This window comes from Rheinheimera mesophila (genome assembly GCF_000986865.1).
Taxonomy (GTDB): domain Bacteria; phylum Pseudomonadota; class Gammaproteobacteria; order Enterobacterales; family Alteromonadaceae; genus Pararheinheimera; species Pararheinheimera mesophila.
Map to the genome: position 1 here is coordinate 1 of NZ_LAVS01000019.1, position 55,699 is coordinate 55,699.

The 55,699-nt window shown below is 48.1% G+C and carries 58 protein-coding genes, 1 pseudogene and 1 riboswitch; of the genes and pseudogenes, 29 read left to right on the plus strand and 30 right to left on the minus strand.

The features are described 5' to 3' along the window. The 5 genes from SD53_RS18810 to SD53_RS08725 all read right to left on the minus strand — a co-directional run. Nucleotides 1-244 (minus strand): hypothetical protein (locus tag SD53_RS18810; RefSeq protein ID WP_046519849.1); only part of this gene is annotated, 244 nt, incomplete at its 3' end. Between the two features lie 142 nt (nt 245-386). Further along, nucleotides 387-1,256: an REP-associated tyrosine transposase gene (locus tag SD53_RS08710; RefSeq protein WP_046519850.1), complete on the minus strand. Its 870-nt coding sequence runs from the start codon at nt 1,254-1,256 to the stop codon at nt 387-389. Nucleotides 1,257-1,513: 257 nt separating this feature from the next. Next, on the minus strand, nt 1,514-1,738 hold the full coding sequence (locus SD53_RS08715) for a hypothetical protein (RefSeq protein WP_046519851.1): 225 nt from the start codon (nt 1,736-1,738) through the stop codon (nt 1,514-1,516). Further along, nucleotides 1,725-2,366, minus strand: a complete 642-nt coding sequence (locus SD53_RS18815) for an RHS repeat-associated core domain-containing protein (protein WP_046519852.1) — start codon at nt 2,364-2,366, stop codon at nt 1,725-1,727. Before SD53_RS18815 ends, SD53_RS08715 begins: the two co-directional genes overlap by 14 nt. Before the next feature lie 96 nt (nt 2,367-2,462). Next, nucleotides 2,463-2,918 (minus strand): Spy/CpxP family protein refolding chaperone, encoded by a 456-nt coding sequence (locus SD53_RS08725; RefSeq protein WP_052749315.1) that lies wholly within the window; start codon nt 2,916-2,918, stop codon nt 2,463-2,465. Nucleotides 2,919-3,076: 158 nt separating this feature from the next. On the opposite strand from SD53_RS08725, the gene SD53_RS08730 reads away from it, so the two are divergent. From SD53_RS08730 to SD53_RS08740, 3 genes are read left to right on the plus strand one after another with little or no spacing between them, the layout of a single operon-like run. Further along, on the plus strand, nt 3,077-3,772 hold the full coding sequence (locus tag SD53_RS08730) for a response regulator transcription factor (protein ID WP_046519853.1): 696 nt from the start codon (nt 3,077-3,079) through the stop codon (nt 3,770-3,772). Continuing rightward, nucleotides 3,772-5,133, plus strand: coding sequence for an ATP-binding protein (locus tag SD53_RS08735; protein ID WP_046519854.1), 1,362 nt, complete (start codon nt 3,772-3,774; stop codon nt 5,131-5,133). The genes SD53_RS08730 and SD53_RS08735 overlap by 1 nt, the downstream gene beginning before the upstream one ends. 10 nt (nt 5,134-5,143) lie before the next feature. Next, nucleotides 5,144-6,148 (plus strand): alpha/beta fold hydrolase, encoded by a 1,005-nt coding sequence (locus SD53_RS08740; protein ID WP_046519855.1) that lies wholly within the window; start codon nt 5,144-5,146, stop codon nt 6,146-6,148. Here the strand turns inward: SD53_RS08740 and SD53_RS08745 are convergent. Then, entirely contained in the window at nt 6,104-7,036 is a 933-nt protein-coding gene (locus SD53_RS08745; RefSeq protein ID WP_046519895.1) for a cation diffusion facilitator family transporter, read from the minus strand. The two genes, SD53_RS08740 and SD53_RS08745, sit on opposite strands and share 45 nt — an antisense overlap. A gap of 84 nt (nt 7,037-7,120) precedes the next feature. Here SD53_RS08745 and trmL point away from each other — a divergent pair, with 84 nt between their 5' ends. Both trmL and SD53_RS18010 read left to right on the plus strand, forming a co-directional pair. Further along, nucleotides 7,121-7,588, plus strand: a complete 468-nt coding sequence (trmL, locus tag SD53_RS08750) for a tRNA (uridine(34)/cytosine(34)/5-carboxymethylaminomethyluridine(34)-2'-O)-methyltransferase TrmL (protein ID WP_046519896.1) — start codon at nt 7,121-7,123, stop codon at nt 7,586-7,588. A 155-nt stretch (nt 7,589-7,743) separates the two neighbouring features. Next, on the plus strand, nt 7,744-11,628 hold the full coding sequence (locus SD53_RS18010; RefSeq protein ID WP_052749317.1) for an EAL domain-containing protein: 3,885 nt from the start codon (nt 7,744-7,746) through the stop codon (nt 11,626-11,628). A 249-nt stretch (nt 11,629-11,877) separates the two neighbouring features. On the opposite strand, the gene gpsA is transcribed toward SD53_RS18010, so the two are convergent. From gpsA to SD53_RS08775, 4 genes are read right to left on the minus strand one after another with little or no spacing between them, the layout of a single operon-like run. Next, a complete protein-coding gene (gpsA, locus tag SD53_RS08760; RefSeq protein ID WP_046519856.1) occupies nt 11,878-12,876 on the minus strand; it encodes an NAD(P)H-dependent glycerol-3-phosphate dehydrogenase in 999 nt (332 codons plus the stop codon). A gap of 1 nt (nt 12,877) precedes the next feature. After that, nucleotides 12,878-13,351 carry a protein-export chaperone SecB gene (secB, locus tag SD53_RS08765; protein WP_046519857.1) on the minus strand — a complete coding sequence of 158 codons (474 nt, stop codon included), beginning with the start codon at nt 13,349-13,351 and terminating at the stop codon, nt 12,878-12,880. Nucleotides 13,352-13,399: 48 nt separating this feature from the next. Next, a complete protein-coding gene (gene grxC / locus SD53_RS08770) occupies nt 13,400-13,660 on the minus strand; it encodes a glutaredoxin 3 (protein ID WP_046519858.1) in 261 nt (86 codons plus the stop codon). Nucleotides 13,661-13,672: 12 nt separating this feature from the next. Beyond that, nucleotides 13,673-14,101 carry a rhodanese-like domain-containing protein gene (locus SD53_RS08775; protein WP_046519898.1) on the minus strand — a complete coding sequence of 143 codons (429 nt, stop codon included), beginning with the start codon at nt 14,099-14,101 and terminating at the stop codon, nt 13,673-13,675. 177 nt (nt 14,102-14,278) lie between these two features. Here SD53_RS08775 and gpmM point away from each other — a divergent pair, with 177 nt between their 5' ends. The 3 genes from gpmM to SD53_RS08790 are packed head-to-tail and all read left to right on the plus strand — an operon-like array spanning nt 14,279 to nt 18,024. After that, nucleotides 14,279-15,820 (plus strand): 2,3-bisphosphoglycerate-independent phosphoglycerate mutase, encoded by a 1,542-nt coding sequence (gpmM, locus tag SD53_RS08780; RefSeq protein WP_046519859.1) that lies wholly within the window; start codon nt 14,279-14,281, stop codon nt 15,818-15,820. Beyond that, on the plus strand, nt 15,820-16,983 hold the full coding sequence (locus SD53_RS08785) for a murein hydrolase activator EnvC family protein (protein ID WP_241481778.1): 1,164 nt from the start codon (nt 15,820-15,822) through the stop codon (nt 16,981-16,983). Before gpmM ends, SD53_RS08785 begins: the two co-directional genes overlap by 1 nt. Before the next feature lie 3 nt (nt 16,984-16,986). Beyond that, complete coding sequence (locus SD53_RS08790; protein ID WP_068226359.1) at nt 16,987-18,024, plus strand: divergent polysaccharide deacetylase family protein; 1,038 nt, start codon at nt 16,987-16,989, stop codon at nt 18,022-18,024. 70 nt (nt 18,025-18,094) lie between these two features. Here the strand turns inward: SD53_RS08790 and rpoH are convergent, their stop codons facing one another. Beyond that, a complete protein-coding gene (gene rpoH, locus SD53_RS08795; RefSeq protein ID WP_046519860.1) occupies nt 18,095-18,949 on the minus strand; it encodes an RNA polymerase sigma factor RpoH in 855 nt (284 codons plus the stop codon). Between the two features lie 214 nt (nt 18,950-19,163). Here rpoH and SD53_RS08800 point away from each other — a divergent pair, with 214 nt between their 5' ends. After that, nucleotides 19,164-20,384: an EAL and HDOD domain-containing protein gene (locus tag SD53_RS08800; RefSeq protein WP_046519861.1), complete on the plus strand. Its 1,221-nt coding sequence runs from the start codon at nt 19,164-19,166 to the stop codon at nt 20,382-20,384. Between the two features lie 17 nt (nt 20,385-20,401). On the opposite strand, the gene ftsX is transcribed toward SD53_RS08800, so the two are convergent. Genes ftsX through ftsY form a run of 3 tightly spaced genes read right to left on the minus strand, consistent with a single transcriptional unit; the run spans nt 20,402 to nt 23,225 of the window. Next, nucleotides 20,402-21,382, minus strand: coding sequence for a permease-like cell division protein FtsX (gene ftsX, locus SD53_RS08805; protein ID WP_046519862.1), 981 nt, complete (start codon nt 21,380-21,382; stop codon nt 20,402-20,404). Then, the gene (gene ftsE, locus SD53_RS08810; RefSeq protein WP_046519863.1) at nt 21,379-22,062 is read right to left on the minus strand and encodes a cell division ATP-binding protein FtsE; all 684 of its coding nucleotides are present in this window, start codon (nt 22,060-22,062) and stop codon (nt 21,379-21,381) included. The genes ftsX and ftsE overlap by 4 nt, the downstream gene beginning before the upstream one ends. Nucleotides 22,063-22,064: 2 nt before the next feature. Then, a complete protein-coding gene (gene ftsY, locus SD53_RS08815; RefSeq protein WP_082101832.1) occupies nt 22,065-23,225 on the minus strand; it encodes a signal recognition particle-docking protein FtsY in 1,161 nt (386 codons plus the stop codon). Between the two features lie 84 nt (nt 23,226-23,309). On the opposite strand from ftsY, the gene rsmD reads away from it, so the two are divergent. After that, on the plus strand, nt 23,310-23,906 hold the full coding sequence (gene rsmD / locus SD53_RS08820; RefSeq protein ID WP_046519864.1) for a 16S rRNA (guanine(966)-N(2))-methyltransferase RsmD: 597 nt from the start codon (nt 23,310-23,312) through the stop codon (nt 23,904-23,906). 108 nt (nt 23,907-24,014) lie between these two features. On the opposite strand, the gene SD53_RS08825 is transcribed toward rsmD, so the two are convergent. Both SD53_RS08825 and SD53_RS08830 read right to left on the minus strand, forming a co-directional pair. Next, nucleotides 24,015-24,383 carry a DUF3718 domain-containing protein gene (locus tag SD53_RS08825; protein ID WP_046519865.1) on the minus strand — a complete coding sequence of 123 codons (369 nt, stop codon included), beginning with the start codon at nt 24,381-24,383 and terminating at the stop codon, nt 24,015-24,017. 171 nt (nt 24,384-24,554) lie between these two features. Beyond that, nucleotides 24,555-24,638, minus strand: a riboswitch (cyclic di-GMP riboswitch). 107 nt (nt 24,639-24,745) lie between these two features. Continuing rightward, on the minus strand, nt 24,746-25,378 hold the full coding sequence (locus tag SD53_RS08830; RefSeq protein WP_046519866.1) for a YjaG family protein: 633 nt from the start codon (nt 25,376-25,378) through the stop codon (nt 24,746-24,748). 163 nt (nt 25,379-25,541) lie between these two features. Between SD53_RS08830 and SD53_RS08835 the strand changes: the two genes are divergently transcribed. Further along, entirely contained in the window at nt 25,542-25,940 is a 399-nt protein-coding gene (locus tag SD53_RS08835; RefSeq protein ID WP_206539921.1) for a DUF2721 domain-containing protein, read from the plus strand. On the opposite strand, the gene SD53_RS08840 is transcribed toward SD53_RS08835, so the two are convergent. The 4 genes from SD53_RS08840 to SD53_RS08855 all read right to left on the minus strand — a co-directional run bounded on the left by SD53_RS08840 (nt 25,937) and on the right by SD53_RS08855 (nt 31,708). Next, nucleotides 25,937-26,509: a DUF3833 domain-containing protein gene (locus tag SD53_RS08840; protein WP_046519868.1), complete on the minus strand. Its 573-nt coding sequence runs from the start codon at nt 26,507-26,509 to the stop codon at nt 25,937-25,939. The two genes, SD53_RS08835 and SD53_RS08840, sit on opposite strands and share 4 nt — an antisense overlap. A 56-nt stretch (nt 26,510-26,565) precedes the next feature. Then, nucleotides 26,566-29,820, minus strand: a complete 3,255-nt coding sequence (locus tag SD53_RS08845; RefSeq protein WP_082101833.1) for a PAS domain S-box protein — start codon at nt 29,818-29,820, stop codon at nt 26,566-26,568. Nucleotides 29,821-29,933: 113 nt separating this feature from the next. Next, nucleotides 29,934-30,578 (minus strand): response regulator, encoded by a 645-nt coding sequence (locus SD53_RS08850; protein WP_046519870.1) that lies wholly within the window; start codon nt 30,576-30,578, stop codon nt 29,934-29,936. Then, a complete protein-coding gene (locus SD53_RS08855) occupies nt 30,575-31,708 on the minus strand; it encodes a sensor histidine kinase (RefSeq protein ID WP_046519871.1) in 1,134 nt (377 codons plus the stop codon). The genes SD53_RS08850 and SD53_RS08855 overlap by 4 nt, the downstream gene beginning before the upstream one ends. A gap of 153 nt (nt 31,709-31,861) precedes the next feature. On the opposite strand from SD53_RS08855, the gene SD53_RS08860 reads away from it, so the two are divergent. The 6 genes from SD53_RS08860 to SD53_RS08885 all read left to right on the plus strand — a co-directional run bounded on the left by SD53_RS08860 (nt 31,862) and on the right by SD53_RS08885 (nt 36,432). Beyond that, on the plus strand, nt 31,862-32,611 hold the full coding sequence (locus SD53_RS08860) for a DUF2306 domain-containing protein (protein WP_052749319.1): 750 nt from the start codon (nt 31,862-31,864) through the stop codon (nt 32,609-32,611). Between the two features lie 147 nt (nt 32,612-32,758). After that, on the plus strand, nt 32,759-33,322 hold the full coding sequence (locus SD53_RS08865; RefSeq protein WP_046519872.1) for an RNA polymerase sigma factor: 564 nt from the start codon (nt 32,759-32,761) through the stop codon (nt 33,320-33,322). Further along, on the plus strand, nt 33,297-33,923 hold the full coding sequence (locus SD53_RS08870) for a hypothetical protein (RefSeq protein WP_046519873.1): 627 nt from the start codon (nt 33,297-33,299) through the stop codon (nt 33,921-33,923). The genes SD53_RS08865 and SD53_RS08870 overlap by 26 nt, the downstream gene beginning before the upstream one ends. A 17-nt stretch (nt 33,924-33,940) precedes the next feature. After that, a complete protein-coding gene (locus SD53_RS08875; protein WP_046519874.1) occupies nt 33,941-34,864 on the plus strand; it encodes a hypothetical protein in 924 nt (307 codons plus the stop codon). A 111-nt stretch (nt 34,865-34,975) separates the two neighbouring features. Beyond that, on the plus strand, nt 34,976-35,602 hold the full coding sequence (locus SD53_RS08880; RefSeq protein ID WP_046519875.1) for a 2OG-Fe(II) oxygenase: 627 nt from the start codon (nt 34,976-34,978) through the stop codon (nt 35,600-35,602). Between the two features lie 65 nt (nt 35,603-35,667). Beyond that, nucleotides 35,668-36,432 carry a PepSY domain-containing protein gene (locus tag SD53_RS08885; RefSeq protein WP_241481779.1) on the plus strand — a complete coding sequence of 255 codons (765 nt, stop codon included), beginning with the start codon at nt 35,668-35,670 and terminating at the stop codon, nt 36,430-36,432. On the opposite strand, the gene ubiA is transcribed toward SD53_RS08885, so the two are convergent. Together ubiA and SD53_RS08895 are read right to left on the minus strand one after the other, a co-directional pair. Continuing rightward, nucleotides 36,384-37,250: a 4-hydroxybenzoate octaprenyltransferase gene (ubiA, locus tag SD53_RS08890; protein ID WP_046519876.1), complete on the minus strand. Its 867-nt coding sequence runs from the start codon at nt 37,248-37,250 to the stop codon at nt 36,384-36,386. The genes SD53_RS08885 and ubiA overlap by 49 nt on opposite strands. After that, a complete protein-coding gene (locus tag SD53_RS08895) occupies nt 37,247-37,771 on the minus strand; it encodes a chorismate--pyruvate lyase family protein (protein WP_068226363.1) in 525 nt (174 codons plus the stop codon). The genes ubiA and SD53_RS08895 overlap by 4 nt, the downstream gene beginning before the upstream one ends. Nucleotides 37,772-37,894: 123 nt before the next feature. Here SD53_RS08895 and SD53_RS08900 point away from each other — a divergent pair, with 123 nt between their 5' ends. Beyond that, entirely contained in the window at nt 37,895-39,046 is a 1,152-nt protein-coding gene (locus tag SD53_RS08900; protein ID WP_046519877.1) for an NAD(P)/FAD-dependent oxidoreductase, read from the plus strand. Between the two features lie 60 nt (nt 39,047-39,106). Then, a complete protein-coding gene (locus SD53_RS08905; protein WP_046519878.1) occupies nt 39,107-39,517 on the plus strand; it encodes a flagellar basal body-associated FliL family protein in 411 nt (136 codons plus the stop codon). A gap of 21 nt (nt 39,518-39,538) precedes the next feature. On the opposite strand, the gene SD53_RS08910 is transcribed toward SD53_RS08905, so the two are convergent. Together SD53_RS08910 and glpE are read right to left on the minus strand one after the other, a co-directional pair. Beyond that, a complete protein-coding gene (locus tag SD53_RS08910) occupies nt 39,539-40,387 on the minus strand; it encodes a rhomboid family intramembrane serine protease (RefSeq protein WP_046519879.1) in 849 nt (282 codons plus the stop codon). Continuing rightward, nucleotides 40,380-40,706: a thiosulfate sulfurtransferase GlpE gene (glpE, locus tag SD53_RS08915; protein WP_046519880.1), complete on the minus strand. Its 327-nt coding sequence runs from the start codon at nt 40,704-40,706 to the stop codon at nt 40,380-40,382. The genes SD53_RS08910 and glpE overlap by 8 nt, the downstream gene beginning before the upstream one ends. A gap of 237 nt (nt 40,707-40,943) precedes the next feature. Here glpE and SD53_RS08920 point away from each other — a divergent pair, with 237 nt between their 5' ends. The 8 genes from SD53_RS08920 (at nt 40,944) to SD53_RS08950 (ending at nt 47,097) form a co-directional block, all read left to right on the plus strand. Further along, on the plus strand, nt 40,944-41,408 hold the full coding sequence (locus tag SD53_RS08920) for a hypothetical protein (RefSeq protein WP_046519881.1): 465 nt from the start codon (nt 40,944-40,946) through the stop codon (nt 41,406-41,408). A 48-nt stretch (nt 41,409-41,456) separates the two neighbouring features. Then, complete coding sequence (locus SD53_RS18305; protein WP_082101835.1) at nt 41,457-41,591, plus strand: DUF2256 domain-containing protein; 135 nt, start codon at nt 41,457-41,459, stop codon at nt 41,589-41,591. Between the two features lie 70 nt (nt 41,592-41,661). Continuing rightward, the gene (locus tag SD53_RS08925; protein WP_046519882.1) at nt 41,662-42,636 is read left to right on the plus strand and encodes a tetratricopeptide repeat protein; all 975 of its coding nucleotides are present in this window, start codon (nt 41,662-41,664) and stop codon (nt 42,634-42,636) included. A gap of 106 nt (nt 42,637-42,742) precedes the next feature. Then, complete coding sequence (locus SD53_RS08930; protein WP_046519883.1) at nt 42,743-43,615, plus strand: HDOD domain-containing protein; 873 nt, start codon at nt 42,743-42,745, stop codon at nt 43,613-43,615. 65 nt (nt 43,616-43,680) lie between these two features. Continuing rightward, nucleotides 43,681-44,655 (plus strand): tRNA-dihydrouridine synthase, encoded by a 975-nt coding sequence (locus SD53_RS08935; RefSeq protein WP_046519884.1) that lies wholly within the window; start codon nt 43,681-43,683, stop codon nt 44,653-44,655. 568 nt (nt 44,656-45,223) lie between these two features. Further along, nucleotides 45,224-45,703, plus strand: a complete 480-nt coding sequence (locus tag SD53_RS08940; protein ID WP_157850013.1) for a DUF2199 domain-containing protein — start codon at nt 45,224-45,226, stop codon at nt 45,701-45,703. Nucleotides 45,704-45,801: 98 nt separating this feature from the next. After that, nucleotides 45,802-46,599, plus strand: coding sequence for an enhanced serine sensitivity protein SseB (gene sseB, locus SD53_RS08945; RefSeq protein WP_046519905.1), 798 nt, complete (start codon nt 45,802-45,804; stop codon nt 46,597-46,599). Between the two features lie 78 nt (nt 46,600-46,677). After that, entirely contained in the window at nt 46,678-47,097 is a 420-nt protein-coding gene (locus tag SD53_RS08950) for a hypothetical protein (protein WP_046519886.1), read from the plus strand. Between the two features lie 514 nt (nt 47,098-47,611). Here SD53_RS08950 and SD53_RS08955 read toward each other — a convergent pair. From SD53_RS08955 to SD53_RS08970, 4 genes are all read right to left on the minus strand, one after another. Next, complete coding sequence (locus SD53_RS08955) at nt 47,612-48,712, minus strand: 2Fe-2S iron-sulfur cluster-binding protein (RefSeq protein ID WP_046519887.1); 1,101 nt, start codon at nt 48,710-48,712, stop codon at nt 47,612-47,614. A gap of 118 nt (nt 48,713-48,830) precedes the next feature. Next, on the minus strand, nt 48,831-49,856 hold the full coding sequence (gene tdh / locus SD53_RS08960) for an L-threonine 3-dehydrogenase (protein WP_241481780.1): 1,026 nt from the start codon (nt 49,854-49,856) through the stop codon (nt 48,831-48,833). Between the two features lie 7 nt (nt 49,857-49,863). Next, nucleotides 49,864-51,060 carry a glycine C-acetyltransferase gene (locus tag SD53_RS08965; RefSeq protein WP_046519889.1) on the minus strand — a complete coding sequence of 399 codons (1,197 nt, stop codon included), beginning with the start codon at nt 51,058-51,060 and terminating at the stop codon, nt 49,864-49,866. A 128-nt stretch (nt 51,061-51,188) separates the two neighbouring features. Then, complete coding sequence (locus SD53_RS08970; protein ID WP_046519890.1) at nt 51,189-51,857, minus strand: TetR/AcrR family transcriptional regulator; 669 nt, start codon at nt 51,855-51,857, stop codon at nt 51,189-51,191. Nucleotides 51,858-52,085: 228 nt separating this feature from the next. Here SD53_RS08970 and coaD point away from each other — a divergent pair, with 228 nt between their 5' ends. Both coaD and SD53_RS08980 read left to right on the plus strand, forming a co-directional pair. After that, complete coding sequence (gene coaD / locus SD53_RS08975; protein WP_046519891.1) at nt 52,086-52,571, plus strand: pantetheine-phosphate adenylyltransferase; 486 nt, start codon at nt 52,086-52,088, stop codon at nt 52,569-52,571. 24 nt (nt 52,572-52,595) lie between these two features. After that, complete coding sequence (locus SD53_RS08980) at nt 52,596-54,011, plus strand: capsule assembly Wzi family protein (protein WP_046519892.1); 1,416 nt, start codon at nt 52,596-52,598, stop codon at nt 54,009-54,011. Between the two features lie 103 nt (nt 54,012-54,114). On the opposite strand, the gene SD53_RS08985 is transcribed toward SD53_RS08980, so the two are convergent. Both SD53_RS08985 and SD53_RS08990 read right to left on the minus strand, forming a co-directional pair. Further along, complete coding sequence (locus SD53_RS08985) at nt 54,115-55,206, minus strand: acyltransferase family protein (RefSeq protein ID WP_046519893.1); 1,092 nt, start codon at nt 55,204-55,206, stop codon at nt 54,115-54,117. Next, a pseudogene (locus SD53_RS08990) lies at nt 55,206-55,699 on the minus strand (glucose/galactose MFS transporter); the annotation flags it as partial. The gene SD53_RS08985 and the pseudogene SD53_RS08990, both read right to left, overlap by 1 nt.

Consider the following 55,699-nt stretch of genomic DNA (forward strand, 5'->3'; position numbering starts at 1 on the left):
AAAGAATTGTACTGTTTTCCGTTCTCTCAACAATATTCATTTTTTCTGCCAGCCAAGCTGGCAAAAACATTCCTGCAGGCACTAAAAATATAATGAATGGGATGAAAATGGCATATTCAATAAACCTATATTTAACCCCAATCTCCGATTTCAATTTTCTTTGAATTTTAAAGTAAATTACTGATAACCAGCATAATAAAAATAACACTATTAAGGTTAACAGACTCCAAATAATAATACCCATAGCTTTATATACTCGTCATTTATCAAGTTTCTCATCAATTTTATTCATAGTTTCCTTTACTGCTGGAGCAAGCTTTTCTACACCTGAGTTGACTGCCCCTTCAACATATTGGCAACATATTGGTGTCAGCAACATATTGGTGTCAGGTCTTGCCCTTTGCCCCGATGGATACTTTATGGCTTTTCCCTGAAATAATACGGCTAATAGTTCCATAATGTAAGCCAAAATAATGACTTAACTCTGTCTGACGGTATCCTCCGCTGGCGTAAGCTAATCGAATGGCTCTGTTTCTGTCCCCTGAAGCTTGCTCCACATACCAATCTAACGGCTTCGCGGGTAAACGTTTTTGCTTCGCAGGAATTTCAGATAGCAATTCAGGGCTGGATATTTTGCTTTGCATTTCACTAACAAAACTATCTGAACCTAAATAAATCAGCTGCTTAACCTCAGGCCATAAACTTTTTCCCACTCCCCGAAATACAAAATCCTGATACTTACCAATGGCCTGTGAACGTTCACCACCAAAGACTGACAATAACTGATCTACTGCCAACCAAGCTGGCGGTTTCTGATAATGGCAGGTAAAAACATAGCTACTCCAAGGCCAGTCTTCGCAACTATCCACCATGGCCGCACGCACCGGATTTAATACAATATAACGACTGACCTCCAGCAGATAACTGTCCTTTTGTACCAGTATTGCTTTAAAGCGCCCTTGAAACAGATGGCCTACTCTTTTGTGTGCTCGGTTAAAGGTCTGGGTATAAACACCATTGAGCTGGCGCATGCCGTCACTTAAACTGGCATCTGGAGTTTCAAGCAGAAGATGATAATGGTTGGTCATCAAGCAGTACGCATGTACTACCCAGTTGAAGCGCTCGCAAACCTGCGTCAACAGCTCCAAAAAAGCCTGATAGTCAGCTTGATTCAGATAAATAGCTTTTCGCTCGTTACCACGTGACGTCACATGATACAAAGCTCCGGCAAACTCTAATCGCAGTGGGCGGCTCATCCTTGACCCCAAAACAGATAAGGTCAATTAACCATAGCTAACCTTATGTGTCCAGGCAAGGCTTTATGCCACCTCACGTTTTGATGAATGCTTAACAACATTCACAGCATACAATCAGGGAACTGGAAACATCTGCCATTGAAAATCAATGCCATCAATACATTACAACGAGGGGCAAAGGGCAAGACCTGACACCAAAGTCAATCAATACATTACAACGAGGGGCAAAGGGCAAGACCTGACACCAAAGTCTCAAATTACTTGCCTCTCGTACTATACCAAGCGATAAACAGTGTTAATAAACCCGTTCCAACAACCAAAAATAAAATCCCAAGTAAAATGCTTGATAAAGTAATTGAGTCTCCATTCCCCGTCATAAAAGACACAAGAGTTCTGAATGCGGTAACAGCGAGCATGACAATAAGTACGTACTTAAAACCCAACCGCCATGTTTTGTAGAATTCTTGATTATTTTTTTTCATTTAGCTGATCCTTTTCTGTCACCATCTTTTCAGCAGCTTTAACTCCGGAAGCAGTTACGGCTCCGACAACTGCTCCAAAACCTTGAGCAGCAGTTTGATTCACGCCCTGACTTGTTAATTTACTCTGCACTGAGTCTCCAACAATTTTTTGCATGGTGCCTGAATTGCCAAGACCCGGAACAGAGGCTGCCGCAGATGTCAACGCTTTCCCCAAATCACCTGCTTTACCATCGATTGAATCATGAACTAAAGATTCACCTGCATTCCCTACAGCGTTCATAGCGGCATCTACAGCAATAGTAGCCAATTTGCCTAAACCAGCAGATGCTACAGCTGACGCCCCACCAGTAATCCCTCCCATTAATGCACTGGCTGCTATCTTTTCTCCATTGAATCCCTTACCTTCGATTGCTTGAGATGCTACTTCGCCTATTGCACCTGCCGCAGCACCAATCAGGACTTGAATAAATTCACCATCCGGATCTGTGTACTTATAGGGGTTATTATTAGCATAGGCATAGCGGTTGAAGCCCATCGCTGGGTTGCCTTTTTGCATATGCCCGAGCATATCCACCGGATCATTAATGTAAAAACGACCTATGACTGGGTCATAATACCGCTGCTGCATATAAGTTCACCCTATATCTTTAAACAGCAACTACGGCTTTATCAATAAAAAACGGCAGTCTGTTTCACCAGACTGCCGTTTTTTTATCGCCACAAGTTAAGACTTCGCTTCAGCTCTTGCTTTGGCTTTTTCATGCCATTTTTGCTGACGCTCCGCTAATTTAGCTTTTTGTTCCACCGTCAGCACTTTGTTAATCTCAAACTGTAATTTCGCGCGGGCTACTTCATGGTCCAGTTTGTCTTTTTGTTTTGCTTCCAACAAAGCCCGTACAGCAGCTTCGTCAAAGGTATCCGCCTGCACCAAAGCTTTTAACTGATCCATTTCAGATTTTACTTCATCCCGCTTTGGCATAGTGGCACGGTGTTGTTCCATCAGAGTTTTAATCTGATCTTTTTGCGCGTCGGTTAAATCCAGTCCCTTGAGCGCTTTCATATGAAAACCCGCGGCCGGGCCATGGCCTTCATGAGCACGGTCTGGGCCTGCATAACTGCTGGCGCTGGCTGCTGCTATTACACTACTGAATACCAATGCGATCACTGTAGAATGTTTCATCGTGTCTTTCCTCATTTGCCTTGTTTGGCTCTCATTGCGACAGTGATAGCTTACGACACCGAATGCAAAGCAGCGCAAAGCCAACGTAAAGGTTGTGTAAAGGACTGCAACAGCTTAGCGCTGTCTTTTACACTGGCAAAAAAAGCCCGGGAGCCGGTATGACTTCTATATTGATGATTGATGACGATGTAGCGCTGACCCAACTGGTTGCAGAGTATCTGCAACTGGATGGTTATCAGTTCAAAGCTGTGCATCAGGGACCTGAAGGCCTGGAGCTGGCTAAATCCAATACCTTTCAGTTGGTGCTGCTGGATATTATGTTGCCGGGCATGGACGGTCTGACGGTGTTAAAACAACTGCGCCAGCATAGTTATTGTCCTGTGCTGATGCTGACCGCACGGGGAGATGAAATAGACAAGGTGGTTGGGTTGGAGTTGGGAGCGGATGACTATCTGGCTAAACCTTTTAGCCCGAGAGAACTGGTCGCCCGTATCAAGGCGATACTGCGCCGGGTGGAACTGATACAACACCAGCAACAACCTCAATTAAGCGCACTGCAGGTCAATGGACTGCGACTGGACAGCGCTAAGCGCCAGGTTTTGGTTGGAGAACAACCCCTGATCCTGACCGCCACTGAATATCAAATTCTTGAACTGTTGCTACGTCACGCCGGAGATGTAGTCAGTAAAGAAGACTTAAGCCAGTTGGCACTGGGTAAAAGGTTACAGCTTTATGATCGCAGCCTGGACATGCATATCAGCAATATCCGCAAAAAAATTGCTCAGTACGATGAAGGTGAAAAAATTCAGACCTTAAGAGGTTTAGGTTATGTCTTGCTGGAGGGTGAACAGTGATGAACTGGTCGGGCTTTAATCCGGTCAATTACCTGGCTGGCCGGATTTTCTTATGGTTTTGGCTGGTGTTATCTGTGGCGGTAGCCGGCGCTATTTTATTCGCCAGAGGCTGGCCTGAGCAAACGGAAATAAGGCGCTTACCTCATCCTGTGGCTGAACAGTTCAGACACCTGAAGGAACATGTTCAGCCTTTTGCTCACCTGAACACCCTACAGCGCGATTTAGAACGCAAATACAAAGGCCGTTGGCTAATGGTGGATGTAGACACTAATCAACTGCTCAATCCGGATGCTTTGCCAGCAAATTTTGATCCGAATTGGCTGACCGAACTGTCACAACTGAATCGTCCGCGTTTACTGGTGCATAAAAATACTTATGTGGCGGGCCCCTTGCCGATGGTCATTTCAGACAAAAACATTGCATTGTTTCAGTTAAAACAGCGGCCTGAACAAGCCTGGTGGCAACTGCATACACTGCCGGAGGGCTCGTTATTGACTTTACTGGTGGCAGTGTCAGCTATTGCCAGCTTAATTCTGGCCTTGTCGATCACCCGTCCTTTGCGTGAGCTGAGCGCTAGTCATCTGAAATTTGCCCAGGGCGAGCTGGATAGCAGAGTCACAGCTCTGGCCGCACGCAAAGACGAATTAGGGGATTTAGGCCGGGGTTTTAATACCATGGCAGCCCGGATAGAGGACCTGATCCATAATCAGCAGCGCTTGCTGCGTGATGTCTCACATGAATTACGCTCGCCGCTCACCCGCTCCCAGTTAGCACTGGCGTTGCAACAACGGCAGGGCGATACCCCACAACTGCAACGCATTGAAATGGAGCTAAAACTACTGGACCAGCTCTTAGATGAGTTATTAACCTTCAGCCGATTGGACGCAGGCCAGTACCCGTTAGAAAAGCAGCCGTTAGACTTAACAGAACTGCTCGGCGCTATTATTGAATTAAATCAACTGGAGGCCGACGCTAAACAACAACGGGTGCAGCTCAATGCGCCGGCACAATGCTGGCTGGATGCAGATCAGCGTTTATTAGGCCGCGCTATTGAAAATGTGCTGCGAAACGCTATTAAATACAGCCCGGAACAAAGTCTGATTTTATGCAGGCTTGAGCAGCAGGAACAACAGCTTGAAGTGCTGATCCAGGATCAGGGCCCCGGTGTGCCGGAGCAGAGTTTATCGCACATTTTTGCGCCTTTTTACCGGGTATCAACAGTGCGTGAACACCAAAATGGCACGGGCCTTGGTCTGGCGATAGCGGCCTCAGCCATACGACAACATCAGGGCCGTATCAGCGCATCATTGCCAACCAGCGGTGGTTTATTAATACGCATTGTATTGCCCCTGCCCCACTAAGGATATCGGATTGTCTGCATCATCACCTAAGCTACTAAATGCCAGTTTTAGCGAGCAGCAACTAGCACAAGCTCAGCCTGAATTACAAAATTTCTGGCAACAAGGCCAGCACCAGTTTTTTTCCAGTTTTGACCAGACACGGATCTGGTACAGCAGTTTTCGCCATCCTTCGCCTCGTGCTGAAATAGTGCTGTCTCCGGGCCGTATTGAGGCGGCTCAGAAGTATCAGGAATTTAGCTTTGATCTGTACCAGGCCGGTTTTACTGTGCATCTGATTGATCACAGAGGTCAGGGTTTGTCGGACAGGATCAACGCCGATCGGCATTTAGGTGATGTGGCGGATTTTCAGCATTATGTAAAGGACTTCGCGCTTTGGCTGGAACAGCAGATCAGGCCTTTGCAACAAGCACCGCTGTTGGGTTTGGCGCACTCGATGGGCTGCGCCATTTTATGTCGCTACTTGCAGCAGCATACTGAGCACGGTTTTAGTGGAGCTGTGTATTGCTCCCCTATGTTTGGCATTCAAAGCCAGCCTGTCCCCAAGTGGATAGCCCTGGCACTGGTGCGTTTACTGCACAAGCTGAACAAGCTGACCGGTGGAAAAAGCCGCTACTTTCCGGGGCAAAAACCTTATCAGGATAAAGCCTTTGCCGGTAACCACCTGACTCACAGCCCTGTGCGTTATCAGTTGTTCCGTCAGTTGTATCAAGATGTGCCGCACTTGCAGTTAGGTGGCGTGTCCTGCCGCTGGTTATACCAATCCTTGCAGGCTATTGAGGCATTACACAAGGCTCCGGCTTTGTCTTTACCTCAGTTACTGCTGCAGGCGACAGAAGATCCTGTGGTCGACAACCAGATGCAGCAGTTGTATCTGAAAAAACATCAACAACAGGCATTGCCCTGCGAACTGATCGCAATACCGGGCGCTTTGCATGAAATTATTTTTGAAAGCGACCCGCTACGTCATCAGCTATTCAGCGCTTTGGATCGTTTTGTGCTTCAACTCGGACTCTGAATAAGGTTCTGCATGAATAATAACTTCGGCTTGTGTATAGAGCGCCATCAGTTGCTGCTCGGCCTGATCCACTATGGCATGAGCCGCCAACAAAGATAAATCATCCTGCAACACCAGACGAAGCTGAATAAATACATCAGGTCCAGCCTGGCGGGTTTTGAGTTGTTCTACCGCCAGCACGTGAGGCTGAGTCAGCAAAGCCTGCTCTATCCGTAACAACTGCTCCTGGGGTAATTGTTGGTCCAGCAAATGCTGGAGTGCCTCTCTTGCTAATTCGTACGCACTGTAAAGTAAATAACCACAGATCAGTATAGCCACCAGGTTATCGACCCAAACAAAGTTCTGACTGGCGAAAAACAACGCCGCGATAACCAGCAGATTCATCAGTAAATCACTGCGATAATGCAGCAGATCAGCCTTGACCGCTAACGATCCGGTGCGTTTAATGATCCAACGCTGAGCCAGCACCAGAGTCAGGGTTAACAGGGCACAAAGCAAGGTAATGCCCATCCCAAATTCCAATTGCTGGACGGCTTCGGTCTGATGTAAACGGCTAAACGCCTGAGTCAGCAATAACACTGCTGCGCCAGTTAAAAAAGCCGACTGCAACAAGGCCATCACAGCCTCCGCTTTGCCATGACCGAAACCGTGGTTGTCGTCTGCAGGGCGCAGTGCATAACGTAATACAGCAAAATTCAGTACCGAAACCAGTAAATCCATAGAGGCGTCCGTAAAAGACGCCAGCACAGAACTGGAATTAGTGGCCAGCACAGCACTGAACTTCAGCAGCAAAATGGTCAGAGCAATAGTCAGCGTCAGATAGCCTGAGCGTTTCACCCACAGTTGATAATCGGTATTCTCTGTCGTCTCTGTGTTCAAAGTGTTCATAGTCGCCTGTTTCGTCATCAGCATCCATAGGCATTGTACGCCAATTTTGTTACACTCAGCGCGCTTAAAAACTTGGATATGATCATGCTAGACATAGTGTTATACGAACCTGAAATCCCGCCTAATACCGGCAATATTATTCGTCTTTGTGCCAACACTGGCTTTCGCCTGCATTTAATTGAGCCTTTGGGGTTTGCCTGGGATGATAAACGTATTAAAAGGGCTGGTCTGGATTACCACGAGTTTGTCGATGTGAAACGCCATGCAAACTTTGCTGCCTTTTTAGCCGATGTCCAACCTGCCCGGATTTTCGCCTGTACCACCAAAGGCAGCAAGCACCATAGCGATGCGGTTTATCAATTGGGTGATGCGCTGGTTTTTGGCCCTGAAAGCCGCGGTTTACCTGCCGATCTGCTGGCGACTTTTCCTAAGGAGCACTGGCTGCGTATTCCGATGACCCCCGACAGTCGTTCGATGAATCTGTCCAATGCAGTTTCAGTCTTTGTCTATGAATGTTGGCGCCAATTAGGCTACGCCGGAGCCAGGCCCTGAGTTTGCCAAGCAGGAAAGCATAGAGCTATAGTGTTGATTGGTGGAGTGATATGGACCCAAGTCACTGCACCAGGCCGAACTAGGCGGCGTTTTTTCTCGAGGTCACTTGGGTATCTCACTAATTTTAATAAAGATGGTCTGGGGAATAAATTCAGATGCTGCTGCGTTGCCTTAAGTTTTGTCTGGCGTTTTGGCTTGTCTGCTGCAGTGGTGCTGTTCAGGCTTATTTGCAAGTACAGCCTATGGTGCACTCCCGTCAGTCGCAGCATTTAGCCATAGAGCTGTTTACCCAGGACTCCTCGGGATTATTGTGGTGGAGTACCAGCACTCAGTTGCATCGCTTTGATGGTCATGAACATCAGTCTTTTAATTTGCCTGAGCAACTGCAGACTCAGGCTTTAGTTCAGTTACTGACACTGAATCAACAACAGTTATGGCTGGCCAGCCTGGATCAACTCTGGCTGTTTGAGCAAAACACTGGGCAGTTCCGTCAAATTTGGCAAAGCAAGCAACCGATCAAAGCTTTGTTTTTATCCAACAGTTTCGCCCCCTTGATTTTAACTGAGCAGGAAATTTGGCAGTGGCCCGTTCAATCGCCGGAAGCCCGTTTGTTATGGCGCAGCAGTAGCACAGCCGCGGCCTGGGTGCAGGGCGTCAGTGATGGCCATTCATTATGGCTCTGGTCAAAAGACTCCAGATTATCCCGATACGACCTGAGTAACCAAAGATGGCAGCAGTACCCGTTGGCGCTGCCACCACACACAGATTTGGCAGTAGGGCCTGATCAACAACTCTGGCTATTGGCACAGAATAAACAACTCTATCAGCTCAAAGGCCAAGAGCTGCTGGAAATCGCTCCACCTGCGGATTTTTACGCCAGCAGCCTGGAAGTAGACCCGCTGGGTCAGGTTTGGTTACTGTCTGATCAACGCTTGTATTTATATCAACCCGATACCCAATCCTGGCAGATCCAGCCACTGGCACAAGCCTGGACTGAATTGTTTGCCGACCGTCACCAGAATATCTGGTTAGCCGATGCCAGCGGTACCTTAGCCCTGGCTCAGTCTTCGGCTGTAGCGATGCAAAGCGCCGAGCCCACTCAATTCTGGGACAATAAAAACCAACTCTGGCACCTGGAGCAGCAGCGACTTACTCTGCAGTCTGCTGCATCTGGTCAGAGTTTGAGTCTGACGTTTCCTTTTGCACCAGACCAGGTGAAAAAACTCTGGCAATTACAGCAGCATTATTTTGTCTGGGCCAGTGACAAAATCTGGCGTTATGACGCCTCAACTGCAAGCTGGCTAGCGCAAGAGCCGCAGCCGGTACTTGATCTGGCGTTAGCTGAAGAGCAGTTTTGGTATCTGACCGAACAGGGACTATGGCAGTGGGACCACAACAGCGGTGCCACCTTACTGAACAACCAAATCAGTTGGACGCTGGTACGTTACCATTCCGGACAGCTTTGGTTATCAGGCGCAGCGGGGCTCTATTCATACGAGCTGGCAGAACAGCAATTGCGCAGCTACCAATTCAGCCACTGTCATACCCCACCTTGCGCAGATGCGCGTCAAATTATCGATCTGCAGCCGGAAGCTACAGGACTCTGGCTACTGAGCCCGGATCAGTTGTATTTTTATCAGGTGCACTACGACAACAATAAGCTCAAACTAGCTTTACAAAAGCAGTGGCAAGTCCCCTGGCAACAGCAGTCTATGCTCAAGCGGGAACAACAGCTCTGGCTTTGGTCCAGACAGCAGCTTAGCTTGCTGGATCTGGATACGAACGCTCTGTTGCAGTGGCAACTGAATCAAGGCGAATATCTGCAGCCCTTCCAGCCTCAGGTGGTACAGCAGCAACTACTACTCAACAGTTCCATGCATCATTACCGACTTCCGGTGCAGCAACACAAACGCTCCGCAGTGACGAATCCTTTACGTCTTGAACTTATTGCAGAAAACGGACAGCACCTGACACGAAAGGAGCACCAGCTATACATCGACAGTTGGGGACCTGAACTGCAGTTTCGCCTGAGCCATTATCCGGCTGCGGGGCAACAATGGAATTATTTCCGTTACAGTCTGGATAAAGCACCAGCACAGGTACTGACCTACCCTCAACGTCATTTCAGCCTGCAGTTAGGGGACAGCGGCAGCTACCAGTTAACTATTGAAGCAAGCCGCGACGGCCTGAATTGGCAGCAGGCAGGAGACTATCAACTGCAATTCAACCGCTACTGGTGGATCCAACAGAGCTGGCTCTGGCTGATTTTGTTTCTGTCTGTTGCTATGCTGGCGTTCTTGCTATGGCGTTATCGTGTGCATCAACAACGTTTGCATCAGCAACTTGAGCAGCAGTTGATGATCAGCTCTCTGTTCGACAACACCCAGGATGCAGTTTGGCTGGGCGACGAACAATTGCGGATTGAAAAAGTGAATCAGGCTTTTTGCCACATCACAGGCTTTGACGCGAAGCAAATGCAAGGTCAAACCCTGCAACTTTACACAGCTCAGGGACATCAGACAGAACTGCTGAAAACCATAGTGCAGCAGTTACAGCAATTCAATTTCTGGCGTGGCGAAGTCTGGAGTAAAAAAGCCAATGGCGACAGTTTTGCCTTGTCTTTAGCTATTACCCTGCTATCTGGCAAAGAGATGCAGGAACCTAAACTCTATCTGGCTATCTTCTCCGATGTCACCAACCGTAAATTAAACGAACGTGAGCTGCGTAAACTCAGCACCAGAGACCCTCTGACCCAATTGCCCAACAGGGCTTTATTTCTGGAACATCTGGACAGAGCCTTTTACAGTTGCAGCAGCCGTTTTCCTCACTTTGCGGTATTGTTGGTCGACCTGGACCGCTTTGCCAAAATTAACGACTCATTAGGCCACGACAGTGGCAATCAATTGCTGAAGATGGTGGCTGAACGGCTACAGAAACAGCTCCCAGCTGGCTATATTCTGGCGAAACTAGGGGTCGATGAGTTTGCCATTCTGGTGCCCTCTCATTTTAGTGTGGAACAATTTGATCTGTTATTAAATCGTCTGAGCCTGCAATTATTGCTGCAAATTCGTCAGCCGATAGCACTTGGCGATTTGGAAATTACTCTGACCGCCAGTATTGGTATTGCGGTTTATCCGGACGATGGCCGCTCCTCTGATATTCTAATGCGCAGCGCCGATACAGCCTTGCACCACGCCAAACAAATGGGTCGTAACAATGCCCAGTTCTTTAATGACAAGATGCTGCAACGGACCCCGGAGTATCTGGCTTTAGAAAGTGATTTGTGGCGCGGTATCAGTCAGGGTGAATTTAAAGTGGTGTATCAGCCCAAGTACAATGTGGGTAGCAATACCATAGTAGGTTATGAGGCCTTATGTCGCTGGCACAACCCGGTTAGGGGCATAGTGTCTCCGCTGATGTTTATCCCTATTGCGGAAGAAAACGGCGTTATTATTCAACTGGACCGGCTGGTGTTTAGTCAGGTCTGTGCGCAAATCCAGCAATGGCAGCACCAAGGCCGGATGCGGGGCCGGGTTGCAGTGAATTTGTCTGTGCAGCAATTGCAGCAACCTGATTTACTCGACTTCCTACGACAAGAACTTGAACATTATCAACTGGATGCCGCTTTACTTGAGCTGGAAATCACTGAAACGGCGATGATGCGTGATGCCGATCACTGCCTCGAAGTGATGCATCAGCTTAAGGCTATGGGCTTTACCCTGGCATTGGATGATTTTGGTACCGGCTACTCGTCTTTGGGTTATCTGAAACGTTTCCCTATCGACACCCTGAAAATAGACCGGGCTTTTATCAAGGATATGGATACCTCCGAACAAGACCGTAATATCACCTCCACTATTATCCGCTTAGCAGGCTATCTGAAGATTGCCGTAGTAGCTGAAGGCGTCGAAACTGAAATGCAGGCTTATTTACTGCACGTGATGGGCTGTCAAGTGGTGCAGGGGTATCTGTTTAGCCCACCTGTGCAACCGGAACAAATCGCTGCGCTACTGGATAAAGAACCAAAGACAGAGAACTAATCTCAGAGGTCAGGCGACAAAGGAACGAGACCTCAGGAGCATAGCTGTCTATGCGACTGGGGCGAGACTCTTACCTTAAAAGCGGGGCAGGCAACAAAGCTGCGGTATCAAATACGACGGCTAATACCCTAAGTAGTTGGTGTTGCAGCGCGGCGACAAAGGAACGAGACCCCAGGAGCATAGATCACTATGCGACTGGGGCGAGAGAGTGCAGGCAACAAAGCTGCAGCGCCAAATACGACGGGAAAACTATTCGTCGCGTTTTTCGCGGCCTAACAGATCCATCGCCGCCAACCGCGCATCTTTGCCCTGATACAACACCTGATAAATTTGTTCAGTGATAGGCATTTCGACACCAACACGTTGCGCCAGGTTAAAGACTTCTTTGGCATTGCGATAGCCTTCCACCACCTGACCTATGGTCGTCATGGCTTCGTCTACGCCTTTGCCTTCACCTAACAACAAACCAAAACGTCTGTTACGGGACTGATTATCAGTGCAGGTTAATACCAGATCGCCTAACCCCGCCATGCCCATAAAGGTTTCTTTTTTTGCACCCAAAGCACAGCCTAAACGGCACATTTCCGTTAAACCACGGGTAATTAAAGCGGTACGGGCATTGGCACCAAAACCAATACCATCCGCCATCCCTGCGCCTATCGCAATGACGTTTTTCACAGCACCACCGAGTTGCACCCCGATAAAATCAGGATTGGTATACACCCTAAAGGTTTTAGTGCAATGCAATAAATCGGATAAAGTGGCGATAAATTCAGGATCAGTCGAAGACAAAGAGATCGCAGTAGGCAAGCCTTTTGCTAATTCCTTGGCAAAAGTGGGGCCAGACAACACAGCTAAAGACACGTCTTCGCCGAGGATCTCTTTCGCCACATCCTGCAACAAGCGACCGGTTTCCGGTTCCAAACCTTTAGTGGCCCAGGCCACACGAGCTGCAGGCTGCAAATAAGGCTTGATCTGCTTTAAAGTATCAGCAAAGGCATGGCTTGGCACAGACAATAAAATATCGCGGCAAGAGCTTACTGCATAGGCCAGATCGTCGGTCACAGCTAAGGAATCAGGCAACCGGATATCCGGTAAATAGCGCTGATTGACCCGTTGTTCGGTCATCACGCGCACGTCGTCCGCGTTGCGTCCCCACAACAGAGTTGGATTACCATTACGGGCCAGTGAAATGGCAAGGGCGGTCCCATACGAGCCCGCCCCTAACACAGCAATTGCAGCTTTCATGTTAAGACTGTAGTTCTACGCCTTGCTGGGCCTGAGCTTCAGCCTGACGTTTTTGCACGTATTGAGCAAATAAGGCATCAAAATTCACAGGTGCCAGATTCAGTTGTGGGAAAGTACCACGGTTTACCAGGTTAGACACCGCTTCACGGGCATAAGGGAACAGAATGTTAGGACAGAATGAGGCTAACATATGTGCCATTTGCGCGTCTTCCAGCGCAGGTACGCTGAAAATACCAGCCTGTTGCACTTCACATAAAAACGCCACTTCTTCTTCAATGCGAGCAGTCACAGTCAAAGACAACACCACTTCAAAAGTAGTGTCGTCTAACTTGTCACTACGGGTGTCTAAGTCTAACTGAATAGCGGGCTGCCACTCTTTACGGAATATTGCCGGTGCGTTCGGTGACTCATAAGAAATGTCTTTGACGTAAATACGCTGGATGGCAAATTGTTCTGCGGCTTGTTGTTCGGCCATGATAAATCCTAGTTGTAATAATAATGAGTAAGAGCTGAGAGCCCACCGCTATTGGGCGGCGAGCAGCGAATTCAAAGTACCGGCGTTCTCCAGTGCAAAAAGATCGTCACAACCGCCAACATGAGTATCGCCGATAAAAATTTGCGGCACTGTGGTACGGCCATTGGCACGTTCAATCATGGCTGGACGCAGTTCTGGCTGTTCGTCGATTTTAATCTCGTCAAACTGCACACCTTTCTGGCCTAATAACGCCTTAGCGCGAACACAATAAGGACAATAGGCTTTAGTGTAAATAGTGACTTGTGCCATCTTTGCTCCGACTTACTTTTTAACCACCGGCAGGTTTGCACCTGTCCAGGTATTCATGCCACCCTGCAGAACAAACACTTTGGCAAAGCCCTGTTTGTTCAGCTTAGCAGCGACGCCCTGTGCAGACATACCCGCCTGACAGACTACTATGATGGGTGCGTCTTTTTTGTTTTCAAGCCCGGTTGTAGCCTGAGTGTTAATTTGTTCCGCACTCAGGTGACGGGCACCTGTGATATGACCTTTCTTAAAGTCTGCCTCAGCCCGAATATCGATGACAGTCGCATCTTCTCTGTTCACCAGTAACGTGAGCTGAGTGGGGGTAATTTGTTTGACTGACGAGGTTAGTGACTTCACCCAACTGACAACTAAAGCTAAAAACAAGGCCACCCAAGCGGCAGTCAGGTAAGGATGATTACTTAGAAAATCAATATATTGCTGCATAAACACCATTCTGTTTTATTTCAGGAGCAAAACTTTGCGGCCGAGTATACCTAGTTTGAGAAAAGAATGCAGCATTGAAGCCCTATCCGTACTATTTCGTCACTGTTTTCACAGCAAAAACAAGGTAAGATAGCGCATCAAAACGATGATCAAGCAACAAGATACGGAGCCGAACTTATGCCGCCGAAAAAGCCGTTAGTCTTACTGATATTGGACGGATGGGGATACAGAGAAGAACGTGAATCCAACGCCATTTTGCAAGCCAATACACCGGTGATGGATAAGTTATGGGCAGAGTATCCTCATACGCTGATTTCGGGCTCTGGTCTGGATGTCGGTTTGCCGGAAGGTCAGATGGGCAACTCTGAAGTAGGCCATGTCAATTTAGGCTCTGGCCGTGTGGTGTATCAGGACTTTACCCGCATTACCAAAGCCATTGCTGACGGTGATTTTTTTACCAACCCTGTGTTGGTTGAAGCGACACAAGCTGCTGTACGCCATGGCAAAGCTGTGCACTTAATGGGCTTGTTATCGCCAGGCGGTGTGCACAGTCACGAAGATCATATTATCGCGATGATTGATTTAGCCAAACAACAAGGTGCGACAGCAATTTATTTGCACGCCTTTTTGGATGGCCGCGATACCCCTCCCCGCAGTGCTGAAGCTTCATTGCAACGGGTTGAAGATCACTTTAAGGCCATAGGTGTCGGCCAGGTGGCTTCAGTCATTGGCCGTTATTATGCAATGGACCGCGATAAACGCTGGGACCGTGTGCAAGCTGCTTACGATTTATTGACTCAAGGCAAAGCTGAATTTACTGCAACTAGCGCAGTGGATGCATTAAAAGCGGCCTACAGCCGGGATGAAAATGATGAATTTGTCAAAGCCACCGCCATTAAAAATGCCGCTGGTGATGTCATTCAAATGCAGCAGGGCGATAGCCTGATTTTTATGAACTTCCGAGCCGACCGTGCCCGCCAGTTCAGCCGGGCTTTTATTGATAGCGACTTTACCGGCTTTGCCCGCGAGTATCAGCCAGAGCTGGCCAGCTTTGTGATGCTGACTGAATATGCTGCGGATATAAAAGCACCTTGTGCTTACCCGCCAGAAAGTCTGAACAACGTCTTAGGGGAATGGTTGGCCAAACACAACAAAACCCAGTTACGTATTTCCGAAACCGAAAAATATGCTCACGTCACCTTCTTTTTCAGTGGTGGCCGTGAAGAGGTCTTTGACGGTGAACAACGTATACTGGTGCCATCACCGAATGTAGCCACCTACGACTTGCAGCCGGAAATGAACTCCACCGAACTGACCAACAAACTGGTGGACGCCATTCACAGCGGCGACTTTGATGTGATCATCTGTAATTATCCAAACGGCGATATGGTGGGTCACACTGGTGTTTTGTCTGCCGCTATTAAAGCAGTGGAAGCTGTGGATCACTGTATTGGCCGGGTGGTGGAAGCCTTACAGCAGGTCGGTGGCGAATGTTTGATTACCGCCGACCATGGTAATGCTGAGCAAATGATGGATCCGGATTCTGGTCAGGCTCACACCGCCCACACCAGCGATCCTGTGCCGCTGATTTATGTTGGCCGTCCTGCCACAGTCACAGAGGGTGGTATTTTAAGTGATATAGCGCCGACTATGCTGCACTTGATGGGAATGCCTATACCTGCTGAAATGACAGGTAAAATTCTGATGAAGACACATTAATGCCGTTAAGCCGTTTGAAGTACAAAGCAAAGATGCAGCAGAGCTTAGCTCTGCTGTTCTGTTTAGGCGCAGCCTCAGTTGCAGCTCAGGATCAGAAAGAGGTGCAGCAGGAACTGTCGCAGCTCAAAGGTCAAATTCAGCAAACCGAAAAAGAACTACAACAGCAGCAAAAGGCTTTTAGTAAAGCTCAGGATTTATTGAAGTCTGCCGACCAGTCACTGGCTAAACTGGCCCGGCAAATTCGGCAAAGCAATGAAGAACTGACCAAAGTACAGCAACAACAGCAGCAACTGGAATTAGAACAGCAGCAACTGCAACAAAGTTTTGAGTTGCAAAAATCCCTGCTGGCGCAGCAGCTTAAAGGCGCTTTTATCACGGGCGAGCATGATTACACCAAGATGTTACTGAACCAGCAGGACAGCAACAAACTGGAGCGGGTACTGACGTATTACCAGTATCTGAATCAGGCGCGTATGCAGCAGATCCGCAGCATAGAACAAACGGCCGAAGCATTAAAACAAGTAGCACAGGATTTACAGAGCAAAGCAGAACAACAACAAACATTGCAGGCTCAATTGAAAGAGCAGCAGCAGGAATTGATGGAAGCCAAAACCAGTCAACTGGCTTCGGTGAAAAAGCTCAAGAGTTTTTTAACTGATCAGGAACAGCAACTGGACTATCTGAAAAAAAACGAACAAAGCCTGCAAACGACGTTAGGCAAGTTAAAAGCTGCAGCTCTGGCGGCCAAAAAACGTATTAATCTGCCGAAAACCAAAGGTAAATTACCCTGGCCTGTACAAGGCGATATTTTGCAGGGTTATGGTGAAAAACGTCTGGCAGGAGTCAGCTCGCGCGGCATCTTAATAGCAGCAGCGGAAGGTTCGAAAGTGAAAGCCGTCGCGGACGGTCAGGTGATTTATGCTGATTGGCTGAAAGGCTATGGCTGGGTCATAGTGCTGGACCACGGCAATGGTGTAATGAGCCTGTACGGCCACAACCAAACCTTATTAAAAAAACCTGGTGAAGCCGTCAACGCCAGTGAAGCTGTCGCTTTAGTCGGAGCCAGTGGTGGACAAACCCAGGCTGGCTTGTATTTTGAGATCCGGCAAAAGGGCACCGCGATAAACCCTATCACCTGGTTACAGAAACGCGCAGGATCTTAGTGAATGAAGTATGTACTGGGTTTAGCTTTTGCGCTTTGCAGTTGGTCCGCTGTTGCCGCCAAAGTTGCTATTGTGATCGATGACATAGGTTATCACCAGCTTGACTACAAGTTGCTGGAGTTGCCTTATGAACTGACCTTTGCGGTGATCCCCCACACTCCTCATAGCCATGCTGTAGCCAAAGCAGCTTACCAAAAGCGTCGGGATGTGATTTTGCATATGCCGATGGAGTCAGCCCGCCGCGCTGATTTAAGTAAAAATGCGTTAAAAGTCAGCATGAGCCGCAGCCAAATCGAGCATAAACTGCAAGCCGCTTTTGCTGATGTGCCTTACGCCATAGGTGTTAATAATCATATGGGCAGTTATTTCACAGAACAAACTGACGTGATGGACTGGACTTTAGGCTATATCGCCAAACGTCGGCTGTTTTTCCTTGATAGCAAAACCACAGCCCGTAGCCAGGCGGCGGTCTACGCTCAAAAGCATCAGATGCCCTTACTGACCCGTCAGGTGTTTCTGGATAATGATCGGTCGTATCAAGCCTTAGACCGGCAATTTAAGCTGATGATCAAGCTGGCAAAACAACATCAGTATGCGATAGCTATTGGCCACCCTTATCCAGAAACTTATGCTTATCTGAAACAACATCTGGCCAGTCTGGCGACACAGGGCATTGACGTGGTGAAGTTATCAGCATTACTGCCAGCCAACTATCCGGTGATGACCGCGGCCCAAACTGCAGATCTTCCTTTCGCTTTACCTGAGCAGGAAAAGGCAGCCATTGCACGCCAACCAGACAGGGAATCTAACCCACCCCAAACCCCGCTTAAAGAGCAGGTTTTTGTGCCTGCCATCGAAGAGCCAGCCGCCATCATCGCCATGTATAGTCAGCAATGGGACATACCGGAACTGCTGAATCCTTTGACCTTAGCCGTGATCACGCCTGCTCCGGTGCTGATACAAAAACCCTGGAGCCTGCCAGAGCCCGTTAAAAAACCAGTGACGTCTTTGCCTTTTTATCAGTTAGGCGGTAGCTTTTAACGCTCTGAGTTCGATAGATAAAAAGCAAAAAGCCCTGACAAGTCAGGGCTTTTTTCAACAACAAGTCTGGTTAAGCCGCCATTGCAGCCTGCAGTTTCTTCATTGCATTTTTCTCTAGCTGACGCACCCGCTCAGCGGACACCTGATAACGGTCAGCTAACTCTTGCAATGTCAGTTTCTGATCGTCCAACCAACGGGCGCGGATAATATCCTGGCTACGCTCATCCAGTGTGCGAACTGCTGCTTGCAGACGATCCACTGACGCATTGTCCCATTGGTCTTCTTCAATACGGTTGGCTAAATCAGAACCCTTGTCCTGCAGATAAAACACAGGTGCAGTGTAGTTGCTCTCGTCTTCATCGTCCGATGCATCAAAAGGCATATCCTGATTGCTCATCCGGGACTCCATTTCCAGCACCTCATGTACCGGAACGCCCAACGAGTCTGCTACATTTTGTACTTCTTCCTGACTGAACCAACCTAAGTGTTTTTTCGCTTTACGCAGATTAAAGAACAACTTACGTTGTGCTTTGGTGGTGGCTACTTTGACGATACGCCAGTTTTTCAGTACAAACTCATGAATTTCTGCTTTGATCCAGTGCACAGCAAAAGAGACTAAACGCACGCCGACAGAGGGGTCAAAGCGTTTTACCGCCTTCATCAGGCCAATATTGCCTTCCTGGATCAGATCACTGATTGGTAAACCATAACCTGAATAACTGCGGGCAATATGCACCACAAACCGCAGGTGAGACATAATCAGCACCCGGGCGGCTTCCAGGTCACCGTCTTGTTGTAATTTTTCAGCTAAAGAACGTTCTTCTTCGGCAGTGAGCATAGGGATAGTACTTACCGCATGAGTGTAAGCTTCAAGGCTGCCACTTCCAGCCACTGTCAGATGCATCATTTGAGAAGCCTGAGTCATGTAAATTCCCCTTATCGCTTGATTGGGCCAAATATTAGCACTCTTTCTCTGAGAGTGCTAAAAGAAATTTAGTGCTTTTAAGATCCTAATTGTATAAGCCCTGCTTTTTAATAATATCAATTCATATATATAGTGAGTTATTTCTTATATGATAAATTTAGAACTCCAGACCATAGATTAATGAAAAAAATAAAAATCAGCTAAGGCCTCATTTATGTACTGCTATGTTGCTCGCCAGCCTATTTTTGACCGCCAGAAAGCCGTAACAGGCTATGAACTGCTGTTTCGGGATGGCGTGGATAACTGTTTTCCCAATGTGGATGCCGATGAAGCCACCTCAAAGCTGATCACTCAGCACCATTTGTTATTGGGGGTGGAGAAAATCACCGGAGGCAAACAAGCTTTTATCAATTTTTCAGCCGACACCTTGATCCATCACTTCCCCACTTCTATCGACCCAAAGAGTATGGTGATCGAAATTCTTGAAACTGTACCTATCAGTGATGAACTGCTGACAGCCTGTAAAGAGTTACACAAAATGGGCTATCGGCTGGCGTTGGACGACCATGACTTTGACGCCAAGTGGGATGTGTTTTTACCTTATGTCAGTATTATTAAAGTAGATGTGCGGATGTTTAATATGCTGCAAATCAGCAAATATCTGCGCCGCATCGCCAAATACCCTGTCACTTTACTGGCGGAAAAAGTAGAAACTGCCGATGAGTACGAGCAACTGAAACAACTGGGCTTTGATTTATATCAGGGCTATTTTTTTGCCCGGCCTGAAATGCTGAAACACAAACAACTGGGAAGCAACAAACTGAACTTGCTGGCACTGATCAGTGAATCCAGCAAAGTCAGGCTGGATTTTGACGGTCTGGCTGCCATCGTTGAACGTGATTTGGACATGTCCTATAAGTTACTGCGTTTTATTAACAGCGCTAATTTTGCCCGCAAGCAGTGTATCGGCTCGCTGAAACACGCGATGGTTTATATGGGCGAAGCCGAGCTGAAGAAGTTTATTTCCCTGCTGGCATTGGCGAATCTGGCAGAAGGTCAGTCCGATGAGTTGCTGGTCATGTCACTGATCCGGGCCCGCTTTTGTGATCGTCTGGCCAATATCCGCGGAGATACCGAAAACCCTCCGGCCGCCTTTTTAACAGGTTTATTTTCCTTGGTGGACGCGTTGCTGGAACAACCTCTGCAAGAATTGTTAGCACAGTTACCTTTGCTGCCGTCCATCAAAGCGGCACTGCTGGAGAATAAAGGCATACTGGCCGATTATCTGGCGGTAGAGCGCACTTTTGAACAGGGGTTGTGGCAACAACAAACTGAACTATCGTCCCGCATGGTGCCTGATACGGTCGACTTAAACCTGGTGTACTTTGAAGCGGTGGAATGGGGGCAACGTTTGCTGACAGTGCAGCAACATTAACCCCCTGTTGGCTAAGGTTAAATACCTGTCGCTTCGATCTGGCTGATAGTGCGATGCACCGCCAGAAAGGAGCCAACAAACCCCAGAGCAACAGCAACCAGCAATAGATAGCCTAACTCGGCCAGACTCAGAGGTTGTAGGGCAATACTGCTGTCATACAACTGAGTCACGCTGGCAATGCCCTGTTTTAACCACCACAACAGTACTTCTTCAATTAAAAACGTCAGAATGCCACCAAAAAAACCCAGCCAAATGCCAGTGTATAAAAAAGGCCGTTGAATATAACTGTTGGTGGCTCCCACCAGTTTCATCACTTCAATTTCGTCTTTCTTATTCAGAACCATTAACCGGATAGTATTCCCCACCACCAGCAGCACTGCCACCATCAACAGCAAAGCCACGGCAATAGCCACCTGACGTACCAGGCTGACAATAGCATCCAAACGTTCCAGCCAGCCGATATCCAGTTTTGCCAGCTCAACATAACGCTCTTGCTGCAGCGTGCTTAACAAAGCGGAGGCGGCCACACTGGAGGTATTTTTTGGCGTCACCAGCATCACATGAGGTAACGGATTATCTTCGATATAACTTAACGCATCGCCAAAACCAGATTCAGCAGTAAACTCGGCCAAGGCCTGACTTTTATCAATAAACTGCACATCTGCCACTTCAGGGTTCGCCTGCAGCAGAGCTATCAGCTCAGCAATCTGCGTTTCGTTGGTATCGGCTTTTAAAAACAAACTGATCTGCGCCGCCTGATCGACACTGCTGCTGACCTGTTGCAGGTTTTTCACCATTAAATGCAAAGTCACAGGCAAAGTTAAACTGACCCCAATCACAGCGACTGTGAGTAAAGACGACGCCGGGGTCAACCAGATTTCGCCCAAACTGGTCAAGGCCTGACGCAGATGGTGCACCCAAAACATCACAAACCTGTGCCACAGACTTTGTTTTACCGCAGTAGCTCCTGTGGCCCGGCCCTGAAACAAGATACTCATTCGTCGGCTCCGTAGGAAGTTAAGCCATCGTTGATCATACGGCCATTTTTAAGGGTCAAAGTGCGGTAGCGCATCCGCGCAAGCAGGCTTAAATCATGACTGGCAATCAGTACAGAAACCCCCACCTGATTAAAGGCTTCGAACACATTCATAATGTCTTTGGATAAATCCGGGTCCAGATTACCAGTGGGCTCATCGGCCAGCAGTAAAGGTGGGCGATTGACCACGGCACGGGCTATACCGACCCGTTGTTGCTCACCGCCAGATAACATATGAGGCAGACAACGTACTTTATCCAAAAGCCCGACTTTATCTAAAGCGGCGTGCACTCTTTTGGTCATGTCTTTGCCGCTGAAGCCTTCAATCACCAGAGGCAAAGCGACGTTATCAAAGACACTGTGGTTCATCAATAGCTTGTGATTCTGGAAAATCATACCGATATCCCGCCGTACATAAGGCACCTGGCCTTTACTGACACGACTTAAATCCACACCATTGATAAAGACTTTGCCCGTAGTCGGGCGCTCTATCAGGCTGATCAGCTTTAACAAGGTACTTTTACCGGCACCGGAGTGGCCTGTTAAAAAAGCCATTTCACCTTTTTCCAGGTGAAAACTGACCCGGTCGAGCGCAACAAAACCACCGCTGTAACTTTTTGTGACCTGCTCAAAACGCAACATAATCAGAGATCCCTGGCAAACAATGCCTTAATAAAATCTTTACTGTCAAAAACCCGTAAATCGTCGATCCCCTCACCCACCCCAATGTAGCGGATAGGTAATTTAAACTGGTCAGCGATGGCGAAGATCACCCCGCCTTTGGCTGTACCATCCAGCTTGGTTAAGCTAATACCAGTAATATCCACCGCTTCTTTAAACAGGCGCGCTTGGCTTAATGCATTCTGACCTGTACCAGCATCCAGTGTCAGCATCACTTCATGGGGGGCACTGCCATCGATTTTTTTCAGCACCCGGACTATTTTCTTCAACTCTTCCATTAAATGCGCTTTGTTTTGCAGGCGACCCGCAGTATCCGCAATCAATACATCCACGCCACGGGCTTTAGCCGCCTGATAGGCATCAAAAATCACAGACGCACTGTCGGCACCACTGTGCTGCGCGATCACTGGAATAGCATTACGTTCACCCCACACTTGCAACTGCTCGACAGCCGCAGCTCTGAAGGTATCACCTGCAGCCAACATCACCGACTTGCCCTGTTGTTTAAACTGCTGCGCCATTTTGCCGATAGTGGTGGTTTTACCTACGCCATTGACTCCGACCATCAGAATCACAAAAGGACCATCCGCACCTTTGAGCTGCAGAGGTTGCTCCACCTCATCCAGCAGTACAGCCATTTCTTGCTGCAATTTGTCATAAAGAGCATCGGCATCTTTTAACTCTTTACGATGCGCATGCTGCACCAGTTGCTTAATCAATTTCTGACTGGTGTCTACCCCAACGTCGGCCATTAATAACTGAGTTTCTAATTCTTCGTATAAATCCTCGTCAATTTTTTTACCCAAAAACAGACTGGCTAAACCGTTACCTAAATTCTGACTGGTTTTGGTTAAACCTTGTTTTAAGCGGGCGAAAAAACCAGGACGTTCTGCAGGTTGTGGCTGTAAATCGACAACAGGCTCGACCATAGCCGTTGCACTGCTAACCTCAGGCTGTAAATCGACAGCAGTCTTTGTCTGCGCTGTTTGTGCAGGCTCGATTGTCTGCGCTTCAGACGACTGTTCTGTCTGCGGGATCTGCTGTTCTGCCTGCGTATCAGCAGTTTCAGCCTCTGTTTTTTTACCAAAACCAAGCCAGGAGAAGAGTTTATTTTGCTTTGTCATAAAGGTCGCTGCCAGAAGATCCGAAAACTAAGGTAAAATTGAGCCCTATAGTATCATCTTTAAGATGCAGGACAAAAATACTCAATGAAAACAGCAAAGGGCCGCAGTACAGCGCCAGCACATCAGGGGCCAGGTTTTGTCAGGCTGATCAGTGGCAAATGGAAAGGCCGGCGTTTACCTGTGCTGGATGCTGCAGGTTTAAGACCCACCTCAGACAGAGTCAAAGAAACTTTATTTAACTGGCTGATGCAGGATGTCGCTGGCAGCACAGTACTGGACTGTTTTGCTGGTAGCGGCAGTCTGGGGTTAGAAGCTTTGTCACGTTATGCCGATTTTGTCTTATTGCTGGAAAAAGAAGCCAAAGCCGCCACTTTGCTGAAGCAACACCTGAAAAGTCTTGGCACTGAGCAGGCTGAAGTTTTGCAGACAGACAGCTTATTGTGGCTACAAAAACCAGCACAGCGTCAGTTTGATCTGGTGTTTATTGATCCGCCTTTCCGGCAAAATATGGCGCTGCCTTGCTGTAACGCTTTAGCAGAATATGGCTGGCTCAAACCAGGGGCGCTGATTTATCTGGAAACAGAAAAAGAACTGGCTCTGGATCAGTTGCCTGCTGACTGGCTGTTACTGAAAGAAAAAGTGGCAGGCCAATTGGCTTACAGGCTCTGGCAACAACCTTAAACCCGAACAGGTAAAACAGTCGAAAATATGCTCCTGCATTTTCGACATACCGTCCCTCCATGGACATAAAAAAGGCGCCATCAGGCGCCTTTTTAAGCAAAAATTCGATTAGCTTGCGCTACGGGCTTTAATAGCTTCCAGTATTGGAGAAGCGGCAAAACCATTGCTGGTTGCCCACTCCAGATCACCTGATTTAGCAACCTGGCTGCCTGGTAACTGCTTGATGATAAACTCAGCGGTGTCCGCTGCGTTGTGTTTGATCGCATGACGGACTAAAGGTAAACCATCACAGGTAATGCCATCGTAAACGTTTTTTAAACGCATGCGGTTGTCAGACAAAGCTTTGCGCAGGTCGTTTTTGTTGTTATCAGCCACGTATGCGCAAATAGATTGCACCATCTGATCGTTTGCAGAAGCAATTGGTGCAACGAACTGAACAGCAGCAATGGCGATTAAAGCAACAAATTTAAATTTCATAACAAGCTCCGGTGTTGGCTAACATTGATCCGCAGATCAGGCTGATTGGTCTGTAAAACACAGGCTGAAACTTCAATAACAAGCTGTGGCTTGTTATTTATCAGCGAACACGAAAGGAGGAGCTTTGATACCAGCGTACTGGCGTAGATGCGTCCTACGTAATCGTCAGATTACGGCAGCCCAGCTATCATAGGTTTCCCCTTAGATCTGAAGCTTTGCGTGTACTCCCTTTCAGGAGACTTGCCTTTCGAGCGCGCGCATTTTAAGCAGTGAGTTGGCATTATGCAAGCATAATTTGCTGGCGCGCTGATAAAGTTAAAGTATTGACTCTAAAAGGACTATTGGTTCAGACAGCAAGACTTTTAGCCGTCTGTTTTTTGAGTTTCAGGAACAAGCTCCATCCCCAGATTGCTCAAACCTTGCTCACGAACCCAAGCCTTTAGCATGTGCACTTGTTCACGCTGAAAACCGTCGGTTAACGGAGTGACTAACTCGATCAGTTCTGACAGACAGTCCATCTCATACTCCATCAATTCATGATCGCGCACCCACTTCTTCAGTTCAGCCTCAGTGGTGATCTCAATATCTTCCGCCTGATACTCAATTAAACGTGCCACTGAAGCCTGAGATATTTTGGCGACATTAATAAACTCACTGGCGTCTTGCGACAAAATGCCGTTGAGCATAGAATCCAGAGCTGTCGCAGTATCAATAGCCGGATACACGCCAAACATGTCAAACTGACTTTGATCCGGCGTAGCCAGCTCTAGCTCATTGCATAAACGCTCAAAGTTAATCTTCACCTTTTTGACAAACAACCACTCCCACACCAGATTGAGAATATCGCGGCATAACTTCGCATCACCAAAACCTGTGACTTCGCTAAACAGTTGATAATTCGGCAGCATACGCTCTAACAAAGTCGCTGCTATAGCAGCTTGCTGATAAAATCCCAGTTCACGCATCTTCTGGAAGTTATTTGCTTTTTGTTTCATCTTCTATCCATTCTGGCAGGGCGGCTGTGGCTGCGCATCATACACAAGCACAAGCAGACCGCAAATACTGTTATTTTTATTCAGTCTACTATCGACACAACACTAATGCGAATATGATCAGAACCTTAGTCTGTCTTTCTTCCGTGTAAATACAGGTGATTTTATGTCAATGACCATGACCACCCCCGCGTTATTATTTCCAGCTATCTCTTTACTGCTTTTGGCCTATACCAACAGATTTCTGGTTTTGGCTCAGTTGATCCGCCAACTGAATACCCGTGAGGGCGGCCAAGTGCGGGATATGGCGAAACGGCAGATTGAGAATTTACGGCAACGCATGTTTTTAATACGGTCGATGCAGCGCTGGGGCGTGATCAGTTTTGTGCTGTGCACCTTGTCGATGTTTTTTCTGTTTATGCAATGGGGTCTGGCTGGTCAAATCGCTTTTGGCGCCAGCCTGGCCAGTCTGATGCTGAGTTTGCTGGTCTCTTTGTATGAAATTCAGATTTCCTGTAACGCGATCAAGATAGAACTGGAAAGTATGGAGCAAGAGCAGGCTTAACCTGCTCTAAGCTCTGCCAGTTGTTGCTCAAGAGCAGAGCAATCGGCTTTGTTGTCCTGTTGCTGAATCGATAAAATAATTTCACCGACCGGCAAGCCAAACTTATACAACTTAGACTGGTTCATCAGTTGTTTGGGCGTGACCAGATACAGCCAGTCTTCCACTTTCACTTCAATCACACCGTCACCATCAGGGATTTGCAATACATATTCCCAGTACAAGGTGTTACCCGCCTGCTGCCCGGTAGCCTGCCCTGTCACATCTGCGGCAGACCCTGTGACTTTGCCTGTTTCGTCCAAGGCCAATTGCCAGATACGCTGCTCTACCCGGCCATCGCTGAAGTGAAACAACTCAAATAAAGTGCCTTCATTACCTTGCCAGCGGCCGCAAAGCTGAACTTCAAACCGGACACTCTGTTTTCCTTGCCAGTTCTTGACCACGCCATACGCATTGAGTGAACCATTGAAATAATCAGGCAAGTTAAATACCGGAGTTTGTTGTGAATAGTCCTGAACCTGATGGCTGCAGCCCCACAGCAACAGCGGCGCAAACAAAGCAATAAAACGCATAACAGAAACTCCTTGAATGATATGAAGTAGTGATACGCATCGTTGGGGATTCTGGCTCAGTCCTCTACCAAAGCAAAACAACAATAAAAAGTGGCTCCCTGCCCTTCGACTGATTCAAAGCCGATCGAACCCTTCATGCCCTGAACCAATTCTTTTGAGATTGCCAGGCCAAGACCTGTGCCACCTGTTTGTCGGGTGTCCGAGGCATCCGCTTGTGAGAATCGCTGAAAAATGCGCTCACGGAATTTTTCAGGTATACCAGGCCCTTGGTCTGATACGGCGATACGTACCAATTTTTCGTTCAGGCTCAGCTCTACCTGCACTGTCGCCGCTGTGGGAGAAAACTTAATCGCATTACTCAGAAAATTAGACAGCACCTGGATCAATCGTTTGGCATCGACTTTGATGCAGGCATCACTGATGTGGCTTTGAATCGTCAACTGAATATGCCGTTCTTGCGCCATCGGCTTATTGGCGTCTACGGCTTGCTGCACTAAAGGCAATACCAGTTCAGTTTTTAAATCAAACTGCATTTTGCCTGCGGCTATTTTTTCAATATCCAGTAAATCATTGATCAGTAAAGTTAAGCGTTGGCAGTTTTTATAGGCAATACCGATCAGACTCCTGATCTTTTCCGGCATATCGCCCATCACTCCCCCATGCAACAAGCCCAAAGCGCCGGTAATTGAAGTCAGAGGCGTGCGCAGCTCATGACTAACGGTCGAGACAAATTCATTCTTCAGACGTTCAATCCGTTTTCGATCGCTGATATCCCGCACTGTACAAATGTAAATCAACCGCCCTTGCCTGCGAACCACAGAGAGAGCCATTTCCATCGCAAAAATGCTGCCATCCGCCCTGAGCCCTTCCAGTTCACGGTTGCATCCCAATACAGGCTTCACACCAGGTGTAGGCAGATAAGCCTGCTGAGAGTCCTGATGCTGCCGCAGCACAGCAGGCAACAAGTTTGTTGCATAATGCCCAAGTAAATCTTCAGCCTTGCAACGGAACAATGCCTGGGCTGCCGGGTTCATACTGGCGATTCGACCGTTTTCGTCAATGGTAATAATACCGTCGACCACATTGTTTAATACCGTTTGTGTGTGCTGCGCATATTCTTTACTGACTTGCTCCGCATCTTTACGTTGCGACACGGACAAGGTTTGCGCCATAACGGCGGCGATAGCGCTGGCAAAAGCTTCTTCATCGGAGTGCCATTGCCTTTTCGGCCCTATATGTTCCAGACACAACACGCCTACTACTTTGCCAGCAATAATGATACCGGCATCGAGCATGGAGCTGATCCCCAGGGGTTTAAGATAACCTTCGGCAAATTCACGGGTTGCCGGATCCTGAACTGCATCATTGGCGCAAATCCAGCCACGCGAGGCCACCGCAGCAAAATACTCGGGATAGTCCGCTTGTCTTAACAGGAGTTGACCTGAATGTTGCTGCCCTTCGCTTTGTTGCAAAGCCAGGCAAAACATCTCATCTCCCTGCTCCGACAACATCCAGATACTGACCCTGCTGCAAAGAATGGCGGCAGAGGTGGCACGAACCAGATTCGTGGCAAACGCCAGGCAGTCACCATTGGCGACCGCTTCATCCATCACAAGTTGAGTTAAGGTGGCACGCTGCCGTGCTGTCCTGCTCTGACTGTCTTTTTCCTCAGATTCAGCCGTTTTTCTGCTGCTGATGTCCAGACAAATCACCACAAAACCCGACAGTTGATTTTGCTCACTGCAGACGGCATCACACTCCAGGCTAAGCCAACAGGGCTGAGCCTGCGCATTCAGACAAAACACTTCTTCGGAAAATCCTGCGCCGAGGCTCAAGGCCTGCTGGATCCGTTCCAGTACTGAGCTATCCATTTTTTGGTTCGCGAACACCTGAGTCATGGCTTTGCCATGAAGGTAAACTGCACTGCACCCAGATAAACGTTCAAATGCCGGATTAACCCACTCGATCCGTCCCTGAGTGTCTGTGACCAGAACACCATTACTGGTCCGGCTCACCACCAAAGATAATCTGTCCAGTGAGGCTGTGCCCTGCTCTACTTTTTTCTCCAGTTGCGCAAAAGCATCGCTGAGCCTTTTTGCCATCAGGTCAAATGAACGGATCAAACCATTGAGTTCAAAGACCGGAGTCTGACGAAGCAGCGTCTGAGTTTTTTCACCACAAGCTAACTGATCGGCACTCTGATGTAAGGCTTCTATCGGCTGCACCAATTTACGACTTAACACAAAAATTAATAAGGCCCCACCCAACAGTGCCAGTAAAATTAACCAAAGCGCCTGCAATGAACTTTCAGCCACAAACCCCATCAGTTGCTGCTGCGGTAACACCACAGCGATACGAAGTTTCAAGCCCTGAGAGTCGTTAAACTCGTTAAAATTCAACAAGTAATATTGGCCATCCAGCTCAAACTCTGACTGACCAGCGGCGTGCTGTTGTTGACGTAACACCCTGGCCGCCCTTTGCAACAGCGGGTGTTCACTGTGGCTGGCCTTCACCTGAGCACTGGTTAACCCCTTTTCAGTTAACAAAGCCGCCTTCACCGAGGAAGCGACCAGGTACTCTTGCGGATCCGTGATAAAAATAAAGCCACCCTCTACCGACTGAGTCTGCAGATACAGCTCAAGATGCTGCAAACTCATATCTGCAGCCACAACAGCCTGCAACTGACCCGTTTTGTCAAAAACCGGGGCAGCCAGACCAACGCCTAAACCGTCGAACGACTGATATTTATAAATGGGGTACCAACTGGGTTTCCCTTGCTGCACGGCATGCTGAAACCAACTGCGGGTTCTGGCATCGTATGGCTGGCCCTGCTCCAGAGCAGCCCCGGCTAAACCTGAGTTCTGCAGTGCATAGCGGACTCGGACTAAATTCGACTGCATGGAGCTCAGTAAAGTTAACTGACCATCGCTAATGTTCCGGTTCACTCCCAGATAACGGCCATCGGCAAATCCCACTGAAGCATAGGTCAGGTAAGGCGCCTGGCGAATTTGTACCGTCAGATAGCGTGTTAAATCATGCCCGGACTGCAGATCCAATATGCCGCTGTCTATCGATTGCAAAGTCGAATCCAGTACAGTTTTAGGGACATTTAACAGGTAATACAGATGAGAGTTAATGCGCAAGCTGATTTGATCCGCCAGTCTCTGGCCGTAATGCAGAGCTGCTTGCTGTCCGTTGATGTATGAAATGATGGCGACCAAGCTCGCCGTAAGGATAAACAGCAGCAACACAGGAACTGTAAAAAACATCCGCAGGGATATGCCATAGCGTGGCGCGCCGTCTGACCTCATAACAATAAAAAGCTCCGGACTGTCCTGGTTACCCCTCCCAGTATAGCGGCGATATCAATACTTACTCTGTCTTAAATCAGTTACTTAACGAATTTGATCTGCCAAGGGCGATGTTAATGGATCAGGCCAAGCTCCAGAGCCAGCAACACAGCTCTGGTCCTGTCCCGCACTCCTAATTTCGCCAGGATGCTGGAGATTTGATTTTTTATCGTGCCTTCTGATTTATACAGTGCGCTGGCGATTTCTTTATTGGCATAGCCGGATGCCATCAGTTGCAAAATTTGTAGCTCTTTTTCAGATAAGGCTTCAATAGTAGCAGGACGGGGGAAATGGCTCACCGGGCTCAAACCAGACAACAAACGTTCTGTAATACTGCTCTGAAAACAGGTACCACCTTGCTGCAGAGTTTGAATGGCAGCGACTAAGCTTTCCAGCGATACATCTTTGAGTAAATACCCTTTGGCACCGAGCTGAATACTTTTTAACACCAGATCATGTTCTTCAAAAGTGGTCAGGATCAGCACGGGCGTCTTCAGTTGCTGCTGCTTTAATAACTCCAGTGTGGCCACTCCATCGACTTTAGGCATGCACAAGTCGAGTAAAATCACATCAGGTTGATGTTGTTGCACCAGTTCCACCACAGTAGAGCCGTCCTGAGCTTCGGCCACCACTTCAATCAAACCTGACAACTGCAATAAACTTTTAATGCCCTGACGGATCAGCATTTGATCGTCAACCAGCATAACTCGTAGCGTCATAGTGCTAATCCTGCAGGTAAAGTTACCCGTAACTGAAAATGGCCATCTTCGACCTGCCACTCCAATGCGCCTGCACAAGAGACCACGCGCTCTCTCATGCCTGTTAAGCCATTGCCGGGTTTCCAATCTGGCGCTACTTTGCCATTATCCGACATCACTAACTCCACGGCCTGCACAGCAGGGGTTACTGATAAATAAAACTCTGTGGCCTGGCTATGTCTTAAGGTATTAGTTAAGGCTTCCCGAACTATTAACAACAACTGCTGCGCCACTTTGACATCTGCAAGTTCGACATCCGCAGGGCAATCCCAACGCACAGTCACTCCGGGTACATCGGTCAACAACTTGTCCAGCGCCTGATAAACAGAAAACTGCTGCTGTTGCCTCAGGGCGCTGACCGCTTCTCTGACGTCAGACAACAGCAATTTAGCAATCTGATGACATTGATCCACTTTGGCCTTCGCTTCGCCTTCGGTTAAATGCCCCGCGACCTGCAAATTAATAGTTAAGGCCGTCAAATGATGACCTAATACATCATGTAAATCCCGGGCAATACGACTGCGCTCCTGCTGTTGTGATGCCATCATCAACAAATCCTGAGTCGCCAGTAAATGCTGATGGGTTTGCTGTAATTCCTGTTTGGCTTTTTGTTCAGAGCGGGCCTGATTGGTCATCAAAAGGGCAAAAAAATGAAAGCTGCTGTACAACAGCCCGGTGATCCACATAGAACGTTGCTCGAGCACCGAATCCACCCCAAACCAAAGTCCTAACACAGCAACAGCGACAAGTACCGCGGTTCTCATTGGCAGCAGATAAGGTAAAATCGACACCCAGATAATGTTTAAGATCGCCAGATAGTCCAGCGGCAATATCCAGTTCAACGCCAGAGCAGATAACAACTGCAGCACATAACAACCGAGGGCAAGCCGGGGTAAAGCCCCGATCCGCTCATCACTGCGGGTTACCCAATAAAAACAAGCCCCATTGAGCAGAAACAGCGGAATAACCCAGGGCCACAAAGACCAAAGTGCGTCCCGACTCCACATCAGGGATAGCGTCAGCACAAAGACCAGAAACCAAGTCAGTAATCCGGCCAATACATCCCATGCTATTGAATTCTTTAGTCTCATGTCGTTGAACGGCCTGAAGCATCCTGTTTTTAGTATGCCTGATTTCAGGTCTGGCTCAATAGGCCAAAAGTCACAGTACAACATCCTTACTTCCGGCACCTGTGTGCTGCGACCAAACACTCTAGGCTGTATGCATCTGCCAAAGGGAGAACCATGATGGTGATAATCCATAGTCTGTTATTAAAATTACATATCCTGGCCGGGGTGGTTGCACTGCTGCTGTTCTGGCTGCCAATGTTCAGCCGTAAAGGTAGCGTATTGCATCGCCGCTCAGGCCGTTATTATGCGTATCTAATGAAAGCTGTGGCCTTGAGTGGTCTGGTGATGACTACTCTGGTTTGGTTTGATCCTGTTGAAATTAAAGGCGCAGGTTTAATGGTTGATGGCCAAATCCCGCAGCGTAAATTCGACTTCTTGCTGCTGATGAATCTGTTTTTATTTTTACTCAGTCTGCTGACCTGGGTCACTATCCGTCATGCGACCGGCAGCCTTTTGTGTAAACAAAACCGCGAGCCATTAAAACACTGGAGTTATCAGGCGCCGGTCTGGTTACTGCTCTTGGTGGCACCTTATGCCGCCTGGCAGGGATGGCAGTTTACTATGCCACTGGTGATGGTGTTTGCCGGGATCTCTTTAGTCACCTGCATTAGCATTCTGAGTTACTTGCATACCAAAACAGTCACCGCCAATCGCTGGTTGATAGAGCACGCCAGTGCCATGATTGGGTCTGGCATAGCCGCCTACACCGCATTTTTTGCCTTTGGCGGCCGCGCTTTATTTGCTGAGTTCTTAACAGGCCATTGGATCATGTTGCCCTGGTTATTACCCAGTTTGATAGGTGTGCCTGTCACATTCTGGTTTAAGCGCCGTTTATCTTCACCGCAGAACCAATCAGCCATCTGAACACCGGGGGAATTTCATAAAAATTCCCCTTTAAATTTAATGATTTAAAAATATTTCAGAAAAATTCCTGCTTTTTTGTCAAATCAGGCAAACTATTTTCCATGCCGGTACGACTTATCATCAATATAACTTCATCACAGATCAAAAGTGTTTAAACGCAGCGACGAGAGCTTAATAGAAAAAGCCATAGGCGGCGATGCCAAAGCCTGGCAGCAATTGGTGTCGAGATATCAGGCACCCCTGTATTATTTTGGCCTGCGTTTATTGGGCTCGCCCGACGACGCCCGCGATTTATTGCAGGATGTCTTGATCGTCTTGTGCCGAAATCTGGCGCAATACAGAGGTGACAGTTCCTTTAAAAGCTGGTTGTTTGGCATAGCCAACTACAGAGCCATGGATATGCTCAGAAAGCGTAAAACGACCACCGAGTTTACCGAGGAGCATGACTTTTATGATGATGAAGCACCCAGTTTTGAACAACAGTTGTATGGCCAACAGACACAGCGACTGGTGCAGCAGCAATTGCGTTGCTTGCCGCCGGAACAACGTTTGGTGGTCGAGCTGAGGTTTTATCAGCAATTTACTTTTGATGAAATTGCCGATCAGTTGGCGCTGTCGAGCAATACCATCAAATCCAGATTTTACGCGGCCTTAGATAAACTGCGCACGCAGTTGGAGTTAGCAGATGTCGAACAGTCAGCAAATTTTTGAAGCCTGGCTGGCCGGAAAAATCACGGCCAGCGAATGCGAACAGCAACTGGACCCACAAAGCGAATGGCTTGAGCGTTTTCATACAGCACAGATGTTACAGCGTCAGGCCAAAGCGCCCTTTTACGCCCCAGTGCCGGAAATCGACACTATGCCGATGTTTAGCCAGCAGTGGCAGCGTCCGGCCAAAAGCAACAACTGGTGGCCTAAATTAAGCGTGGCATTTTCAGTGCTGGCGCTGGTGGTCAGCTTATCTCCGCTGGAGCTGCAAATGCAGGACAGTGGCCTGACGTTAAGCTGGCGTGGCGGACAACAAATGCAGCAGCAACAACTGGAAACCTTATTGGCCAGCTATCGTAAAGAGCAGCAGGATTACATTCAGACCCAGTTGCAGAACAGCCAACAGCAGCAGGCCTCACAGCTCATTTTGCTAAAAGATTACTTAACCGAACAACAAACCAAAGAAAGACGTACCGACATGCTGGAACTGGTGGAATACCTCAATCAGCAACGTCAGTCTGACTGGCACTACTGGCAGGAAAATTATCAGCCCAGTCAGGCCAGACTCGAGCTTGGCACGTCACCGAATACTCAGAACAGATAACCCAGTGGAGTCACCGTATGATAAAGACATTCAGTAAAGTCTCTTTAGTCGCAGGCCTGGTCATCGCAAGCCATAGTTTCGCCGCCACCGAAGTGAATGCCAAACTCGGCCAAAATTTGAAAATTATGCAGGATATACTGCAAAGTTCGTTAGGGGGAGAAAACCACTCTGTGGTTGGCCGTATTCAACATAGCTATTTGTACGGACAGGGCGCCGCCTTTCGGATGGACAGCAACAGCGGCTGGTTCCGTCACTTTGTCATGCCGCCAATGCCACCGACAGCACCTGTTGCACCGGGTGCTGCGGCCGCAGTTTCAGCCAATGTAGCACATGCGATCAGTATTTCGGAAAACGGCAACAGCTTTAGCTTTAATTTTGATGAAGAGGCCGTAGAAGCCATGGTGGAATCGGCTGAAGCCTGGGCAGAACAAATCCAGGATCAGAATGAAAAACTGCGCGACTTACGGGAAGAACGCCGGGATATAGAGCGGGATTTGCGCGATTATGAACGGGAAAAACGGGATATCGAATTCTCGGCGAAAGTCAGCAAACTTGATGCTGAACAGCAAAAGAAACTGAAAGAAATTAACCAGAAGTCCGAGCAATTAAAAACAAAGTTAGCGGATTTACAAAAAACACTGTCCGCAGAAGAAGCTGTCTACAACAAACAAAAGGCAGAGCAGGAAAAACTGGCGAAACAGCGCCAGACTGAACTGGTGGCCAAGGTAGGCCAGGTATTCAGCACAACCTTATGTGATTACGGCGCCAGTTTAAGAGACTTAAAAGAGCAGGAATTTGTCTCTTTCCAACTGAGCTTGTCGGGCCGTGACAGCGCCAAAGATCACTATTGGGTGATTAAAAAGTCTGATATTAATCAGTGTGTCACCGGCAAAATTGATGCGCCCGCGCTGCTGAAAAAAGCCAGTTACTATCAGTATTAATGACGATTTACGCAAGACAACACAGCCCCACCTTCTGTGTTGTCTTGACAGCAGTTGAGCTTCTGACGTACAAAGCCGCCATTGACCTCCTAATCAAGCGGATCAGTTCTGATGCCTTATCAATGGCCAACCTTAACAAACTGGCTGGAACAGATAGCCCAACCTTTTTATCAGCAGGGTTATGTGATACTGGAGCAGGCTATCCCGGCCGATTTATGTTGGGCTTTGTATCAGGATGTGCAACACCAACAGCTCACTGCAGCCGGAGTTGGACGCCAGGGCCAGCACCAGCTCAATCAGCAGGTAAGACGCGATCACACCGCCTGGCTGAACCAGAACAACCCGGTGCAGCAGCAGTATTTACAGCAGATGGCCCAACTGCAACAGGATATGAATCGACGCTGTTTTTTAGGACTGATCGATTTCGAAGCGCACTACGCCCGCTACCAGCAAGGTGACTTTTATCAGAAACATCTGGACGCTTTTGTTGGCCGCTCGAACCGGGTGCTCTCTACTGTGTGTTATTTAAATACCCTAGAGCAAGGGGGCGAACTCCTGATTTATAACGAGCAGGACCAGTTGATAAGCCGGGTCCAGCCGAATGCCGGTACTTTAGTGATTTTTGAAAGTTGCCGTTTTCCGCATGAAGTATTACCTGCCACCACAACCCGCTACAGCATAGCCGGCTGGTTCAGACAGAACAGCAGCATTCAGGGCAGAATTGATCCGCCACAGTAAGAAAAAACTCTCGCACTGCGCGCTGCTTCAAGGCAAGATAGTAAGAAAAATCGGGAATAACACCTGTGTCTCTATCGTCGCCTTTTCCATCAATAGCAGCATCACTGACTCGTCTGTCGTTCTGGCGGAAACTGCACAAATACCTGGGTTGGATTTTGTTACTGCAACTACTTTGCTGGTTTGGCAGTGGTCTGGTGATGAGTCTGTTGCCTATTAGTGAAGTGCGCGGTGAACATCTGCGCCAAGCCCTGCCCCTGCCCGATTGGACTCAGGCCATTTCTCCCGCCGCTTTGGCCCAACAGCACCCGCAGCATCAGCTCAAACTCAGCCAACAAGGCTCAACCCCTGTGTATCAATTCAGCAGCGGTGAGGAGCAACTGTATTACTCCGCCCTGACCGCAGAGGCCTTGCCGCCTCTCACCCAAGCCCAGATAAAAACATTGGCGCAGCGACAGTATCAGGGCAGCACTGAAATCCAACAGATACAGCGTCTGCAACAGGTACCTTTTGAAGTCAGACACCTGGCAGCACCTTTATGGCAAGTGCAGTTTGCCGATGCAGCAGGCAGCAGCTTTTATCTGGAAGAGTACACCGGCAAAGTGTTGTCGGTACGCACCAACAACTGGCGTCTGTTCGACTTTGTCTGGATGTTACATATTATGGATTATCAGGACAGGGAAGATTTTAATCACCCGCTATTAATCGTCTTTTCCGCTACAGCATTATTTTTTACCTTGACCGGCGCCTTATTACTGCCATGGCATCGTAAGAAATCAGCGCTCTACAATAAAGACAAACCTATACCGGCAAATAGCAGCAAACCACTGTAATGGTTATTTAAAAAAGCCTGAAAACACCCGGCTCTGCCCTGAGTTTTTGCTTGCCAGTGCTGATGGATAAAACTCAGCAGCACCAGCAGCAAGGCGGCATAGAAAAATACCCCCAGGCTGTTTTGGTGCCCTACCCAGGCCATCAAGCTTAAAAATACCAATTGCAGAGCAGCAATCACAGGATGGCAATAACGGCCAAACAATAAAGCCGTAGATTTGACACCGATCTTCCGATCATCCTCTCTGTCCACCATAGCGTAAAAAGTGTCGTAAGCCACAGTCCAGGCTAAATTCGCCAGATACAAAGCCCACACCCACAAAGGCACAGAGCCGGTCACCGCCATCGCAGCCATAGGAATACCCCAACTGTAGGCGGCGCCCAACACAAATTGGGGCAGGTAGGTAAAGCGCTTCATAAAAGGATAAAGAGTGGCCAGCAGCACCGCCACGAAAGACAGTAACTGGGTGGCAGGATTCAAAAACAACAACAGAGTGGCACTACAACCCAGTAACAGCACAAAAAGCTGCAAGGCTTCACCGCTACTGACCAATCCCGCAGCCAGAGGCCGGGCTTTAGTCCGTTCAACATGACCATCAAAATTGCGATCAGCATAGTCGTTGATCACACAACCGGCCGAGCGCATCAGCACCACACCAGCACTGAATACCATAAGCAAAGTCAAATCAGGCAGGCCAGACGACACCAGCCATAATGCCCACCAGGTTGGCCAGAGCAGCAAATAAATACCTATCGGCCTGTCCAGACGCATCAGTTGCCGGTAATAAGGCCATTGCCGCCACTCTAACTGCCATCTCATAGTTCAAGCACTCCGGGTAAAAAGATTTCCTGGACCAGCAGAGGCTGCTGTTGCACTGAGAACACTGAGCGCCTGGCCCAGAGCTCCTGTTGCTCACCCAGTACGGGTAACAGTAAACCCGCCTGCAGCAAAGCCACTTCGATCACACCACGCTCCAGACTGTCATGCTGAAAAATGTATTCACCTAAAGGCTGTGCGCCTAAACGGGCCAAAGGTTCCATCTGCTGCAGAGTTGACTCTGGTAACCAGCTTTGTGCATAAATACAGGCTTTGGCGTCGCACCAAAGGATCACATCCCGTTTTAAGCCCTGACGCTGTTGCCATTGCTGTTGCAACAGCGCTGGCAAGCTTTGCCAGTGTTCAGTCACCAGCTCCAGTCTGAACGTCTGGCAATGCTGTTTGAGCAAAGCGGTCAATGAGCCCTGACTCAATAGCCAGGGTGCTAGCTTCGTGGGTAATGGCTGCGAATGCACGCTTTGCCACAAAGCATCGAGTTGAAAAAGACTGTCTGTGCTGTGCATAAAATTAAACTGCAACCAAGTTGCGGCGCATCATAACAATTTTGTCATCGTATTGGTATGTAATGCCTTTGGCCTAAAGATTGATTACCATCATCACATCGTCTTACCACAACAGCTTGATTTATGACCCATTGCCACACCTTAATTATCGGCGCAGGCCATGCGGGCTACAGCCTGGCGAAAGAATTACGGAAGTTAGATCCGAACCGCAGCATTATTTTGCTCAGTAGCGATAGCGCAGACTATTACTCTAAACCGCTGTTATCCACTGGCTTTAGTAAACAAAAAAGCGCCGCGGAGTTGATCCAGAAAACCGCAGAACAAATGGCGGCTGAACTGCAGATCCAGATTTGGCCGTTTTGCACTGCAGAGCGCATTGACGCGACAGCACATCAGGTCGATACCACCCAAGGACTGCTGCAGTATCAACAACTGGTCCTGGCCACAGGAGCCAGCCCGGTCAGACTGCCGCTACCTGCAGAAACTGAAGGTCTGGTCTGGTCCGTCAATGACTTAGCGGACTATCAGCGGTTTTTAGAGCAAAGTCAGGGCAAGCGAAAAATCACCGTGTTAGGAGCCGGCCTGGTTGGCATTGAATACGCGAATGATTTAGCCCTCGCCGGTTTTCAGGTTGACGTGGTAGCGCTGGAGCAACAACCTTTAGCGCACCTGTTACCTGCACCACTGGGCGCTGTGTTACAGCAACAATTACAAGCGGCAGGTGTGACGTTTTATTGGGGCAGTGCCATCGTCGAAGCGAAACGGCTTGAACAGCAACTGCGGTTAGTTTTAGCCGATGGCCGTCATGTGGACACAGAGCTGATCCTGTCCGCTGTCGGTTTAAAGCCAAAACTGGCACTGGCCGCCAGCGCAGGCATTGACTGTGGAAAAGGTATTAAGGTCGATCAAAATCTGGCAACTTCGGTGGCGGATATCTATGCTTTGGGCGACTGTGCTGAAGTTTGTGGCTATAACCTGATGTATATTCAGCCTATTAGTTTGTCGGCTAAAGCCCTGGCTTTGACTCTGACCGGACAACAGACCGCGGTGCAGTTTCCGGTGATGCCGGTGATAGTGAAATCGCCGGCTTTAGCTGTGGTCAGTTGGCCCCCCGCCTCGCAACAGCAGGGAGAATGGACTATTCAAGGGCAAGGGCAGGACTGGGTGGCTAAGTTTCAAAATGCTGACGGAGTATTACTGGGTTTTGCCTTAACCGGAAAAATGGTGGCACAACGTTTACGATTGGCAAAAGAAATGCCTGCTTTGATAGCTTAACGCTTGACCTTCGGGTAAGATCCTTCTTGAATGTTTGATAAAAATGAAAGAGTGAACCGGATGAAAAAAGCGCTGATTTATTTTGTTTTTTTAGTGTTAAGTCAAAACCTGTGGGCACAAGAGCAAAGTAAAACGCCGATGAAGGCGAGTTATGCCTATTTTGGTTTTGACCCGGATATAGTCACCAACTATGTCACGCCCACAACCGAAGAATTAGGTTATGTCCGGGTGACGATGGAGCTGATGATTATGGATAAAAAGTATCTGGATGTGGTGACGCACCATGAGCCCTTGATCCTGGATAAAATTGTCGCCGCTTTTGGCCGGGAAAATGCGGAGACTATTAAGTCTTTGACAGGCCGTGAAGAAATCCGGCTGAAGATTCTGAATCAACTGCGCGATACACTGAAAAAAGAGACGGGTCAGGATATTGTAAAAGACGTATTATTTACTAAATACCTGTATCACTAACCCGACTGCCTCACCGTACTGTCAGCGCTGTACGGTGAGTGCCTTACTGAGTATCACCAACACGGCGGCACATAACATTCCGGCCACTAAACCAGCCAGATGCGCCCAGTTCGCCATCGAGATCCACAGCAGATCAAAAAATCCTATCAAAAGCCAAATCAGCATAAAGCCCACCAGGCCATGGCTGATCTGCAGGCCCCAGCTTGGTTTTAACCAACCGCATATCCAATAAAAACCAAATAAGCCATACACCAGACCAGACATACCGCCAAAGTTGGCATCAACTACTACAAACTGCAGCAAATTAGACAGCAGCAGCACAATCAAACTCAGACTGATAGCCACAAAACGCCCTAACTTCAACTCCAGAGGCCCCAGTAAATACCAGACCCAAATCAGGTTAAAGATCAAATGGGACGCAGAGAAATGCAACCAGCCAGGGGTGAACCAACGCCAGCCTTGCTGCGGGCTAACCCCCAACTGAGGCTGAAGCTGCAGCGCAGCCAAAGCCGACCAGGGGTCTAACTGTTGCCAGCCATACACCAGCAAAGCAGATAACCAGACCAGATGGGTGAACCAGCCACCTTGAGCCCATAACTGCTGCCAATAGCCCGATAAACTGGCAGAGCCCAAATCAGAAGCTGGCACTTGCGCCCTGTCCCAGGCCGCGGCCTGATACCTCTGTGCATCAGGGTCTGATAAAAAACGTTCTAACTCGGCCATCACCTGCTCTGCATGCTCTGGCGCACACCAAAGTTCAGCTTTTTGTGCCGAGTGCACCACCACACTGACATCCAGTTGCTGATTTTTACAATAGTCCGCCAGACTCAAAGCCGCTGCAGATGAAGCAAATTCAGCGAGTTTAATCATGGGAGCCAGTGACAAAAGGCAGTTGTGAACGCCAGGCTTCAAAACCGCCATCCATACTAAAAACAGTTTCAAACCCCTGTTGTGCCAGATACTGAGCCGCGCCCTGACTGGAATTGCCGTGATAACAAACCACCACGACCGGAGTTTCAAAATCAGTCTGTTGCATAAACTGATTCAGACTACCATTGGTTAAATGAAAAGAGCCTTCAATATGACCAGAGGCATAACTTTGCTCATCACGGATATCTACCACCACAGCTTTGTGCTGCTCTATTTGCTCCAGCGCTGTTGCGACTGAAATACGACTGAATTCACTCATAGGGCACTCTCTTTTATCACGTCAAATCCGACTCAATGCCGCGATTGTAGCCCAGCCAAACCAGCTTGAGTACCGCCGACTGCGTCAGATCGGCTGAACAGCAGTTCACTGGCGAATAAATAGCCAGCCAAACCAGCTAAATAACGCGTTAAAACACCAAGTTAACAATTACAGCTTTAGCTCTGACTGAAGCTTAGGTAAAATAGCGCGCCTTGTTGGTTTGGAAACAGAATACTCATGTCAGACAGTCCCCTGTATTTAATTTACGATCCTGCTTTTGATGATATGGACGCCGAAGGCTGCCCGGGATTTGGTTTTATACTGGTGTTTGACGAGCAGGACCTGGACAACTATCAATCTGGTGAAAACCCACCTTTCCCTGCGGTTTCCATGTTATTTACCGACCATGCCGATGGCAGTATCAGTGGTGATTTATTAGGTTGGGCGCAATTAGATGCCGAAATATTCCAGCAGTTTCCGTTGGGGCAGTTTTTCCAGTTGATGGAACAAGCCGCTCAGGTGGCGATTAATGCTTATCGTCAGGTCGGTCAGGTGCCGGATAAACTGATAGCCCAGTTACTGCCAGACGATGATTTAATTCAGTTTGATGTGCAGTTTGCCACGCTGGAACTGAATGACGCCGAAGCTGAATCACAACTGGCGAAACAAATGATGTCCGGCCGGCCTTATTTAGATTCTTAACCGATCCTTTCTCCCCTAGGCTTCGTATTCCGACAAAACGGAGCCTATATGACCCATCACAAACTTCATCTTCCACAAAAAATCTGTGCCTGCTGTGGCCTCGCCTTTAGCTGGCGAAAAAAATGGCAAAAAAACTGGGCTGAAGTGAAGTACTGCTCAGAACGTTGTCGCCGGAAAAAGTGACCTTCGGCCTATTGTGGCGGCTATCCCAACTCCTGTTCAATACCGGCTGACCTACAGTACAGGAATCGTTATGAAAACTTTGTACCTTTTCGCCATATTAAGCAGTTTTTCTTTATTGGCCAATGAATTAAGCTCATTCGATTTATTGCTCGAGCGGGATAAATTCCGTCAGTTGCAACAACAGCTAGATAAGACAACCAATTTACCCAATAAAGAACTCTGGACACTGCAACTGAAAACCATGTTGGGTTTGCGCCAGTCAGAACAGGCGGAACAGCTAGCAGGGAAGGCCTTGCAACAATATCCGCAAGACGCAGAACTGCTGCGTTTGGCTGCACTAAATCAATTTAATCTGGCACAGGACAGCAGTATTTTTTCAGCCGGATCATATGCCAAAGCAGGCTTAGCTTTACTGAAACAAGCGATGACGGCAAACCCTGCTGATTTAGAAATCCAACACAGTTTGATTGGGTTTTATCTGCAAGCCCCAGCTATTGCTGGTGGTGACACGAAAGAGGCCAAACGACTGGCCACAGCCATGGCGGAACATCATCAGCCAGATGGAACCTTAGCGACCATCGCGGTTTTGCTGGACAACGACCAGTTGCCTGAGGCAATCCGACTGGCGGAGCAGCAACTGCAACTCTTCCCGCAGCATGCTGCGCTTTTGGGCGCTTATGCCAACTTACTCAGTTTAAATAACGAAGCTGCGAAAGCATTTTTGCAGTACCAAAAAGCGGCGGCAGCAGCGACAGATTTGTCTGAACAACAGGGGTATTATTACCAGTTAGGCCGCTTAGCTGCGACAGCCCAACAAGACCCACAGCTCGGTCAGCAAGCGCTTGTGAACTATTTAGCCTTTTATCAGGACAGTGACAACAGCAGATATGGCTGGGCGCAATTACGCTTGGCCCAGATTTATCTGCTGCAGCGGCAACAGAACAAAGCCAGAGAGCTGGTGCAACAGCTCAAAAACCGGCCGCAGGATGACGAGCGGCTGCAAAGCGAGCTGAAAATACTGGAAAAACAACTGAACAAAACCTGATATCTGTGTTAGCTGCCAGGGATCTCTGGATCCCATTTTGCTTTTTCAGCGCAGGCCTTTTACTATAGGCACTTTATTTCATCACCCAGTTCGCCGGAATCGCAGCATGGCAAAAGCAATTAATATGGCCGAGGTAGAAAAAGCGTTAAGTGGCTTTACTATTCCGCCTCAGCCAACTGTTTTATTAAGTATCAAAGCAGAAATTGAAAGTGATGATCCAAACATTAAGCGTATTGCTGAGCTGATCAATCAGGATTTGGGCATTGCAGGCTTTACCCTGAAAGTGGTGAATTCTGTCTATTTTGGTTTGCGCCGCAAAATAAGCTCAGTCGAGCATGCCTGTAAGTTTTTGGGCCTGAACCGGGTGATTAAATTAGTCAGCTCCGTGGTGTTGCGTTTTACCTTAAGCGAAGGGCGCACCGACCGTTTTACGGAAAACCTGTGGCAAAGCGCTGGCAATGTGGCCAATGCCGCCACCTTGTTAGCCCAGCAGCTAAGGTATGGCACAGATTGCGCTGACGATGCCTACAGCTTAGGTTTGTTCCACAACGCCGGTATGCTGCTAATCAGCAGCCAGTTTAAAGACTACGCCAAAGTACTGAAACAAGCTCATTTGGCAGGCTACAGCATGTCTGATGCTGAAGATCAGAATTTCCAGACCACCCACGAATTATTGGGCTACATGATTGCGCAGTCCTGGGGTTTAGCACCTGAGCTGACCAATGTGATTGCCTACCATCACAGCCATGCGCTGATCCTGGCGTCTGACGATCTTTACGAAAAACGTTTGTTTGCGCTGCTGAAACTGGCAGAGCATATGACAGACGAGAACAAAGTGCTGCTGGATTTGGACGAGGATCTGGAATGGGAGCAGCACAAAGCCACTATTCTGGACATTCTGGAATTGGACGAGCTGACCTTACATGATTTAGGTGACTACCTGCAGCAGCAAGGTGTGCCCAACCGCTACCACGCCTGAGTTTGGGAGCTTCGGCTCCCTTTTTGTTTATGGATTCATTTTAGTTAACCAGAGTTTTATTCAAGATGCGTATTGTATTAGCCCCAATGGAGGGTGTGGTGGACCATTTAATGCGGGATATGCTCACCCGTATTGGTGGTTTTGATTTATGCATCACTGAATTTGTCCGGGTGGTAGATCAACTGCTACCCAGTCGGGTCTTTACCCGGATTTGCCCTGAACTTAAACAAGGTGGTGTAACTCCGGCCGGTATTCCGGTGAGGGTGCAATTGTTGGGACAAGAACCCCAATGGCTGGCCGAAAACGCCGTGCGCGCCGTGCAATTAGGCTCCCCCGGTGTCGATTTAAACTTTGGCTGCCCGGCCAAAGCGGTGAATAAAAGCCGTGGCGGCGCTGTGCTTTTAAAAGAAACTGAAACTCTGTATCAGATTATTAAAGCAGTACGGGATGCAGTGCCTGCGCAGTTTCCGGTTACCGCAAAAATCCGTTTAGGTTTTGACGATACCAGTTTAACTCTCGACAATGCCCGCGCTATTTACGAGGCCGGCGCAAGCGAGCTTACCGTACACGCCCGCACTAAAAGCGACGGCTACCGCCCTCCAGCCTATTGGCCCTGGATCAAAAAAATCCGCCAGACTATTCCCATAAATGTGGTCGCCAATGGCGAAATCTGGACTCCTCAGGATGCTGCTTTATGTTTAGAGCAATCCGGCAGTACAGATTTAATGCTCGGTCGTGGCGCTTTGGCCAGCCCCGGCTTAGCCCGTGATATCAAGCAGCAATTTGCCAGCGGCAGCCATCAGAAAATGCCCTGGCCCCAGGTACTGGAGCTGCTGTTGCAGTATTCAGACTACGAAATAGCAGGGGATAAAGGCCTGTATTACTCCAACCGCATCAAGCAATGGTTTAGTTACCTGAAACTGCAATACACCGAAGCCGAAGTTTTGTTTCAACAACTGCGTGTACAACAAAAAGCAGCGGATTTAGTGGCGACTTTGCGTGGGGCTTTGGAGCATACTTCAAATATTTCTGAACATTGATTTGCTTTAAGCACATCAGCTTTATTCCAAAATATGGCAACTGCCTAAAAGCCAGTAGCCTCCAAACGACGCGGCCAACTACAACGCAGACACGCCGTAGATACATCCCTGTAGGCTCCTGTGAGCCCCCGGGGTTTTGCAGAGCAAAACCCGTTCAGTCGGCAGCAAGTCAGATTACTGACTTGCTGAAATCCCGCCTTCACCCATGCTGGGCAGGGTCTGCTAACGTAGTTGTCCGGCCGTTTCATCAGTTCGTCTGTATCGTCACTTTGTGCCATAAGCGGACATTTTGCGTTTTTGTAAATGCCTGCTCATCACTCCCTTTATGAGCCCAAACCACTGGTTAAAATCCCGTATTTCCAGCTTGAGTAAATTGAAGAACAACTAGCGTACTGCCTGTATAAAATTTGCCAGCCGCAAGTTTACTGATTTCAGAAAAATCTGTTGAAATAGAGGTACATCAGCGTTAGTTTGGTATGAGTAAAAATCATGAAAGAAGGCAGGAAAATGTTCGACTTGCGGGCAGGCTGCCTTTGAAAACGGATTGTTAGCTTTCAGGGAGAAGATAGTGAAATGTGGATGTTGCGGTAAGGATATTGGCGAAATAGTTTTTGATAAAAGCTACAAAATGCCTGATGAAATTTGGAACCTTTCCAAAACAGAAAAAGAAGAAAGGGCGCAAATTGACTCTGACCTTTGCAGATTAGATGACAGGTATTTCATTCGCGGTGTTGCTTATTTGCCAGTAAACGGAACTGATAATTCCTATGGATGGGGTATATGGGCTGAAGTGTCTCAAGAAGATTTTTTTGATTACGTAGAAAATTATGAAGAAGATAATAGTACCAAACCAAAATTTTTTGGCTTGGTCGCCAACGTAATACCTTCATACGAAAATACCATCGGATTAGAGCTAACGGTTCAGCTTGGGAGCGAAACGCAGCGACCAGAATTCTATTTTACTGATCCTATGCATCTATTAACTAAAGAGCAGGCTGAGGGCATCAGTATTGAAAAAGTACACAGTTTTAGCAGCAACAAAAGCTAACAAAGCCAGTCAGCAACGCTCCCGTTGGTCGCTGGACCTCAAACCCGCTGCGCGGTTTCTCGGCCGCTGCTGGCAGCGTTATGCCTAAAGGAAGAATCGTGGAAATATCCGCAGAAAATAAACTAGAAGAGATTTTAAGGTTGGCTGCTGACGAGCCAGCCCATCGACCACAATTCTGTGAGGTCCTACTAAGCTCGCAGGTATTTTTGCTTGGTACAACTGGTGTACCAGGCACGGATGGAGAAGTGAATCTCGAAGCTGGTAGTAAAATTCAAATACAGCATTGGGAAAAGGCAGATGGCTCACCTGTAATTCCTTTCTTTTCGTCGCTTGAAGTGTTGCAAAAGTCAATCAATAGCGAAGAATCATATTTGGCCTTACCGGTACGCTCTTTGTTCGAAATGACGCAAGGAGCAACGCTATTTCTTAACCCAAAATCAGACTATGGTAAAGAGTTTGTTCCTGAAGAAGTTGCACACTTGTTATCTATAGGTATCAGTCAGGCACCATCACAGAGAGTGGTAGAGAAAGAAACTAAGGTGCTGCTGGGGCAGCCGTCTAATTACCCATCAAAAATGGTTGACTCACTTACCCAACTATTGGCAAAGCATAGCAATGTTAAAAGAGCTTATCTGGCACTAATGCATGACGCATCTGTTGATGAGAAACCACATTTAATAGTTGGTATAGAGGCAGATGGTGATATTGAAAGGGTCATGCGGGAGGCTGGCAACGTAGCTGGCGATACAGCGCCGGAAGGCGAGCCTGTTGATCTGTACAGGGTCAATGAAAATGATTCTGGTCTTAGCCAGTACTTTATAAATCAAACTAAGCCATTCTACGAGAAAAAATGGGGTTCAAAGCTCAAATCGTGGTTTGGTGTAGGTAAGGCATAACAAAGTGCTGCTAGGGACAAACCTACGCTGTGCTTCGGTTTGCCCCAGAGCACGGCGTTATTTAAAAAAGGAAAAATCGTGCCAGATATAGCGTCTATTGGTGCAGCTCTAGCTAGCATTAAAACAGCAACGGAAATTGCAAAGCTTATTAAAGATAGCGGTGCTTCGCTGGAACAAGCCGAAGTAAAGCTACAAATAGCCAATTTAATCAGCAGCCTTGCTGATGCAAAGATTGAGCTTGCGGAACTACAGACAGAAATGAATCAGCTTAAGGATAAACTGAATCAAAGGGTTTCAGTAAAATGGGTGAAGCCTTATTACATGATGCAGTCTGATGCTGGAACGGAAGGTCCATTTTGCCCAACTTGTTACGATAATAACGAGAAAATGATAAGGCTACAGGGATCTGGATGCAAAGGCTGGTCTTGCTTAACTTGTAAGGGGTTCTTCAAAGACTCAGAGTATGTCGATCCCCCACAAATCCGTTTCAGCAGGTAAATGTATAACAAGCGCAGCCACAATCGGCCACGGAGTGACTTAGACCTCAACCGCTGCCTTGATTTCGGCCAGTGCTGGAGCGTTAATGTCTGCAACTCGCTCTTAACTGCCAATCAGAAATGCACATACCAACTAATTGCACCAGTCCCCTATTGGGGCGCGAGCCGGACAAAACCCAGTGGCCAAGGTTTTAAGGCTGGGAGTGTTTGAGTGAGGAGCCGGTAGCGACGAACGAGTTGCCCAGCCGCCTTGGACACACGATTTTGGGCCGGGCTTTATACTCACTCCGTTCGTCCCCCTTCGGGGCCAGCTAAAGCTGTTCAACGCAAGCGTTGTCGCTGCGACCTGGGGTCGCCTTTTATGAATTACATCCATGTAATTCACCCTACAGGCCAGCCTTCGGCTGTTAGAAAGTGCTTCCTGCACTTTCTTGCTTTGGTTACTTTCTTTTGGCGAAGCAAAAGAAAGTAACCCCACCCGGAGGGTAAAAACTCTAATTTGGAAGATAAACTCTTCAGGTATGAGTGGTGGTCACGGCTATTAAACCAGACGAAGGTTCTGATGAAGGTTTTTCAGCCTCAATCTCCGCACTCAACACCAAAGCCGAAGTCGGCTGAATACAACAAGCCAGTACTTCATCCCCACCACAACTCATACTAGGCTCCAGCACTTGCTGGTATTCACCTTTCACAACCTGCACTTTACAAAGGCCACAAGAACCACCTTTGCAGTCGTAATTCAGTGGCACGCGAGCGGCCAAAATAGCGTCCAGCACCGATTTATGGCCCTGACTATCAGCAAATACACCATTGATTTCAATAGGGAAACTTTGCTCGCTTGCAGATGCGCTAAACAGCTCCGCATAACAATTTTGCGCACCTAATATGCCCAAATCATAAATCAGTTGCTCCACCATTTTGGCCGAAGCACAAAAGTAATACTGCGCCTGGGGGCCTGCCAGTTTATACAAATACCCGGCATCTATCCGGCCTTTAAAGCCTTGCCAGCCCTCTGGTGGTTGAGTCAAAGCAATACGAAGTTGTAGGCGGGGTAAACGGCGTAGTAACGGATAAAAGATGATGTCTTCCAGGCGGCGCGCCTGATACACCAAAAATACCTGACGCTGTTGCCGGATAGCAGCATACGCCATCGCTAACATAGGCGTAATGCCAACACCACCTGCCACCAGCACCAGAGGCTTACGCGAGCGGTTTAATAAAAAATGGCCACGTGGGTAAGAGCTTTCAACTAAGTCACCCACTTTTAAATGCGCAAATAAGGCCTGGCTTAAACGCCCCTGCGTTTCAGCTTTAATCACCAGTTGATAATACCGCTGCTGACTGCAATCCTGTGCCAATGAATAAGCCCGGCTGACAGGTTTGCCCTGTAAGTCTTTGCCGTACAGCAGAATATGCTGGCCCGCTTTGGCTTTAGGCAGTAACAAACCATCCGGATGCTGCAGCCATAACTTCAGATACTGGCCCTGATGTTTTACCCGCACTAGTTGCAGTTTCAAACGCTGGTTCTGTAATTTTGGCAAAGCTATATGCTGCCAATAACCACGGCCAAATAAGAACAATGTCAACAACAGCAGAGCAAAAGTCAGGGCGATCATGGCAGCAGTAGCGCTTAGATAAGAATGATTATCAAATGATAACAGATCGCATTTATGCTGCCAAGCGGGAAACAGCGGAGAGATAGAGGGGCAGAGCCAAAGCTCTGCCCTTGTAAAATTACCAGTTCAGAATGACTTTACCGGATTGGCCTGAGCACATAATCTCAAAACCTTCCTTGTAGTTTTCCATTGGCATTTCGTGGGTCACTATAGGGCTTAAATCTAAACCGGACTGAATTAAGCTGGCCATTTTGTACCAGGTTTCAAACATTTCGCGGCCATAAATGCCTTTGATCACCAGGCCTTTAAAAATCACCTTGTTCCAGTCCACCGCCATATCTGAAGGCGGAATACCCAGCATGGCAATTTTACCGCCGTGGTTGATGGTGTCTAACATGCCACGAAACGCTGAAGGTACACCGGACATTTCCAGGCCTACGTCAAAACCTTCGGTCATGCCGAGCTCTTTCATCACGTCTTTTAAATCTTCTTTGCTGACGTCTACAGCACGGGTGGCACCCATTTTGCGCGCCAGCTCTAAGCGGTATGGATTGACGTCTGTAATGACAATATGACGGGCACCGACATGGCGGGCAACAGCTACTGCCATAATGCCGATAGGGCCAGCGCCTGTGATCAGTACATCTTCGCCTACTAAGTCAAAAGACAAAGCTGTGTGTACGGCGTTGCCGAATGGGTCGAAGATAGCGGCGATATTATCCGGAATATTGTCTGGAATTTTAAACACGTTAAAAGCTGGAATAGACAGGTATTCAGCAAAAGAGCCTTCACGGTTGACGCCTACACCTATGGTGTTGCGGCATAAATGCACCCGGCCAGCGCGGCAGTTACGGCAGAAACCACACACTAAATGGCCTTCACCAGACACCCGATCGCCTTTGCTAAAACCACGGACTTCAGAGCCCATATCGACGACTTCGCCGACATATTCGTGGCCCACGACCATGCCATGAGGGATAGTTTTTTGCGCCCATTCATCCCATTTGTAGATATGCACGTCTGTGCCACAAATGGCGGTTTTTTTGATTTTAATCAGTACATCATTGGGGCCTACTTTTGGCATCTCCACTTCGGTTTGCCAAATGCCCGGTTCTGCTTTTAATTTTGCTAATGCTTTCATCATGGCGTCCTCAGGCAATTACGGCCATTTCTTTACCAATACGAATAAAGGCACTGATGGCTTTATCCAAATGTTCTTTGCTGTGTGCAGCCGAAATTTGCGTGCGAATACGCGCCTGATCTTTGGGCACCACAGGGAAAGAGAATCCGACCACATATATGCCTTCAGAGAGCATACGGCGCGCCATTTCAGCGGCCACTTTGGCATCGCCTAACATCACAGGAATAATAGCGTGGTCTTTGCCCGCCAGGGTAAAACCTGCGGCGGACATTTTTTCGCGGAAGTAACTAACGTTGTCCCATAACTTAGCGCGCAGCGCGTCACCATTGGCCAGTAAGTCCAGCACTTTAATAGAAGCCGTCACAATAGAAGGGGCTAACGAGTTGGAGAATAAATAAGGGCGTGATCGCTGGCGTAACCACTCGATGATTTCTTTTTTACCTGAGGTGTAACCACCCGAAGCGCCACCTAAAGCTTTGCCTAGGGTACCAGTGATAATATCCACCCGGTCCAGCACGTCGCAGTATTCGTGAGTACCACGGCCATGTTTACCAACAAAACCTACCGCATGGCTGTCATCCACCATCACCAGTGCATTGTATTTGTCGGCTAAATCACAGATAGATTTTAAGTCGGCAATCACACCATCCATCGAAAACACGCCGTCTGTGGCAATCAGTTTAAAACGGGCGCCATCGGCATCGGCTTGTTTTAACTGAGCTTCTAATTCAGCCATATCGTTATTGGCATAACGGTAGCGTTTGGCTTTGCATAACCGCACACCGTCGATGATAGAAGCGTGGTTTAACGCATCAGAAATTACCGCATCTTCAGCGCCTAAAATGGTTTCGAATAAACCGCCGTTGGCATCAAAACAGGAGGAGTACAAAATGGTGTCTTCAGTGCCTAAAAAGCCGCTGATTTTTTGCTCCAGTTCTTTGTGAATATCCTGAGTACCACAGATAAAACGCACAGAGGCCACACCAAAACCGTGGGAATCCAGGCCCTGTTGGGCGGCTTTAATCAGTTCAGGGTTATTGGCTAAACCTAAGTAGTTGTTAGCGCAGAAATTTAATACTTGCTCATGACCTACGGTCACGGCAGCTTGTTGCTGAGAGCTGATCACTCGTTCAGCTTTGTACAGGCCCTGCACTTTTACGTCTTCTATTTGTTGTTGTAAGTGTGCAAGGAAAGGAGTCGTTCGCATAACTGTCTCCAAAGAGGCTGAGGGCTTGGTAAAAACCGCCGTATTGTAATCATTACGCAGAAGGGATGCAGCGCTTTTCTGTCAGAAAAGGCTGCAGATCGGATTAGTTGCGTAGCAAATAGTTGCCACTACGACGATTCAAGGGTTTGTTCACCAGACAAGGACTGATAATGCTGCTGTAATTTTTCTATACGTGGCATAGCCTGGGCTGTGGCATAAGGTTTAAATAACAGCAGAACCTTTAACACCCCGAGGTAGGCCTGCTCTTTATTCATGGTGTTTTGTGGCTTTTGGGTTTTTAAGTAACTGATCCAGAAAGTCACTACCAGTTTGATGGTATGGGCAAAATTTGCCATATCAGCGTCATCTATTGCTATGACATCGGCTTTCTTTAACGCTGTTAACACCGAAATTACTTTCGCCAATACCGCTTTTTGTACTGTTAAATAATCCTGCTGCAAGGCCGGATCACGCGACAAAATATCTGGCAAATTGGCGTAAAAAAAGTGGAAACGCCACATTAGCTCGAATACCACATCTAAATACTGAGCTAACGAATCCAGCGCCTCTGAGGGCTGGCTGGGCGGTTGCAGCCTGTTTTCCAGCAACTTGGCATATTCACGGAAAATATTCCGCACTATGTCTTCTTTGTTACGAAAGTGGTAATACAGATTGCCGGGGCTGATGCCCAGATGCGCTGCGATATGATTGGTGGTGATACAACGTTCACCCTGCTGATTAAACAACTCGATACTGGCTTGCAATATCTTGTCTTTGGTTCGTAGCTTCTTGTCCATCCGCGTATTTCTTTTTTTATTTATTTTTTATTAATTTGCTATAGTAACGCCAATTCGATTAAAAACTCTAGTCTGGTATACCCTTCTTACTTGACGCTGTAGCTTTGTTAACTGCGTGCTCTGTCCCCTACAGGTAGTTTTTCACTATGCTGCCGGGCTCTCGCGCACTTGTCACCTCGCTGCAGCAGCAATGACTGGGGTATAAAAAGCAGGGATGACCATAACACAATGAAAACCAAAGCCATTTATCCCGGAACTTTTGATCCGTTAACCAACGGCCACAGCGACTTAGTGCAACGGGCAGCACGTTTATTTGATCAGGTGATAGTAGCGGTCGCCTCCAATCCCAGTAAGCAACCTTTGTTTAGTCTGGCCGAGCGGGTACAACTGGCGCAACAGTGTTTTACTGAGCTGTCGAATGTGACTGTGGTGGGTTTTTCCGGCTTGCTGGCTGATTTTGCCAAACAGAATCAGGCGCAGGTGTTATTGCGTGGTGTGCGGGCCGTGGCTGATTTTGAGTATGAGTTCCAGCTCGCCAGCATGAACCGTCAGCTCAATCCGGAGTTAGACAGTCTGTTTATGACCCCTTCAGAAAAAAATACCTTTATCTCTTCCACTTTAGTGAAAGAAGTCGCCCGCCATGGTGGTGATGTCAGTCGTTTTGTCGCTCCTCATGTGGAACAGGCGTTAAAACAGAAATTCACTGCGGTTTAGTTGAAAACACGGATTTTAGTCGTCATGAAAAAACTTCAGTTCAGTACCCTTAGTTTGGCCTTATTTACTTTATCGGCCCAGGCTACTCCCTGGATGGACACGCAGGACAATTACCTGCGTCAGTCATTACAAACGCTGTCTCATGCAGGTTTAATCAGCGGACCTGTCAATACCTACCCCTTAATGTGGAAAAATATCGCCAAAGATTTAGCCAAGGTCCCGAATCGTCGCTACAACGAAGAGGTGACTTTTGCTCTGGCTCATGTGCGAAAAGCGTTAAATGTCAATGAAAGTGACAAAACGGCCGGTATTAAACTCAAAGCCAACTCTGAGGAAATGGGTATTCAGAGTTTTGGCGAGACTTATTCTGAAAAAGCCAGCGTTACCCTATTCAGCGAATTTCAGAACGATATTTTTGCGGGCCGCTCTGAAGTGCATTACCGCAAATTACATGACGGTAGCACAGAGCAGGAACTCACATACGACAATAGTTATCTGGCCGCTTTGCTGGGCAACTGGGTGCTGTCTGTTGATCAGCTCAGCACCTGGTGGGGTCCTGGTCAACAAAGCGCTTTGTTACAAAGCAATAACGCCAGACCTTTACCTTCCGTGCGATTAAGCCGGCATAGCTGGGATGCGATAGATTTACCCGTATTGAACTGGTTAGGTCCCTGGAGTTTCACTACCTTTATTGGTCTAGGCGAACATCAAAGTCCGGTCAGCCAAACCCGCTACTGGGGAAGTCGTTTTAACTTCAGGCCAGCAGCAGCTTGGGAATTGGGTGTGTCCAGGGTCAGTCAATGGGGTGGTCAGGGTAAAAATAATGGTTTTGGCGATTGGTGGGACATGGTGATTAATAAGGATCAAGCCAGTTCGAACTCAGATCAGAGAGCCGCGCTTGACCTGAGTTATCATTTTCACCTGCTGAATCAACCGCTGACCGCTTATGTCGAATTGGCCGACGACGACAATGCCGAAGATTTACCGGATAATCCTTTAGTGCTGGCCGGTGTGCGCAGTTATTGGGGCAACAGCTCGGGGATTCATACGGTCAATATGGAGTACTCAGATACCTATATTGATTGCCCCGATTCGGTAGTAAAAGGCGATTGCGCTTATCAGGGCCAACTCTACCCGCAAGGCTATACCAGATACGGCCGGGTGATTGGCAGTGGATATGGCAAAGACGCCCGGGTCCTGAGTGCCGGTTATCATTATCAGACCTATGACGGCATCAGTTGGTCAGGCCATCTGTATCTGGCAAATTATTACGATACGGCAGGCAACAGTGACCAAAGCTGGCAGGCCAAAGCGGAACACAGACGTCCATTCTTTAATGGTTTATTGAGTCTGCAACTTCGTTATCTGGAAAAGTCACCACTACTGCCGCAAGGTGCTGATGAAGTGGCCGCAGCCACTACCTGGGAATATAGATTCTAACCGGGAGTTCGGCTCAAACTAAAATGGGGTGATACCACCCCATTTTAGTTGCCCGTCGCGGGCCAAGCCCTGGCCCTGTTAAACCGGGCTTCTGACCATGTTTTTACAGCTTTATCACTATATTGCGTTGATACAGCAGCAACGACAGATACCAAAAACCTATCACATGCAAAAGCGCAAACACAAAAGATGCCAGTTTGGCAGGAAAAACCAGAGCCAATAGTTCAAAGCCCCACTGATACAGTGATACTGAACCTGCTTCAGTTGGCATCCAAATCAGTTGGCCAATCAGCACAGCCCAAAGCCAGGACAAAATATAAATAAACAGCGGGTTTGTGCCATAAACTTTTAAAGGCTGTGCCAGAGCTGTCCAGCCTTTGATATCAATGCACCAGACCAGAGCCGCTAATAACAACAAAATTAAACCACTGCTCAGCGCCAGATAACTACCTGACCACAGCGCTTTATTGACCGGCCAAACCAAGTGCCACAGCGCAGCCAGTGCAATCAGCACTACCCCGGCTAAACACAACAGCCGAAGTGCTGCCTGGTGTTCTCTTCCCTGCAAAGTTGACGCTGTACCAAAACCAATCACCACCGCCACCACACAAGGTAAGGTACTTAACAGACCTTCAGGGTCAAAGGCTACACCAAAGCCCTGATAAAGATGTGCCGCGCCAAAAATAGCCAGATCCCATTGCCGCACCAGATTCTGCTCCAGGCTGTAAGGCTGCTCACCTCCACCCAGCAGCAACGCCAGCCAGTACAACAACACCAAAGCCACTGAAATTACAGGCAGGTAACGGCGTTTAACACTTAACACCAGCAAAGCCGCAAGCCAATAGGCCAAACCTATACGCTGTAATACACCGGGTAGGCGCAGTTCAGACAGCTCAACAGTAAAAGGCACATAGTTCAGCAGTACACCCATACCTATCAGCTTTAATGCCCTGCTACTGATCCGCCACACACTTTTCCCGCAGAGTTCTGTGGTTTTCAGCGAGTAAAACATCGCGGCCCCCACCACAAATAAAAAGGTAGGGAACACAATGTCAGCGAAGGTAAAACCGTCCCAGGACGCATGCAGCAGCGGACTGTAGACATGCTGCCAGGATCCTGGTGTGTTCACCAGGATCATTAAAGCTATGGCTAAACCCCGTAGAGCATCCAGCGCATAAAAACGTGGAGCTGACATCAGGAGTTTGTCCAGGCCGTTAACTTATGGCCTTTGATGGCATAAAACAGGATAAAGGCATAACAAGGCAACATCACCAGATAAGCCCCTTGCTGTCCAAGCCCGGAACTGCTGGCCAGTCCCCAGAACAACGGACCAAAAGCGCCACCGGCGATGCCCATAATTAATAAGGCTGAACCTATGCTGGTTAAAGCACCCAGACCAGACAAAGCCAAAGGCCAAACCGCAGGCCAGACAATGGCATTAGCTAACCCCAGTACAGCAATAAATAACAAGGTATCAGGCAAAGCTGTACCACCAAAAGGCACCAACAGGGTATTGGCAATCAGATAAGAACTGCTGTCACCTAACACTATCGCCAATGTCAGTACCAGACCCAGCACAGCAGATAAAGCCAGAGCTTTTTGCTGTGATAACACCCGGGGGATCAGCACTATGCCCAGCACATAACCCAGCACCATACAGGTCATAGTGTACGAGGTCATCACGGTGT

Bases quoted from the DNA above. Each gene is read 5' to 3' on its own strand.
- SD53_RS08710 (WP_046519850.1), bottom strand. From the start codon at position 1,256: ATGAGCCGCCCACTGCGATTAGAGTTTGCCGGAGCTTTGTATCATGTG.
- SD53_RS08715 (WP_046519851.1), bottom strand. From the start codon at position 1,738: ATGAAAAAAAATAATCAAGAATTCTACAAAACATGGCGGTTGGGTTTT.
- SD53_RS18815 (WP_046519852.1), bottom strand. From the start codon at position 2,366: ATGCAGCAGCGGTATTATGACCCAGTCATAGGTCGTTTTTACATTAAT.
- SD53_RS08725 (WP_052749315.1), bottom strand. From the start codon at position 2,918: ATGAAACATTCTACAGTGATCGCATTGGTATTCAGTAGTGTAATAGCA.
- SD53_RS08730 (WP_046519853.1), top strand. From the start codon at position 3,077: ATGACTTCTATATTGATGATTGATGACGATGTAGCGCTGACCCAACTG.
- SD53_RS08735 (WP_046519854.1), top strand. From the start codon at position 3,772: ATGAACTGGTCGGGCTTTAATCCGGTCAATTACCTGGCTGGCCGGATT.
- SD53_RS08745 (WP_046519895.1), bottom strand. From the start codon at position 7,036: ATGAACACTTTGAACACAGAGACGACAGAGAATACCGATTATCAACTG.
- trmL (WP_046519896.1), top strand. From the start codon at position 7,121: ATGCTAGACATAGTGTTATACGAACCTGAAATCCCGCCTAATACCGGC.
- SD53_RS18010 (WP_052749317.1), top strand. From the start codon at position 7,744: ATGCTGCTGCGTTGCCTTAAGTTTTGTCTGGCGTTTTGGCTTGTCTGC.
- gpsA (WP_046519856.1), bottom strand. From the start codon at position 12,876: ATGAAAGCTGCAATTGCTGTGTTAGGGGCGGGCTCGTATGGGACCGCC.
- secB (WP_046519857.1), bottom strand. From the start codon at position 13,351: ATGGCCGAACAACAAGCCGCAGAACAATTTGCCATCCAGCGTATTTAC.
- grxC (WP_046519858.1), bottom strand. From the start codon at position 13,660: ATGGCACAAGTCACTATTTACACTAAAGCCTATTGTCCTTATTGTGTT.
- SD53_RS08775 (WP_046519898.1), bottom strand. From the start codon at position 14,101: ATGCAGCAATATATTGATTTTCTAAGTAATCATCCTTACCTGACTGCC.
- gpmM (WP_046519859.1), top strand. From the start codon at position 14,279: ATGCCGCCGAAAAAGCCGTTAGTCTTACTGATATTGGACGGATGGGGA.
- SD53_RS08785 (WP_241481778.1), top strand. From the start codon at position 15,820: ATGCCGTTAAGCCGTTTGAAGTACAAAGCAAAGATGCAGCAGAGCTTA.
- SD53_RS08790 (WP_068226359.1), top strand. From the start codon at position 16,987: ATGAAGTATGTACTGGGTTTAGCTTTTGCGCTTTGCAGTTGGTCCGCT.
- rpoH (WP_046519860.1), bottom strand. From the start codon at position 18,949: ATGACTCAGGCTTCTCAAATGATGCATCTGACAGTGGCTGGAAGTGGC.
- SD53_RS08800 (WP_046519861.1), top strand. From the start codon at position 19,164: ATGTACTGCTATGTTGCTCGCCAGCCTATTTTTGACCGCCAGAAAGCC.
- ftsX (WP_046519862.1), bottom strand. From the start codon at position 21,382: ATGAGTATCTTGTTTCAGGGCCGGGCCACAGGAGCTACTGCGGTAAAA.
- ftsE (WP_046519863.1), bottom strand. From the start codon at position 22,062: ATGTTGCGTTTTGAGCAGGTCACAAAAAGTTACAGCGGTGGTTTTGTT.
- ftsY (WP_082101832.1), bottom strand. From the start codon at position 23,225: ATGACAAAGCAAAATAAACTCTTCTCCTGGCTTGGTTTTGGTAAAAAA.
- rsmD (WP_046519864.1), top strand. From the start codon at position 23,310: ATGAAAACAGCAAAGGGCCGCAGTACAGCGCCAGCACATCAGGGGCCA.
- SD53_RS08825 (WP_046519865.1), bottom strand. From the start codon at position 24,383: ATGAAATTTAAATTTGTTGCTTTAATCGCCATTGCTGCTGTTCAGTTC.
- SD53_RS08830 (WP_046519866.1), bottom strand. From the start codon at position 25,378: ATGAAACAAAAAGCAAATAACTTCCAGAAGATGCGTGAACTGGGATTT.
- SD53_RS08835 (WP_206539921.1), top strand. From the start codon at position 25,542: ATGTCAATGACCATGACCACCCCCGCGTTATTATTTCCAGCTATCTCT.
- SD53_RS08840 (WP_046519868.1), bottom strand. From the start codon at position 26,509: ATGCGTTTTATTGCTTTGTTTGCGCCGCTGTTGCTGTGGGGCTGCAGC.
- SD53_RS08845 (WP_082101833.1), bottom strand. From the start codon at position 29,820: ATGAGGTCAGACGGCGCGCCACGCTATGGCATATCCCTGCGGATGTTT.
- SD53_RS08850 (WP_046519870.1), bottom strand. From the start codon at position 30,578: ATGACGCTACGAGTTATGCTGGTTGACGATCAAATGCTGATCCGTCAG.
- SD53_RS08855 (WP_046519871.1), bottom strand. From the start codon at position 31,708: ATGAGACTAAAGAATTCAATAGCATGGGATGTATTGGCCGGATTACTG.
- SD53_RS08860 (WP_052749319.1), top strand. From the start codon at position 31,862: ATGATGGTGATAATCCATAGTCTGTTATTAAAATTACATATCCTGGCC.
- SD53_RS08870 (WP_046519873.1), top strand. From the start codon at position 33,297: ATGTCGAACAGTCAGCAAATTTTTGAAGCCTGGCTGGCCGGAAAAATC.
- SD53_RS08875 (WP_046519874.1), top strand. From the start codon at position 33,941: ATGATAAAGACATTCAGTAAAGTCTCTTTAGTCGCAGGCCTGGTCATC.
- SD53_RS08880 (WP_046519875.1), top strand. From the start codon at position 34,976: ATGCCTTATCAATGGCCAACCTTAACAAACTGGCTGGAACAGATAGCC.
- ubiA (WP_046519876.1), bottom strand. From the start codon at position 37,250: ATGAGATGGCAGTTAGAGTGGCGGCAATGGCCTTATTACCGGCAACTG.
- SD53_RS08895 (WP_068226363.1), bottom strand. From the start codon at position 37,771: ATGCACAGCACAGACAGTCTTTTTCAACTCGATGCTTTGTGGCAAAGC.
- SD53_RS08900 (WP_046519877.1), top strand. From the start codon at position 37,895: ATGACCCATTGCCACACCTTAATTATCGGCGCAGGCCATGCGGGCTAC.
- SD53_RS08905 (WP_046519878.1), top strand. From the start codon at position 39,107: ATGAAAAAAGCGCTGATTTATTTTGTTTTTTTAGTGTTAAGTCAAAAC.
- SD53_RS08910 (WP_046519879.1), bottom strand. From the start codon at position 40,387: ATGATTAAACTCGCTGAATTTGCTTCATCTGCAGCGGCTTTGAGTCTG.
- glpE (WP_046519880.1), bottom strand. From the start codon at position 40,706: ATGAGTGAATTCAGTCGTATTTCAGTCGCAACAGCGCTGGAGCAAATA.
- SD53_RS08920 (WP_046519881.1), top strand. From the start codon at position 40,944: ATGTCAGACAGTCCCCTGTATTTAATTTACGATCCTGCTTTTGATGAT.
- SD53_RS18305 (WP_082101835.1), top strand. From the start codon at position 41,457: ATGACCCATCACAAACTTCATCTTCCACAAAAAATCTGTGCCTGCTGT.
- SD53_RS08925 (WP_046519882.1), top strand. From the start codon at position 41,662: ATGAAAACTTTGTACCTTTTCGCCATATTAAGCAGTTTTTCTTTATTG.
- SD53_RS08930 (WP_046519883.1), top strand. From the start codon at position 42,743: ATGGCAAAAGCAATTAATATGGCCGAGGTAGAAAAAGCGTTAAGTGGC.
- SD53_RS08935 (WP_046519884.1), top strand. From the start codon at position 43,681: ATGCGTATTGTATTAGCCCCAATGGAGGGTGTGGTGGACCATTTAATG.
- SD53_RS08955 (WP_046519887.1), bottom strand. From the start codon at position 48,712: ATGATCGCCCTGACTTTTGCTCTGCTGTTGTTGACATTGTTCTTATTT.
- tdh (WP_241481780.1), bottom strand. From the start codon at position 49,856: ATGATGAAAGCATTAGCAAAATTAAAAGCAGAACCGGGCATTTGGCAA.
- SD53_RS08965 (WP_046519889.1), bottom strand. From the start codon at position 51,060: ATGCGAACGACTCCTTTCCTTGCACACTTACAACAACAAATAGAAGAC.
- SD53_RS08970 (WP_046519890.1), bottom strand. From the start codon at position 51,857: ATGGACAAGAAGCTACGAACCAAAGACAAGATATTGCAAGCCAGTATC.
- coaD (WP_046519891.1), top strand. From the start codon at position 52,086: ATGAAAACCAAAGCCATTTATCCCGGAACTTTTGATCCGTTAACCAAC.
- SD53_RS08980 (WP_046519892.1), top strand. From the start codon at position 52,596: ATGAAAAAACTTCAGTTCAGTACCCTTAGTTTGGCCTTATTTACTTTA.
- SD53_RS08985 (WP_046519893.1), bottom strand. From the start codon at position 55,206: ATGTCAGCTCCACGTTTTTATGCGCTGGATGCTCTACGGGGTTTAGCC.